The organism is Streptococcus sp. HMSC067A03 (assembly GCF_001814295.1).
In the GTDB taxonomy this organism is placed as follows: Bacteria; Bacillota; Bacilli; order Lactobacillales; family Streptococcaceae; genus Streptococcus; species Streptococcus constellatus.
Genome location: NZ_KV815680.1, coordinates 1 through 57671 on the forward strand (window position 1 = coordinate 1; position 57671 = coordinate 57671).

General features: G+C 38.4%; 57 protein-coding genes and 1 tRNA gene (1 of these 58 running past the window's edge). 45 read left to right on the forward strand and 13 right to left on the reverse strand.

All coding sequences use genetic code 11. The features are described from left to right. Window positions 1-3 precede the first annotated feature (3 nt). Window positions 4-77 (forward strand) — tRNA-Asn (locus tag HMPREF2963_RS07140). A 344-nt stretch (window positions 78-421) separates the two neighbouring features. On the opposite strand, the gene HMPREF2963_RS07145 is transcribed toward HMPREF2963_RS07140, so the two are convergent. Next, the gene (locus tag HMPREF2963_RS07145) at window positions 422-1771 is read right to left on the reverse strand and encodes an aspartate kinase (RefSeq protein WP_006269348.1); all 1350 of its coding nucleotides are present in this window, start codon (window positions 1769-1771) and stop codon (window positions 422-424) included. A 166-nt stretch (window positions 1772-1937) separates the two neighbouring features. Between HMPREF2963_RS07145 and HMPREF2963_RS07150 the strand changes: the two genes are divergently transcribed. The 14 genes from HMPREF2963_RS07150 (at window position 1938) to HMPREF2963_RS07215 (ending at window position 13420) form a co-directional block, all read left to right on the forward strand. Beyond that, entirely contained in the window at window positions 1938-2729 is a 792-nt protein-coding gene (locus HMPREF2963_RS07150; protein ID WP_003070416.1) for an enoyl-CoA hydratase, read from the forward strand. Between the two features lie 91 nt (window positions 2730-2820). Continuing rightward, window positions 2821-3255 (forward strand): fatty acid biosynthesis transcriptional regulator FabT, encoded by a 435-nt coding sequence (locus HMPREF2963_RS07155; RefSeq protein WP_003070414.1) that lies wholly within the window; start codon window positions 2821-2823, stop codon window positions 3253-3255. Continuing rightward, the gene (locus tag HMPREF2963_RS07160; RefSeq protein ID WP_070669291.1) at window positions 3255-4229 is read left to right on the forward strand and encodes a beta-ketoacyl-ACP synthase III; all 975 of its coding nucleotides are present in this window, start codon (window positions 3255-3257) and stop codon (window positions 4227-4229) included. Before HMPREF2963_RS07155 ends, HMPREF2963_RS07160 begins: the two co-directional genes overlap by 1 nt. Window positions 4230-4282: 53 nt before the next feature. Then, window positions 4283-4507, forward strand: coding sequence for an acyl carrier protein (locus tag HMPREF2963_RS07165; RefSeq protein ID WP_003026017.1), 225 nt, complete (start codon window positions 4283-4285; stop codon window positions 4505-4507). 263 nt (window positions 4508-4770) lie between these two features. Further along, a complete protein-coding gene (gene fabK / locus HMPREF2963_RS07170) occupies window positions 4771-5745 on the forward strand; it encodes an enoyl-[acyl-carrier-protein] reductase FabK (RefSeq protein WP_049482168.1) in 975 nt (324 codons plus the stop codon). Further along, window positions 5738-6676 carry an ACP S-malonyltransferase gene (gene fabD, locus HMPREF2963_RS07175; protein WP_070669292.1) on the forward strand — a complete coding sequence of 313 codons (939 nt, stop codon included), beginning with the start codon at window positions 5738-5740 and terminating at the stop codon, window positions 6674-6676. Before fabK ends, fabD begins: the two co-directional genes overlap by 8 nt. After that, on the forward strand, window positions 6666-7397 hold the full coding sequence (fabG, locus tag HMPREF2963_RS07180; RefSeq protein ID WP_070669293.1) for a 3-oxoacyl-[acyl-carrier-protein] reductase: 732 nt from the start codon (window positions 6666-6668) through the stop codon (window positions 7395-7397). The genes fabD and fabG overlap by 11 nt, the downstream gene beginning before the upstream one ends. A gap of 80 nt (window positions 7398-7477) precedes the next feature. Next, window positions 7478-8710: a beta-ketoacyl-ACP synthase II gene (gene fabF, locus HMPREF2963_RS07185; RefSeq protein ID WP_003070404.1), complete on the forward strand. Its 1233-nt coding sequence runs from the start codon at window positions 7478-7480 to the stop codon at window positions 8708-8710. Further along, window positions 8711-9205 carry an acetyl-CoA carboxylase biotin carboxyl carrier protein gene (gene accB, locus HMPREF2963_RS07190; RefSeq protein ID WP_006269356.1) on the forward strand — a complete coding sequence of 165 codons (495 nt, stop codon included), beginning with the start codon at window positions 8711-8713 and terminating at the stop codon, window positions 9203-9205. Continuing rightward, the gene (gene fabZ, locus HMPREF2963_RS07195) at window positions 9202-9624 is read left to right on the forward strand and encodes a 3-hydroxyacyl-ACP dehydratase FabZ (protein WP_003070400.1); all 423 of its coding nucleotides are present in this window, start codon (window positions 9202-9204) and stop codon (window positions 9622-9624) included. Before accB ends, fabZ begins: the two co-directional genes overlap by 4 nt. 14 nt (window positions 9625-9638) lie before the next feature. After that, entirely contained in the window at window positions 9639-11006 is a 1368-nt protein-coding gene (gene accC / locus HMPREF2963_RS07200) for an acetyl-CoA carboxylase biotin carboxylase subunit (protein ID WP_006269349.1), read from the forward strand. Between the two features lie 17 nt (window positions 11007-11023). Beyond that, the gene (gene accD, locus HMPREF2963_RS07205) at window positions 11024-11887 is read left to right on the forward strand and encodes an acetyl-CoA carboxylase, carboxyltransferase subunit beta (protein ID WP_070669294.1); all 864 of its coding nucleotides are present in this window, start codon (window positions 11024-11026) and stop codon (window positions 11885-11887) included. Continuing rightward, entirely contained in the window at window positions 11884-12654 is a 771-nt protein-coding gene (locus tag HMPREF2963_RS07210) for an acetyl-CoA carboxylase carboxyl transferase subunit alpha (protein WP_058670158.1), read from the forward strand. The genes accD and HMPREF2963_RS07210 overlap by 4 nt, the downstream gene beginning before the upstream one ends. A gap of 106 nt (window positions 12655-12760) precedes the next feature. Continuing rightward, window positions 12761-13420: a VTT domain-containing protein gene (locus HMPREF2963_RS07215; protein ID WP_049493604.1), complete on the forward strand. Its 660-nt coding sequence runs from the start codon at window positions 12761-12763 to the stop codon at window positions 13418-13420. 40 nt (window positions 13421-13460) lie between these two features. Here HMPREF2963_RS07215 and serS read toward each other — a convergent pair whose 3' ends face one another. The 6 genes from serS to HMPREF2963_RS07245 all read right to left on the reverse strand — a co-directional run bounded on the left by serS (window position 13461) and on the right by HMPREF2963_RS07245 (window position 19434). Beyond that, complete coding sequence (gene serS / locus HMPREF2963_RS07220; protein WP_070669295.1) at window positions 13461-14738, reverse strand: serine--tRNA ligase; 1278 nt, start codon at window positions 14736-14738, stop codon at window positions 13461-13463. Between the two features lie 211 nt (window positions 14739-14949). Then, the gene (locus tag HMPREF2963_RS07225; RefSeq protein ID WP_003070388.1) at window positions 14950-15321 is read right to left on the reverse strand and encodes a DUF956 family protein; all 372 of its coding nucleotides are present in this window, start codon (window positions 15319-15321) and stop codon (window positions 14950-14952) included. A gap of 146 nt (window positions 15322-15467) precedes the next feature. Then, window positions 15468-16379 (reverse strand): PTS system mannose/fructose/sorbose family transporter subunit IID, encoded by a 912-nt coding sequence (locus tag HMPREF2963_RS07230; protein ID WP_003070386.1) that lies wholly within the window; start codon window positions 16377-16379, stop codon window positions 15468-15470. Between the two features lie 19 nt (window positions 16380-16398). Beyond that, window positions 16399-17205, reverse strand: a complete 807-nt coding sequence (locus tag HMPREF2963_RS07235) for a PTS mannose/fructose/sorbose transporter subunit IIC (protein WP_003070383.1) — start codon at window positions 17203-17205, stop codon at window positions 16399-16401. 17 nt (window positions 17206-17222) lie between these two features. Continuing rightward, window positions 17223-18212, reverse strand: coding sequence for a PTS sugar transporter subunit IIB (locus HMPREF2963_RS07240; protein ID WP_003070382.1), 990 nt, complete (start codon window positions 18210-18212; stop codon window positions 17223-17225). A gap of 409 nt (window positions 18213-18621) precedes the next feature. After that, window positions 18622-19434, reverse strand: a complete 813-nt coding sequence (locus tag HMPREF2963_RS07245) for a Cof-type HAD-IIB family hydrolase (RefSeq protein ID WP_003070380.1) — start codon at window positions 19432-19434, stop codon at window positions 18622-18624. Between the two features lie 106 nt (window positions 19435-19540). Here HMPREF2963_RS07245 and HMPREF2963_RS07250 point away from each other — a divergent pair, with 106 nt between their 5' ends. The 5 genes from HMPREF2963_RS07250 (at window position 19541) to brpA (ending at window position 24089) form a co-directional block, all read left to right on the forward strand. Next, window positions 19541-20140: a DUF1361 domain-containing protein gene (locus HMPREF2963_RS07250; protein ID WP_070669296.1), complete on the forward strand. Its 600-nt coding sequence runs from the start codon at window positions 19541-19543 to the stop codon at window positions 20138-20140. Between the two features lie 118 nt (window positions 20141-20258). After that, the gene (locus HMPREF2963_RS07255; RefSeq protein ID WP_070669297.1) at window positions 20259-21698 is read left to right on the forward strand and encodes an NCS2 family permease; all 1440 of its coding nucleotides are present in this window, start codon (window positions 20259-20261) and stop codon (window positions 21696-21698) included. 337 nt (window positions 21699-22035) lie between these two features. After that, a complete protein-coding gene (tsaE, locus tag HMPREF2963_RS07260; RefSeq protein WP_003070375.1) occupies window positions 22036-22476 on the forward strand; it encodes a tRNA (adenosine(37)-N6)-threonylcarbamoyltransferase complex ATPase subunit type 1 TsaE in 441 nt (146 codons plus the stop codon). Beyond that, entirely contained in the window at window positions 22469-22990 is a 522-nt protein-coding gene (locus HMPREF2963_RS07265) for a GNAT family N-acetyltransferase (RefSeq protein WP_003070373.1), read from the forward strand. Before tsaE ends, HMPREF2963_RS07265 begins: the two co-directional genes overlap by 8 nt. A gap of 7 nt (window positions 22991-22997) precedes the next feature. Next, window positions 22998-24089: a glycopolymer--peptidoglycan transferase LytR gene (gene brpA / locus HMPREF2963_RS07270; RefSeq protein ID WP_039676503.1), complete on the forward strand. Its 1092-nt coding sequence runs from the start codon at window positions 22998-23000 to the stop codon at window positions 24087-24089. A 55-nt stretch (window positions 24090-24144) separates the two neighbouring features. Here the strand turns inward: brpA and HMPREF2963_RS07275 are convergent, their stop codons facing one another. Together HMPREF2963_RS07275 and HMPREF2963_RS07280 are read right to left on the reverse strand one after the other, a co-directional pair. After that, entirely contained in the window at window positions 24145-24432 is a 288-nt protein-coding gene (locus tag HMPREF2963_RS07275; RefSeq protein WP_037597822.1) for a hypothetical protein, read from the reverse strand. 9 nt (window positions 24433-24441) lie between these two features. Next, window positions 24442-24852 carry an HIT family protein gene (locus HMPREF2963_RS07280; RefSeq protein WP_070669298.1) on the reverse strand — a complete coding sequence of 137 codons (411 nt, stop codon included), beginning with the start codon at window positions 24850-24852 and terminating at the stop codon, window positions 24442-24444. Between the two features lie 69 nt (window positions 24853-24921). Between HMPREF2963_RS07280 and HMPREF2963_RS07285 the strand changes: the two genes are divergently transcribed. The 12 genes from HMPREF2963_RS07285 (at window position 24922) to HMPREF2963_RS07340 (ending at window position 36887) form a co-directional block, all read left to right on the forward strand. Then, window positions 24922-25653 carry an ABC transporter ATP-binding protein gene (locus HMPREF2963_RS07285; protein WP_039676506.1) on the forward strand — a complete coding sequence of 244 codons (732 nt, stop codon included), beginning with the start codon at window positions 24922-24924 and terminating at the stop codon, window positions 25651-25653. Further along, window positions 25650-26696 carry an ABC transporter permease gene (locus tag HMPREF2963_RS07290; RefSeq protein WP_049477007.1) on the forward strand — a complete coding sequence of 349 codons (1047 nt, stop codon included), beginning with the start codon at window positions 25650-25652 and terminating at the stop codon, window positions 26694-26696. Before HMPREF2963_RS07285 ends, HMPREF2963_RS07290 begins: the two co-directional genes overlap by 4 nt. A gap of 50 nt (window positions 26697-26746) precedes the next feature. Then, window positions 26747-27544 (forward strand): cell cycle regulator CcrZ, encoded by a 798-nt coding sequence (gene ccrZ / locus HMPREF2963_RS07295; protein ID WP_006269344.1) that lies wholly within the window; start codon window positions 26747-26749, stop codon window positions 27542-27544. After that, window positions 27541-28176, forward strand: coding sequence for a tRNA (guanosine(46)-N7)-methyltransferase TrmB (gene trmB / locus HMPREF2963_RS07300; protein ID WP_020999041.1), 636 nt, complete (start codon window positions 27541-27543; stop codon window positions 28174-28176). The genes ccrZ and trmB overlap by 4 nt, the downstream gene beginning before the upstream one ends. Window positions 28177-28581: 405 nt before the next feature. Next, window positions 28582-29274, forward strand: a complete 693-nt coding sequence (locus HMPREF2963_RS07305) for a VIT1/CCC1 transporter family protein (RefSeq protein WP_003073834.1) — start codon at window positions 28582-28584, stop codon at window positions 29272-29274. 211 nt (window positions 29275-29485) lie between these two features. Beyond that, window positions 29486-29974 (forward strand): ribosome maturation factor RimP, encoded by a 489-nt coding sequence (rimP, locus tag HMPREF2963_RS07310; protein WP_006269953.1) that lies wholly within the window; start codon window positions 29486-29488, stop codon window positions 29972-29974. A 53-nt stretch (window positions 29975-30027) separates the two neighbouring features. Continuing rightward, entirely contained in the window at window positions 30028-31221 is a 1194-nt protein-coding gene (nusA, locus tag HMPREF2963_RS07315; protein ID WP_003078357.1) for a transcription termination factor NusA, read from the forward strand. Window positions 31222-31231: 10 nt separating this feature from the next. Then, window positions 31232-31528, forward strand: coding sequence for an RNase P modulator RnpM (gene rnpM, locus HMPREF2963_RS07320; protein ID WP_003070354.1), 297 nt, complete (start codon window positions 31232-31234; stop codon window positions 31526-31528). After that, entirely contained in the window at window positions 31521-31820 is a 300-nt protein-coding gene (locus HMPREF2963_RS07325) for a YlxQ-related RNA-binding protein (protein ID WP_020997605.1), read from the forward strand. Before rnpM ends, HMPREF2963_RS07325 begins: the two co-directional genes overlap by 8 nt. Window positions 31821-31836: 16 nt before the next feature. Continuing rightward, window positions 31837-34668 (forward strand): translation initiation factor IF-2, encoded by a 2832-nt coding sequence (infB, locus tag HMPREF2963_RS07330; protein ID WP_020997606.1) that lies wholly within the window; start codon window positions 31837-31839, stop codon window positions 34666-34668. Between the two features lie 78 nt (window positions 34669-34746). Continuing rightward, complete coding sequence (gene rbfA / locus HMPREF2963_RS07335; protein ID WP_003033710.1) at window positions 34747-35097, forward strand: 30S ribosome-binding factor RbfA; 351 nt, start codon at window positions 34747-34749, stop codon at window positions 35095-35097. Window positions 35098-35255: 158 nt separating this feature from the next. Next, a complete protein-coding gene (locus tag HMPREF2963_RS07340) occupies window positions 35256-36887 on the forward strand; it encodes a Na/Pi cotransporter family protein (RefSeq protein ID WP_003070346.1) in 1632 nt (543 codons plus the stop codon). 635 nt (window positions 36888-37522) lie between these two features. On the opposite strand, the gene HMPREF2963_RS07345 is transcribed toward HMPREF2963_RS07340, so the two are convergent. Further along, window positions 37523-38050: a hypothetical protein gene (locus HMPREF2963_RS07345; RefSeq protein WP_003025950.1), complete on the reverse strand. Its 528-nt coding sequence runs from the start codon at window positions 38048-38050 to the stop codon at window positions 37523-37525. Between the two features lie 685 nt (window positions 38051-38735). Between HMPREF2963_RS07345 and nagA the strand changes: the two genes are divergently transcribed. The 8 genes from nagA to HMPREF2963_RS07385 all read left to right on the forward strand — a co-directional run bounded on the left by nagA (window position 38736) and on the right by HMPREF2963_RS07385 (window position 48455). Beyond that, on the forward strand, window positions 38736-39890 hold the full coding sequence (gene nagA, locus HMPREF2963_RS07350) for an N-acetylglucosamine-6-phosphate deacetylase (protein ID WP_070669299.1): 1155 nt from the start codon (window positions 38736-38738) through the stop codon (window positions 39888-39890). Window positions 39891-40204: 314 nt separating this feature from the next. Next, the gene (locus tag HMPREF2963_RS07355; RefSeq protein WP_070669300.1) at window positions 40205-41050 is read left to right on the forward strand and encodes an aldo/keto reductase; all 846 of its coding nucleotides are present in this window, start codon (window positions 40205-40207) and stop codon (window positions 41048-41050) included. Window positions 41051-41599: 549 nt separating this feature from the next. Beyond that, the gene (locus tag HMPREF2963_RS07360; RefSeq protein ID WP_049482216.1) at window positions 41600-42352 is read left to right on the forward strand and encodes a DUF6261 family protein; all 753 of its coding nucleotides are present in this window, start codon (window positions 41600-41602) and stop codon (window positions 42350-42352) included. A 561-nt stretch (window positions 42353-42913) separates the two neighbouring features. Continuing rightward, window positions 42914-43711, forward strand: coding sequence for a hypothetical protein (locus HMPREF2963_RS07365; protein WP_261786514.1), 798 nt, complete (start codon window positions 42914-42916; stop codon window positions 43709-43711). 356 nt (window positions 43712-44067) lie between these two features. After that, window positions 44068-44598: a hypothetical protein gene (locus tag HMPREF2963_RS07370; RefSeq protein WP_070669302.1), complete on the forward strand. Its 531-nt coding sequence runs from the start codon at window positions 44068-44070 to the stop codon at window positions 44596-44598. A gap of 627 nt (window positions 44599-45225) precedes the next feature. Beyond that, complete coding sequence (gene glyQ, locus HMPREF2963_RS07375) at window positions 45226-46140, forward strand: glycine--tRNA ligase subunit alpha (protein WP_070669303.1); 915 nt, start codon at window positions 45226-45228, stop codon at window positions 46138-46140. Between the two features lie 2 nt (window positions 46141-46142). Further along, window positions 46143-48182, forward strand: a complete 2040-nt coding sequence (glyS, locus tag HMPREF2963_RS07380) for a glycine--tRNA ligase subunit beta (protein WP_070669304.1) — start codon at window positions 46143-46145, stop codon at window positions 48180-48182. Window positions 48183-48197: 15 nt separating this feature from the next. Then, window positions 48198-48455 carry a DUF896 family protein gene (locus HMPREF2963_RS07385; RefSeq protein WP_003070331.1) on the forward strand — a complete coding sequence of 86 codons (258 nt, stop codon included), beginning with the start codon at window positions 48198-48200 and terminating at the stop codon, window positions 48453-48455. A gap of 47 nt (window positions 48456-48502) precedes the next feature. Here HMPREF2963_RS07385 and HMPREF2963_RS07390 read toward each other — a convergent pair whose 3' ends face one another. The 3 genes from HMPREF2963_RS07390 to HMPREF2963_RS07400 all read right to left on the reverse strand — a co-directional run bounded on the left by HMPREF2963_RS07390 (window position 48503) and on the right by HMPREF2963_RS07400 (window position 50992). Further along, window positions 48503-49168, reverse strand: coding sequence for a potassium channel family protein (locus tag HMPREF2963_RS07390; protein ID WP_006270110.1), 666 nt, complete (start codon window positions 49166-49168; stop codon window positions 48503-48505). Between the two features lie 11 nt (window positions 49169-49179). Then, complete coding sequence (locus HMPREF2963_RS07395) at window positions 49180-50535, reverse strand: TrkH family potassium uptake protein (protein ID WP_003070328.1); 1356 nt, start codon at window positions 50533-50535, stop codon at window positions 49180-49182. Window positions 50536-50803: 268 nt separating this feature from the next. Next, entirely contained in the window at window positions 50804-50992 is a 189-nt protein-coding gene (locus HMPREF2963_RS07400; protein WP_003070327.1) for a helix-turn-helix transcriptional regulator, read from the reverse strand. Between the two features lie 153 nt (window positions 50993-51145). Between HMPREF2963_RS07400 and rsmH the strand changes: the two genes are divergently transcribed. From rsmH to HMPREF2963_RS07425, 5 genes are all read left to right on the forward strand, one after another. After that, the gene (gene rsmH, locus HMPREF2963_RS07405; RefSeq protein WP_070669305.1) at window positions 51146-52096 is read left to right on the forward strand and encodes a 16S rRNA (cytosine(1402)-N(4))-methyltransferase RsmH; all 951 of its coding nucleotides are present in this window, start codon (window positions 51146-51148) and stop codon (window positions 52094-52096) included. Between the two features lie 8 nt (window positions 52097-52104). Continuing rightward, window positions 52105-52422 (forward strand): cell division protein FtsL, encoded by a 318-nt coding sequence (gene ftsL / locus HMPREF2963_RS07410; protein ID WP_003070323.1) that lies wholly within the window; start codon window positions 52105-52107, stop codon window positions 52420-52422. A gap of 3 nt (window positions 52423-52425) precedes the next feature. Next, window positions 52426-54684 carry a penicillin-binding protein PBP2X gene (gene pbp2X / locus HMPREF2963_RS07415; protein ID WP_070669306.1) on the forward strand — a complete coding sequence of 753 codons (2259 nt, stop codon included), beginning with the start codon at window positions 52426-52428 and terminating at the stop codon, window positions 54682-54684. A 1-nt stretch (window position 54685) separates the two neighbouring features. After that, window positions 54686-55669 carry a phospho-N-acetylmuramoyl-pentapeptide-transferase gene (gene mraY, locus HMPREF2963_RS07420; protein ID WP_048800364.1) on the forward strand — a complete coding sequence of 328 codons (984 nt, stop codon included), beginning with the start codon at window positions 54686-54688 and terminating at the stop codon, window positions 55667-55669. Between the two features lie 393 nt (window positions 55670-56062). Then, window positions 56063-57671, forward strand: the 5' portion of a protein-coding gene (locus HMPREF2963_RS07425) for a peptide ABC transporter substrate-binding protein (protein ID WP_070669307.1). It continues 350 nt past the right edge of the window; 1609 of the gene's 1959 nt are visible here — the first part of the coding sequence; the start codon lies at window positions 56063-56065; its stop codon lies beyond the right edge, outside the window.

A 57671-nucleotide genomic window follows, 5' to 3' on the forward strand; every position in this document is an offset into this window, starting at 1 on the left:
TTATCCGGCATAGCTCAGTTGGTAGTAGCGCATGACTGTTAATCATGATGTCGTAGGTTCGAGTCCTACTGCCGGAGTTGTATATGATTAGAAATCTTGTTTAAACAAGATTTCTTTTATTATGTGTTCTTTGTCTGTCTGGGTCTGTGAGGCGGAAGATAAATATCTTCCGCTATGCGGGTGCGTATCAAAGGTTATACCTAAAGAACTCCAAACACCCTACAATAACAGTGCTCAAGCCTACCGTAAAGTAAAGGGAGAAAAATATGATACAAAAGGCACATAGTTTATCACACAAAGTGGAATTGTAAAGCTTGTTACTTTGTCTTCTTTATTTTTTATGGTTCTTGTATAATGTAGCTAAGATATTTCAATGGTAATAAAAATTGACTCTATCATGACTGTCATGATAGAGTCAATTTTATGCAAAAAATGCTTTGTATAGTGCTTTAATAGCTGCTTTTTCTTGTTCGGAATTGATAACAATCATGATTGAAACTTCACTAGATCCTTGTGAAATCATTTGGATATTAATGTGATTATCTGATAATGCTTTTGTTGCGGTAGCAGTCAAACCAATGTGACTTTTCATTTTTTCGCCGACAATCATAATGATTGAAAGATCATGTTCAATTTCTGCGTGGTCGACCTCTAATTTTAGTCTTAATTGGCGAAGAATCTCCTCTTCTTTAATGGGGGTCAACTCACGATCCCGAAGAATAATAGATAGGTCATCGATACCAGTAGGCATGTGCTCCCAACGGATATTTAGATCTTCCAATATTTGCAAAACTTTTCTACCAAAACCTATTTCACGGTTCATGAGGTATTTAGACATGTTGATGCTGGTGAAATGGGCATCTGCAGCGATACCTACCACAGGAATATCCCCGTTGCTATGCTTTAAAACAATTCTCGTTCCAGGATGAGTAGGGTTATTTGTATTTTTAATAACGAGTGGAATTTTTCCGCGGTAAGCTGGAATGAGTGCTTCATCATGTAATACAGTAAAACCTGCATAAGCTAATTCACGCATTTCACGATAGGTTAATTCTGGAATGGAATGTGGCATGTGAATAATGCCAGGATGAGCTGCGAAAATACCATCAACATCTGTAAAATTTTCATAAAGATCAGCTTTTACACCTGCAGCAATAATGGAGCCAGTAATATCAGACCCACCACGTGAAAAGGTGCAAATCTGGTCGTCTTTTGTTACTCCAAAGAATCCTGGTATAATCAATACTTCATCAGCTTCATTTAATTCTTCGATTTTATCATAACTGGAGGGGAGAAGTCGCGCATTTCCTGGTTCACTGGACACAATAAGTCCTGCTTCTCTGGGATGAACATAACGTGCATTTATCCCATTTTGGGAAAAATAGGCTGCAATAAGTTTCGCATTATTATTTTCACCTGCAGCAAGAAAAGTATCATATAGGAATTTATTATTTTCGATAGGAAGGCTTGCGAGCTTTTGGATACTTTTTGAAATTCTTTCTAGAATATTTGGCTTGAGCTCCAGTTCTATCGCCATGTCTTGATAGCGATGAATAATCCATTGTTGATGTTTTGTTACGTCATTACCAGCAACATGGTCTCGATAATATTTAATGAGGGCATCTGTTACCTTTGTATCTTGTGCGTTTCGTTTTCCGGGAGCAGATACAATCACAAAACGCCGTTCAGAATCTTCTTTGATAATCTGTAATACTTTTGCTAATTGGGTAGCAGAGGCAAGTGAGCTTCCTCCAAATTTAACAACTTTCATAACTTCTCCTATTGGCTAATTGTTTAAATTATAGCAAAATTCTGAACTTTTTTCAAATTTACCTTCCCTCCTTGCAAAAGCAATTATTTTATGCTAGAATGTAATCGCATTATTTGATAGTCAAATAATTTAATTTACAAAGAAAATAATTGTCGGAGGCAATTAAATGCAATTTGAAAATATTTTATATAGCGTTAATGACGGTGTTGCAACATTGACTTTGAATCGCCCAGAGGTTTCCAATGGGTTTAATGTTCCCATGTGTGAAGAAATTTTAAGAGCGATAAAAATGGCTTCTGGAGATGAATTAGTTCAAATATTGCTAATTAATGCAAATGGAAAAGTGTTTTCTGTTGGAGGGGATTTGGCAGAAATGCAGCGTGCGGTGGAGGCAGATGATATTCAGTCTTTGGTAAAAATCGCTGAATTGGTAAATGAAATTTCTTACTCAATGAAACAATTACCGAAACCGATCATTATGAGTGTGGATGGACCAGTTGCTGGTGCAGCAGCTAATATGGTAGTAGCTGCGGATTTCTGTATTGCGACGGAGCGTTCTCGTTTTATTCAAGCTTTTGTGGGAGTAGGTCTCTCTCCGGATGCGGGAGGATTGTATTTGCTTGCAAGAGCGATTGGTGTGACGAGAGCAACTCAATTAGTGATGACAGGTGAGGCATTGAATGCTGAAAAGGCCTTGGATTATGGGCTGTTGTATAAGGTTTGTGAAGTTGAAAAATTAGGTAACGTGACAAGTCAGTTGATTAAGAAATTAAAGCGACATTCTATAAATTCCTACCAAGCTATCAAGGAGTTGATATGGGAGAGTATGTTTGCAGGTTGGCAAAAATATGCTGATTTGGAATTAAAATTGCAGAAATCTCTCGCTTTTACAGAGGATTTTAAAGAAGGAGTTCGAGCCTATGCAGAAAAACGTCGTCCTAAATTTTCTGGGAAGTAAAAAAGTAGTTGCAATTTATTTTGATATCTGATATACTTTTTTAGTCAAATGTTTTGATGATAAAAGTTTTTTGTTAGAGGAGGATAGATTTTTGGATTACCAATTGGTCAATGATTATTTAACGTCTATTTTCAATAATGTATTGGTTATTGAAGAATCTAGTTTGAGAGGCAGTCGCTTCAAGGATATCTCTATCAAAGAAATGCATACGATTGATGTGGTTGGAAAGAATCCCAATGCAACCCCTAGCAGTGTTGCGAAGGAATTGATGGTGACATTAGGAACCGTAACAACTAGTTTAAACAACCTTGAAAGAAAAGGTTATATTGAACGAACACGTTCGGAAGTTGATCGCCGTGTGGTTCATCTAAATTTGACAAAAAATGGCCGACTGATTTATCGTTTGCATAGACGATTCCACAAGAGAATGGTTGAGAGAATCATAGACGGAATGGACAGCAATGAGATGGAAGTGATGGGGAAAGGGCTAACTAATCTGTATCATTTTCTAGAGGATTTGAAATAATGAATTATGCTAAAATTAGTCAAGTTGCTCATTATGCTCCGAGTCAGGTGGTTACAAATGATGATTTGGCAAAAATCATGGATACGAGCGATGAATGGATATCCAGTCGAACAGGAATAAAGCGTCGACATCTGTCACGAACGGAGTCAACGAGTGATCTGGCTACTAAAGTGGCAAATCAATTGTTGAAAAAGGCGAACATCAATGCAAATGAGCTTGATTTTATCATTGTGGCAACTATTACCCCAGACTCTATGATGCCTTCAACGGCTGCACGAGTTCAAGCAAATATTGGCGCCCATCATGCCTTTGCGTTTGATTTGACAGCAGCTTGTAGCGGCTTTATTTTTGCCCTGTCGATGGCTGAGAAGTTAATTTCCTCAGGTCGTTATCAGAAAGGTCTTGTTATAGGAAGTGAAACTTTATCAAAAGTCCTTGACTGGTCTGATCGATCAACTGCGGTTCTTTTCGGTGATGGTGCTGGAGGAGTGCTTCTTGAAAGTTCCTCGAAACAGCATTTTCTCGCTGAAAGTCAATTTACGGATGGTTCGCGTGGGGAAAGCTTGACTTGTGGTAAATATGGTTTGTCCTCCCCTTATTCCGAAAAGAAAGAAGCGGCACTATATTTAACGATGGATGGTCGTAAAATTTTTGATTTTGCTATTCGAGATGTGGCAGCTTCTATTAAAGACACGATTGAATCCAGTAATGTTCAAGTAGAGGATATTGACTATTTACTATTACATCAGGCCAATATTCGCATTTTAGATAAAATGGCGAAAAAAATTGGTGTAGCAAGGGAAAAACTTCCTGCGAATATGATGGAATATGGGAATACGAGTGCGGCGAGTATTCCAATTCTTTTATCTGAGTGTGTTGAAAAGGGGTTCATTCATCTTGATGGCAGCCAAACAGTTTTGCTATCAGGATTTGGTGGAGGTTTGACATGGGGCACACTTATTGTTACAATTTAGTTATTATGTGGTAATCACATGAATATAAATATTTATTTTTAAAGGAGTCTATCATGGCAGTATTTGAAAAAGTACAAGAAATTATTGTGGAAGAACTTGGCAAAGAACCTTCAGAAGTTACTCTTGAGTCAACTTTTGATGACCTTGACGCAGATTCATTGGATTTGTTCCAAGTTATCTCAGAAATTGAGGATGCATTCGATATTCAAATTGAAACCGAAGAAGGATTGAACACAGTTGGTGACTTAGTTGCCTATGTTGAAGAAAAAACAAAATAAAAAGTTGAAACGGGGCTGAGATAAGATTCTCGCCCTCTTTTGAAAAAAGTATTGAGGTAGGCAGTGAAGTTAACTGTATAACCGATTTGCTTGAGAAAAAAGAACAGTAAAGAGTTAATTTTGTCGGAGTGGGATAATGAAGTCTATAGTTGGATGATATGTTCCGCTCCCTCTTGTTTAGGTAATAGTTTGATTTTCAAAGTATACAAGTGCTTGAATTGAAAGAATTGAGCCATTACTTAAGCAACATGTAAGGAGGTATTATGCAAACACGTGTCACAGAATTGTTAAATATTAAATATCCTATTTTTCAGGGTGGGATGGCCTGGGTTGCTGATGGTGATTTAGCTGGGGCTGTATCTAAAGCTGGAGGTCTTGGAATTATTGGTGGTGGTAATGCACCAAAAGAAGTTGTTAAAGCTAATATTGATAAGATTAAATCATTAACAGACAAGCCTTTTGGCGTGAATATTATGCTGTTGTCTCCTTTTGTGGAAGATATTGTTGATTTGGTCATTGAAGAAGGTGTCAAGGTTGTGACAACTGGCGCAGGAAATCCAAGTAAATATATGCAACGATTTCATGACGCTGGGATTACAGTCATTCCAGTGGTACCAAGTGTAGCATTGGCTAAGCGAATGAAAAAAATTGGCGCAGATGCAGTTATTGCTGAAGGGATGGAAGCAGGAGGTCATATCGGAAAATTAACGACTATGACACTGGTTCGTCAGGTTGTTGAAGCGATTGATATCCCTGTGATTGCAGCAGGTGGAATTGCAGATGGTCGTGGTGCAGCTGCAGGCTTTATGCTTGGTGCAGAAGCTGTACAAGTGGGGACACGTTTTGTTGTCGCAAAAGAGTCAAATGCACATCAAAATTATAAAAATATGATTTTAAAAGCCCGTGATATTGATACGACTATTTCTGCTCAACATTTTGGTCATGCAGTACGAGCTTTGAAAAATAAACTGACTAGAGAATTTGACCAAGCAGAAAAGGATGCTTTTAAGCAAGAAAATCCAGATTTAACTGTTTTTGAAAACTTGGGTGCAGGAGCTTTGGCAAATGCAGTTGTTCGGGGTGATGTTGAACATGGTTCTGTCATGTCAGGACAAATTGCAGGGCTTGTCAGCAAAGAAGAGACAGTTGAAGAAATTTTGAAGGATATATACTACGGTGCAGCAGAGGTAATCCAAAAAGAGGCTAGCCGTTGGGCAGGAGTAACTAGAAATGACTAAAACAGCCTTTCTATTTGCAGGTCAGGGAGCTCAGTATTTGGGAATGGCTCGTGACCTTTATGATCAGTACAATGTAGTGCGAGCAACCTATGATGAAGCAAGCCAAGTGTTAGGTTATGATATAAGAAATTTAATTGATCGTGAGGAAGAAAAACTCAATCAGACACGGTATACTCAGCCAGCGATTTTGACGACTTCTGTGGCTATCTATCGGTTATTGCAGGAGGAAGGAATACAAGCTGCCATAGTAGCAGGTCTTTCTCTTGGAGAATACTCTGCTATGGTAGCCGCTGGTGCTTTGGAGTTTACAACGGCGGTTGATTTGGTGGCAAAGCGTGGTGTTTTTATGGAGGAGGCAGCTCCTGCTGGCTCTGGTAAAATGGTTGCGGTTTTAAATGCTGATTTGGCTACGATTGAAACGGCCTGTCAAGAGGCTAGTCAGCTGGGAATTGTATCACCAGCAAACTACAATACACCTAGCCAGATTGTTATTGGCGGTGAAGTTAAAGCGGTTGACAAAGCTGTGGAATTGTTAAAAGAAGCTGGCGTGAAACGTTTGATTCCACTCAAAGTTTCTGGCCCATTTCATACAGCTTTGTTAAAGCCAGCTAGTGATAAATTGTCAAAAGTTTTAGCAGCAGTCGAATTTACTGATTTTAAACTCCCTTTGGTAGGAAATACAGAAGCTGCTGTCATGGAAAAAGAACGGATAAAAGAGCTATTAACCCGTCAGGTAATGGAGCCGGTTCGTTTTTATGACAGCATTGCCAGAATGCAAGAAGCTGGTGTAACAAAGTTTATCGAGATTGGTCCTGGAAAAGTTTTGTCTGGTTTTATGAAAAAAATTGATAAGACAGCTAATGTTTATCAAGTAGAAGACGCGAAGAGCTTGACTGCTCTTCTAGAAAAAAGGAATAGGTATGGAACTTAAAGGAAAAAATATTTTTATAACTGGTTCAACACGTGGCATTGGACTTGCAATGGCTCATAAGTTTGCAAGCTTAGGTGCCAACATTGTTTTAAATGGTCGCCGTGAGATTGGTGAGGAGCTCATTTCTGAATTTTCAGATTATAGAGTTCAGGTGATTCCGATATCTGGTGATGTATCAGATAGTACAGATGCTAAGCGAATGGTAGAGAAAGCTATTGAAAAACTTGGAAGCGTGGATATTCTGGTCAATAATGCTGGTATCACAAAAGATAAACTTATGTTGAAATTAACTGAGGAAGATTTTGAGCAGGTTTTGAAAGTGAATCTTGTTGGTGCTTTTAATATGACGCAAGCGGTTTTGAAGCCAATGACAAAAGCTCGTCAGGGTGCTATTATCAATGTATCTAGTGTTGTCGGCTTGATTGGGAATGTCGGTCAAGCAAATTATGCAGCTTCTAAGGCTGGGCTTATTGGTTTCACTAAATCTGTAGCGCGTGAGGTAGCAGCTCGTAATGTACGAGTAAATGCTATTGCACCAGGCATGATTGAGTCAGATATGACCGATGTTTTGTCTGATAAAGTAAAAGAAGCTACACTGGCTCAGATTCCAATGAAGCGCTTTGGTAATACCAGTGAAGTGGCAGAAGTAGCGACCTTTCTAGCTCGTCAAGAGTATTTAACAGGACAAGTTATTGCTATTGATGGTGGCTTAGCCATGTAACGATAAATTAAGTTGGACAAAAACAGAAGGTTTTGAAGAGATATTTTTCTTAGCTATAAATCAGAATAAAGGAGTTCGATATGAAACTAAATCGAGTTGTTGTAACAGGATACGGACTGACTTCACCGATTGGGAATACACCTGAGGAGTTTTGGAATAGTCTTGTAAACGGCAAGATTGGAATTGGTCCAATCACGAAGTTTGACAATAGTGATTTTGCTGTTCACAATGCAGCAGAAGTTCAAGACTTTCCTTTTGATAAATATTTTATCAAAAAAGATACCAATCGTTTTGATAACTATTCTCTTTATGCACTTTATGCCGCACAGGAAGCTGTAAATAACGCAAAGTTAGATGTTGAAAGCATCAATCATGACCGTTTTGGTGTTATTGTCGCATCAGGTATTGGTGGCATTAAAGAAATTGAGGATCAGGTTCTTCGCTTGCACGAAAAAGGTCCAAGACGTGTCAAACCAATGACGCTACCAAAAGCTTTGCCGAATATGGCAGCTGGGAATGTCGCTATGCGCTTTGGCGCAAATGGAGTTTGTAAATCCATTAATACAGCATGTGCTTCATCAAATGACGCTATCGGAGATGCTTTTCGCTCTATAAAATTTGGTTTTCAAGATGTTATGCTCGTTGGTGGGGCTGAAGCATCTATTACACCATTTGCTATCGCTGGTTTCCAAGCTTTGACGGCTTTATCTACAACTGAAGATCCAGTTCGTGCTTCTATTCCATTCGACAAAGATCGGAATGGATTTGTTATGGGTGAAGGTTCTGGGATGCTGGTTCTAGAAAGTTTGGAACACGCTGAAAAACGTGGAGCAACGATTTTAGCAGAAATTGTTGGTTATGGTAATACTTGTGATGCTTATCATATGACCTCCCCACATCCAGAAGGAGCTGGTGCGATTAAGGCGATGAAAATGGCACTTGAGGAAGCTGAAATTTACCCTTCAGACATTGCTTATGTGAATGCTCATGGAACTTCTACACAAGCTAATGAAAAAGGTGAAAGCCAGGCAATTGTCGCTGCTTTAGGAAAAGAAGTACCAGTTTCTTCCACAAAGTCTTTTACAGGTCATTTACTTGGAGCAGCTGGAGCTGTTGAAGCTATTGCAACTATTGAAGCGATGCGTCATAGCTTTGTACCAATGACTGCGGGAACACAAGAACTCTCAGACTACATGGAGGCAAATGTTATCTATGGTCAAGGGAAAGAGTATGATATTCCTTATGCTATCTCAAACACTTTTGGTTTTGGTGGGCATAATGCGGTTCTTGCATTCAAGCGCTGGGAGGCTTAAATGAATATTAATGAAATCAAAGATTTGATGGCTCAATTTGACCAATCAAGTTTACGCGAATTTTCTTATAAAAATCAAAGCGATGAATTAACTTTCAGTAAAAATGAAGGACAAGTTGCGACACCATCTGCCAAAGTAGTTCCGCAAGTAGCGCCAATCCAGCCTTCGGTAGGTATCGCAAATACTCTTTCACAAACAGAAATGCTGGCTCCAGATACAACTGAAGAAACAATATCTGTAGCAAAGTCGGATGCAGCTGAAGGTGATGTTGTAGAAAGTCCTTTGGTTGGGGTAGCTTATTTAGCCGCTGGTCCGGATAAGCCACCGTTTGTATCAGTTGGTGATCAAGTGAAAAAAGGTCAGACCTTGATGATTATTGAGGCCATGAAAGTCATGAATGAAGTTCCGTCACCTAAAGACGGTCTAGTTACAGAAATTCTGGTTCAAAATGAAGAAATGGTTGAATTTGGGAAAGGGCTGGTACGCATTAAATGATTGATATCAATGCAATAAAAGAAGCGCTTCCTCACCGCTACCCGATGCTGTTGGTGGATCGCGTTTTGGAAGTCAGTGAAGATGAAATTGTCGCTCTTAAAAATGTGACAATTAATGAGCCTTTCTTTAACGGACATTTTCCTCAGTATCCTGTTATGCCTGGCGTTCTCATTATGGAAGCTTTGGCTCAGACTGCTGGTGTGCTGGAATTGTCTAAAGAAGAAAACAAAGGTAAGCTAGTCTTTTATGCTGGTATGGATAAGGTCAAGTTCAAGAGACAAGTTGTTCCAGGTGACCAGCTTATCATGACTGCTAAATTTGTCAAACGTCGTGGAACAATTGCTGTTGTGGAAGCTAAAGCAGAAGTTGACGGGAAGTTAGCAGCAAGTGGTACTTTAACTTTTGCACTCGGACAATAAAAGGAGATTTCACCATGTTTCGTAAGATTTTAATTGCCAACCGTGGGGAAATTGCGGTACGAATTATTCGAGCGGCCAGAGAATTAGGAATTACGACAGTAGCAGTTTATTCAAAAGCTGATAAAGAAGCTCTCCATACCTTACTGGCAGATGAAGCAGTTTGTATTGGTCCAGCAAAGTCTACAGAATCTTACCTCAATATGAATGCAGTATTGTCAGCAGCTGTTTTAACAGGCTCTGAAGCAATTCATCCGGGTTTTGGCTTTTTGAGTGAAAATTCTAAGTTTGCGACCATGTGCGAGGAAGTTGGCATTAAATTTATTGGTCCGTCGGGAGCGGTAATGGATTTAATGGGTGATAAAATCAATGCGCGTGCTCAGATGATTAAGGCGAATGTGCCTGTAATCCCAGGTTCTGATGGTGAAGTTCATACGTCAGACGAAGCACTTGCGATTGCAGAAAAAATTGGCTATCCAGTCATGCTCAAAGCTTCTGCTGGCGGTGGTGGCAAAGGTATTCGGAAAGTTGAAAAGGCAGAAGATTTAGCAGCTGCCTTTGAATCGGCTTCTAGTGAAGCCAAAGCAGCTTTCGGAAATGGTGCTATGTACATGGAACGGGTCATTTATCCGGCTCGGCATATTGAAGTTCAAATTTTGGCTGACCAACATGGTCATGTCGTTCACTTAGGTGAACGCGACTGTTCGCTTCAAAGAAATAATCAAAAAGTGTTGGAAGAAAGTCCGTCGGTTGCAATTGGTAAGACCCTTCGTTGTCAAATTGGTGAGGCTGCTGTACGAGCTGCTCAATCTGTTGGCTATGAAAATGCAGGGACGATTGAATTTTTGTTTGACGAAGGAAAAAGAGAATTTTATTTCATGGAAATGAACACTCGTGTTCAAGTTGAACATCCGATAACAGAATTTGTAACAGGGATCGATATTGTTAAGGAACAGATAAAAATCGCTGCGGGGCAAGAGCTAGCTTTTGGTCAAGAAGATATACATATAACGGGACACGCTATTGAATGTCGAATCAATGCTGAAAACCCTGCCTTCAACTTTGCACCAAGTCCAGGAAAGATTTCCAATCTCTATTTACCAAGTGGTGGTGTGGGGCTGCGTGTAGACTCAGCAGTTTATCCAGGTTATACGATTCCACCTTATTATGATAGTATGATTGCCAAAATTATTGTGCATGGTGAAAATCGTTTTGATGCACTAATGAAGATGCAACGCGCACTCTATGAATTAGAAATTGATGGTGTGGTGACAAATACTCGCTTTCAAATGGATTTGATTGCTAATCCAAATGTTATTGCTGGAGATTATGATACAGCTTTTCTTATGGAGAAATTTTTACCAGCTTATCAAGATAAAAAATAAAGGAGTAAGTAGAATTCATGGCTTTGTTTTCAAAAAAGGATAAATATATTCGCATCAATCCAAATCGTTCTAATCGCGAAACGCCTCAATCAAAGCCTGAGTTTCCCGATGAATTATTTTCAAAGTGCCCAGGTTGTAAACATATCATTTACCAAAAAGATTTAGGAAGTGAACGTATTTGTCCACAGTGTGGTTATACGTTTCGTATTTCAGCTTTTGAACGTCTCAATCTGACCGTAGATGCCAATAGCTTCAAGGAATTGTTTACAGGGATTGAAACGAAGGATCCTCTGAATTTTCCGAATTATCGTGAAAAATTGAAAAAAATTCGCGCAAAAACAGACTTGGATGAAGCAGTGCTCACAGGAATTGCTACAATTGATGGACAAAAGACGGCTTTGGGAATTATGGATTCCAATTTTATCATAGCATCTATGGGAACGGTTGTTGGTGAAAAAATTACTCGTCTTTTTGAATATGCCACAGAACATAGGCTGCCTGTCACTTTGTTTACCGCATCTGGTGGTGCGCGCATGCAAGAGGGGATTATGAGTTTAATGCAAATGGCTAAAGTGTCCGCAGCAGTGAGACGACATTCCAATGTTGGCTTGTTTTATTTGACAGTTTTAACTGATCCAACAACAGGTGGAGTGACGGCTTCATTTGCCATGGAGGGAGACATTATCTTGGCTGAAACGCAAGCGTTAGTTGGTTTTGCAGGTCGTCGAGTGATTGAAACCACTGTCCGCGAAAAATTGCCAGACGATTTTCAAAAAGCAGAATTTCTGCTTGAGCATGGTTTTGTTGATGCCATTGTCAAGCGCTTGGAATTGCGTTCCACCATTGCTAGACTGCTTACTTTCCATGGAGGTAAACAATGACGAAGATTACTCGAATTATTAAAGAAGCACGAGATCAGGCGCGGTTGACAGCTTTGGATTTTGCACAAGGAATTTGTGAAGATTTTATTGAATTGCATGGAGATCGCTCTTTCCGAGATGACGGAGCGGTAATTGGTGGTATTGGAACTCTGAATAGCCAGCCAATCACTATTGTAGGGATTCAAAAGGGACGGAACCTTCAGGATAATTTGCGCCGTAATTTTGGTCAGCCTCATCCAGAAGGGTATCGGAAGGCACTTCGTTTGATGAAGCAGGCAGAGAAATTTGCTCGTCCTATTGTGACCTTTATTAATACAGCTGGTGCTTATCCAGGGGTTGGGGCTGAAGAGCGCGGCCAAGGAGAAGCGATTGCGCGTAATTTGCTCGAAATGAGTGATTTAAAGGTGCCAATTATCGCTATTATTATCGGTGAGGGCGGATCTGGTGGTGCGCTCGCTTTAGCGGTCGCAGATAGAGTGTGGATGCTCGAAAATTCGATTTATGCCGTTCTCAGCCCAGAAGGTTTTGCTTCCATTTTATGGAAAGACGGCAGTCGTGCTATGGAAGCAGCGGAACTCATGAAAATCACCTCTCATGAACTTCTTGAGATGAAAGTAGTAGATAAAGTCATTGCTGAGACAGGGCTTAGAAATCAAGATTTACTGAATGCTGTGAAGCAGGAAATTGTAGAAGAGATTACTCATTTATCTAAGCAACCAGTTGAAGAATTGTTAGAAAATCGCTATCAACGATTTAGAAAATACTAATAAAATAGAGCAGAAGATAGTTTTCTACACTGCTCTTTTTATTTTTGCAAATCAGTTTTTTCGCTTTATTTTTTGATATAATAGGTAATAGACAAAAGGAGAAGAGATGTTTATTATTGATTTTATCTTGCATATTGACGAGCATATTTACAATATTGCCAATGCAGTAGGTGGCTGGACTTATCTGATTTTATTTTTGGTGATTTTTATTGAAACAGCTGCTGTTGTATTTCCGTTTTTGCCGGGAGACAGCTTACTTTTTGCAGCCGGTGCCTTATCAGCCAATCCAGAAATGCATTTTAATGTTCTGCTTTTTATGCTCCTATTTTTCGTTGGGGCTTTCGTTGGTGATACCTGTAATTTTTTTATTGGCAGAACCTTGGGCTATCGTTTTGTACATTATAAATTTTTCAGCAAGTTGATAAAAGAAGAGAATATCAAAGAAGCAGAGGTGTATTTTGAAAAACATGGCTCCTCTTCCATTATTTTAGGACGTTATATTCCCATTATTCGTACCTTTGTGCCTTTTGTAGCAGGCATTAGTCAATTCCCTATTCATTCTTTTCTGAAACGAACTTTTATTGCTGCCTTATCTTGGTCTTTGATTGCGACAGGGGCGGGTTATCTTTTTGGGAATATTCCCTTTGTGAAAACTCATTTTTCAGCTATTATTTTTGGAATTGTCATTGTTACCTTACTTCCAACTGTGATAAGTGTTATTCGCAGTGCAATGATTAAAAAACGAAACAATCAAATGAAGAGATAAGAAAACTCTGAGATGATTTGAAAATCTCAGAGTTTTTATGTTACTTCGGTGCGATGACATCTACACCACCCATGTATGACCGTAGCACTTCTGGAATCGTAACAGAACCATCTTCATTTTGATAATTTTCAAGAATAGCTGCAACGGTACGACCAACTGCAAGACCAGAACCATTCAAAGTATGTAGAAGTTTAACTTTGCCGTCTGCTTCGTCACGGTAGCGGATTTTGGCCCGGCGAGCTTGGAAATCTTCAGTATTAGAACAGCTGGAGATTTCACGGTAGGTGTTTTGAGCAGGAATCCAAACTTCCAAGTCGTAGGTCTTAGCAGCAGAGAAGCCCATATCCCCTGTAGAAAGAGCTACAACACGGTAAGGAAGATTCAGCTTTTGCAGGATGTTTTCAGCGTTTGCAGTCATCTTTTCCAGCTCTTCATAAGATTCTTCTGGTTTGGTAAATTTGACCATTTCCACTTTGTGAAATTGATGCAAACGAATCAAACCACGGGTGTCACGGCCGGCAGAACCAGCTTCGGAACGGAAAGACGGACTCATGGCTGTGAAGTAGATTGGCAAGTCTTTCCCGTCTAAAATTTCCCCTCGGTAGTAATTTGTCAAAGGAACTTCAGCAGTTGGAATGAGAACATAATTAGCGTCGCACAATTCAAAAGTATCTTCTTTGAATTTTGGATATTGACCTGTTCCAAACATTGAATCATGATTAACCATGTAAGGGGGGATGACCTCTGTGTAGCCCTCTTTTTGATGCTCGTCTAACATGAAATTGTAGATAGCACGTTCTAAACGAGCGCCAAGTCCCTTGTAGAAGAGGAAGCGAGCGCCAGTGACTTTTGCTCCGCGTTCCCAGTCTAGAATATCAAGATTTTCTCCAAGATCCCAGTGAGCTTTTACTTCAAAGTCAAACACACGTGGTGTCCCCCAACGGCGGACTTCTACATTATCATCTTCATCAGCGCCTACTGGTACACTATCGTGAGGAATATTTGGTAATGTGGTTGTAAATTCAGTTAATGTAGCGTCAATTTCTGCTAATTTTGCGTCTAATGCTTTCACTTCGGCAGATAATTTTTGCATGGCAGCAATTTTATCATCAGCATTTTCTTTATTACGTTTTGCTTGGGCAATTTCTGCTGACACCGTATTTCGTTCTGCTTTTAAATTTTCGACTTTAACCAAGAGTTCACGGCGTTTGCTATCAAACTCTTTCATTTTATCAAGTGTTACAGCATCAACGCCGCGAGTTGCTAGTTTTTGTGCAATAGTATCAAAATCTGTGCGAATGCGTTTAATATCTAACATAAGACCTCCTATAATAAAAGTGCACCTGTGAAACTGTTGGAGTGGCAGGGCCACGGTTCCATCCAACTTCACATAAGTGCACTTGATTATTTATGAAATTAGTATTACGGTAGAATTTCAAGCTAGCTCTCTATCTGCTCACAGCTGCCGCAGACTTTCTGAAAGAGATACTAGATTTACTTATCCGTTTCTTACGATTATACAAAAATTCTTATTTTTTTGCAAATAGATTTTTAAAAAATTGACCAATTGTTTGAATCAGTGTTGGTAGTTTAACGACTTTGTCATTACCGATATGATTTCGGGCATGTTTCAAAATAGTCCCAGCATCTTTTGAGGCAAAGAGGAATTTACCTTTGTCGGTAAAAACTTCAAAATGACGACTAATTCGTTTGCCCGAAACATTAGCGCCAATTTGATTGATAGTATCCCAAGGGATTTGGATGTAATCTTCAACATTGGCATCCGCATAAAATTCAAGTGCTTTATCTCCAATTAAAAATTTACCAACTTTTCCTCCAATTCCCAGATAAGAAGTTCCGGTTGTTTGAAAATCAATTTTTGTATTTTGTGATTGTGCCATCTTTCCCTCTTTTTCTTAAATCTTTCCTTTTCATTATACCATATTTGCATTGAAAAATTTTTATTTTCTTCTTTGAAAGGTATCTTTGATTGCCAAATTTTAAAAATTTAACAGTAAAAAAAGAAGGCTTCTGCCTTCTTTTCATTTTACATCAAACCAATAACCTTGGCGATAATACCAACGATGAATAATCCGATGATGATAGTGATTGGTGAAACTTTCTTCTTAAGCAACCACATGCAAAGGAAAGTAAGGAGAAGTCCCATCAAACCAGGAATCAATGAATTCAATTGACCTTGTAGCGTGTTTGCTCTTTCAGGAGTTAAGCTAAGTCCATTTGCGACATCGCCTAAGATTTTTTGAAGCTGTTCACCACTTACAGCACCTTTAGGGAAATTGATGTAAGCTCCTTCTGAGAGTTTTGTTGAAGGAAGTTGAAGTGCAAAGCTAACATTTACCCAGCGTTCAACAAGCACAGCAAGGATGAACATACCGAGAATAGAAGCTCCTTTAGTGATATCTTGAAGGATACCGCCTGACATATCTTTAGTAATTTCAGAACCAGCTTTGTAACCGAGTTCTTGAGTGTACCACAAGAAGGCCATACGGATAAGATTCCAAAGAACGAAGAAGAGGATTGGCCCTATGATGTTCCCTGTTGAAGCAAGAGAGGCACCAAGAGCACCAAGGATAGGACGAACTGTGAACCAGAATACAGGGTCACCGATACCAGCAAGAGGCCCCATCATACCGATTTTAACCCCTTGAATGGCAGCATCATCAATTTCAACACCATTTGCTTTTTCTTCTTCCAAAGCAAGTGTAACCCCGATGATAGGTGCAGCTACGTATGGGTGAGTGTTAAAGAATTCCAAGTGACGTTCAAGAGCAGCAGCTTGGTCTTCTTTGTTAGTGTAGAGTTTTTTGATAGCCGGAATTAACGCATAAGCCCAACCTAAGTTTTGCATCCGTTCATAGTTCCAAGAACCTTGCAAGAAAGTTGAACGCCACCAAATTTTTTGACGATCTGATTTTGATAATTGAATTTTTTCTGTCATGATATTAGTAGCTCCTTTCTTAGTAGTCTTCTAAAATATCACCAATTGGGTCATTTGATGTAGCAGAACCTCCGCCGCCACCATTGCCACCTTTTTTAGAAAGGTTAAGGTAGATAAGAGCGATTGCAACACCGATTGTACCAAGAGCGATAAGAGTTAATTGGCTAACAGCTGCAAGTGCAAAACCGATAGCAAAGAATGGCCATACTTCGCGAGTTGCCATCATATTGATAACCATAGCATAACCAACGGCAACGACCATACCGCCACCGATAGCCATACCATCTGACAACCATGCAGGCATTGCAGAAAGTAAGTTTTGTACTGATTCAGCTGGGATAGCAAGAAGAAGCGCAGCAGGAATAGCGATACGCAAACCTTGAAGGACAAGAGCAAACAAGTGAGCACGTTCTACGCTTGCGATATCACCTTTTTTAGCAGCGGCATCAGCACCATGAACAAGGGCAACTGAGATAGTACGAACGATCATTGTAAGGAAAAGACCAGCAACAGCAAGTGGGATAGCAACAGCAGTTGCGACAGCAACACCTTTGTTTGTAAAGTCTCCACCTTGTACCATAATAATAGCGGCAGCAACAGATGCAAGAGCAGCATCAGGCGCAACAGCAGCACCAATATTTGCCCAACCAAGAGCGATCATTTGTAGTGAACCACCAAGCATTACACCTGCTTCCAAGTGTCCTGTTACAAGACCGATAAGTGTACATGCAACAAGTGGTTGGTGGAATTGAAATTGGTCTAAGATTCCTTCAAGTCCAGCAAGAAAGGCAACGAAGACCACTAAAATCATAGAAATAATTGACATATTCTAAATCCTTTCTATTATTGAACGTTGGCTTTATTAATTAAGTCAAACAAATCTTTTTTAGAGTCGTTTGGTACTTTACGTACGTCAAATTCGACTCCTAGGTCACGCAATTTTTCAAAGGTTGCAACGTCATCTTTATCCATTGACAAGACGTTATTGACCATTGTTTTACCCGTTGAGTGAGCCATTGAGCCAACATTAAGTGTTTTGATATCGACACCGCCTTCAACCGCACGGAGTGCATCTTGAGGAGTTTCAAAAAGAATCAATGCATGTGTGTTACCAAAACGAGGATCTTTTGCTACTGCAATCAATTTGTCGATTGGGACAACATTTGCTTTGACATTACCAGGTGCAGCTTGCTTGATCAGCTCCTTACGAAGCTTATCTTGCGCTACCGAGTCAGAAGCAACGATGATACGATCTGCTTTAGAATCTGGTGTCCAAGCAGTCGCAACTTGACCATGCAGAAGACGTGTATCGATACGTGCAAGATTGATTTTTAACTTGCCATCGCCAATAACGGTTCCTTCTGGAATAGTAGCCTGAGCAGTCGGTGCAGTCGGCGCACTTGCTACTTCGGCTACAGGATTTAGTTCTTCAGGAAGAGCTTTTACTCCTTCCTTGGCTTCTTTGATGATGTTTGCGACAACAGTGTCAACGCCAGCATTGGCATCCATCATTCGTTCTGTATAAGCTTGAATCAACATTGGCAGATTCAAACCTGTAATGATCGCGAACTTACGGTCAGGATTTTCACCCATTACGCGGCTAGCTTGGTTAAATGGAGAACCACTCCAAAGATCAGCCAAAACTAGAACTTCATCGTTCGCGTCAAAAGCAGCCACAGCATCATTGAACTTAGCATACAAATCATCAGGACCTTCGTTTGGCATAAAAGTTACAACTTGAACTTTTTCTTGCTCACCAAAAATCATAGAACCTGATTGATGAATACCAGCAGCAAATTCACCATGGCTTGCAATAATGATTCCGATACTCATTATTGTCTTTCCTCCTTATAAAATGTTTGACTTAAGTTTAAGAAAAATTTAAGACTATTTAAGTATAAAACGTTTTCATGAAAAATGCAATAGTTTAAGCTAAAAAAAGTCAAATTCTTTCATATTTTTGACAGATTGTAAACAGATAAGGCTAGTCATTTAAACAATATATTAACCTTGAAAAACGTTTACAAAAAATTATGAAAGTATGAAAAATATTCTTTCTTTTCTTGGAAAACATCGAACAGAAAAAGAAAACTCAATAAATAATTTAGAGAAATGTTAAATCCAAAAAGCTAAATTCATCATATAAAATTTATAGCATAAAACTGAATCCACTTTACTACATGATTTTGTAACAAACTACTAAAAAGAATCGGGCAGAAGACCTGTCCAACTCTAAGCATTGTTATAAAAATAGTTTCAATAATTGATGAGCCACTCCATCTTGATCATTGGTCAGTGGTAGTTGTTCATCTGCATAGGGAAGAAGTGTTTGACTAGCATTTTTCATAGCATAGCCTGTACCGGCAAATGCTAACATCTCTGTGTCATTGTGCTCGTCTCCGAAAGCAATTAAATCTTTTCGATCTACGTTCAGAATATCTAATAAATATTTTAAAGCAAAGGCTTTGTTTACACCCTTTGGAGTGCATTCAAGGATATTTAGTGGTCCTCCCCAAGTGTTGATAGAGAGCTGCTGTTGATAAAATTGATTCAATTCATCAGCTAAGGCATATTTATCAGTAGCGTGAGTTTGCAAGAGGATACAATTGGGATTTTTAGTCACTAAGTCAGGGATGAATTGATTTTCAGGTCGAAAGGATTCCACACCGAACAATTTTGGATCGGCAATTGCTTCATTTGGTGTTGTAATATAAAATTTCTTTCGGTACTCACCAGCGATGAAGTCCGCTTTAATTTCTTGTTTCCGTTTGACAATATCCAATAGATATTCTTTGTCTAAGGTGATGCATCTTTCTTGTTGCCATTTTTTCTCAGGAATATGAGTCAAAGAACCATTGAAATTAATCATTGGCGTATGTAACTCCAACTCTTTGTAAAATTCTCGTGCCATCCGATAAGGTCGTCCTGTTGTGATAACAACATGGTGGCCTTTTTTAGAAATTTTTTTGATCGTTTCTTTTGTAAATTCAGAAAGTTTGCTGTCAGAATTGAGCAAAGTTCCGTCTAAATCTACTGCAATTACTTTTTTTGTCATAATTTACTCTTTCATTTGTGCTGTTTTCTATTATAGCAGATTTTAAGATGAAAGTGCATAATTTGTGATATAATGTTTTCTTATATAATGAAGGAGGACATCGAGTATGCGTAAAACAATTATCATTCATATTTTCTTTGCAATCATTTCTGTTATCGTTTATGTCGAAGGAATTTTAACGAAGGGGCCGGATTTGATCTGGAATATGTTTTTAGCTTTGATTGCCTATGATACAGCTTTTCTAGCCATTCAGTTTAAAAAGAAATGGTTTTTCCTACCTGTCATTCTTCTTTGGCTAGCATTTTACCCCAATACGTTCTATATGATTACGGACTTGGTACACATGCACTGGGTGAGTGATACCTTGTGGAATCGAGAAAGCTTACATCTTTTTATGGCATTTGTTCCAAGTATTTTCTTTGGAGTTTTATGTGGAATTGAGAGCTGGAACATGATTGTACATTATTTAAAGTTGAATTGGTGGATAGAGTATTTAGCTATTGGAGCAGTGTCGTTTTTATCTAGTTTAGCCATTTATATAGGTCGTTATGATCGACTTAATTCTTGGGATTTAGTTAGTCATCCTACACTAGTTTTTGAGCGTCTGGCAGCGTCTTTGCAGCGGGAGAGTCTGCTGTTCATTTTAGGGTTTACCTTTATTCAAATCATGTCCTTGGTCTTTTTGAGTAAAAATCAGTCTAAATAAAGATTTTATATAAAAATTGCTGTGATAGTTTGTTTATTTTTTGAAAAAAACGTTGAAATTGTGAATGTTTTGTGTTATTATATCTACTATCGTTCGTAAATTTTAAGGAGATTTAAAAATGGACAAGCTTTTTAAACTAAAAGAAAACGGTACAACTGTTCGTACAGAAGTTCTTGCTGGTTTAACCACTTTCTTTGCAATGAGTTATATTCTCTTTGTCAATCCTGAGATGCTCAGTCAAACAGGGATGCCGGCTCAAGGTGTTTTTTTGGCGACAATCATTGGGACTGTTGCTGGAACGATGATGATGGCTTTGTATGCCAATATTCCTTATGCTCAGGCTCCTGGTATGGGATTGAATGCTTTCTTTACTTATACCGTTGTTTTTGCGCTTGGTTATACTTGGCAAGAAGCACTAGCGATGGTTTTTCTTTGTGGGATTATCAGCATTATTGTTACGCTAACCAAAGTTCGTACAATTATTATTCATGCAATTCCAGAAAGTTTAAAATATGCTATTTCTGGTGGGATTGGGATTTTTCTAGCTTACATTGGAGTTAAAAAAGCTGGACTTTTGAAATTCTCAATTGATCCGGGAACTTATAGCGTTACAGGAAAAGGTGCTGATAAGGCACAAGCAGCTATTACAGCCAATGGAATGGCAACACCGGGCTTGGTAGATTTTAACAACCCAGCTGTTCTTGTAGCTTTATTTGGAATTTTCATCACCATTTTCTTTGTTTTGAAACGTGTACGCGGAGGTATTGTGTTATCTATTGCGGCAACCACAATCGTAGCCATTTTAGTGGGAGTTGTAGATCTTTCAAAAATCAATTTTGCTTCCAATAATATCGGTGCTGCTATTCAGGATTTGGGAAAGATTTTTGGTGCAGCTTTAGGCAAAAACGGTTTGTTAGCTTTATTTGCAAAACCTTCTCGCATCCCAGAAGTGCTTCTTGCTATTTTGGCCTTTTCATTAACAGATATTTTTGATAACATCGGAACGTTGATTAGTACAGGGCGCAAAGCGGGCATCTTTAACATTGCAGATGAAGAAGCTGCTAAAGATTCGTCTGGTCTTCAAACTAAAATGGATAAGGCATTATTCTCAGACATGGTTGGGACAACTATTGGTGCGATTGCAGGGACTTCAAATGTTACGACTTATGTAGAAAGTGCGGCTGGAATTGAAGCGGGCGGTCGTACTGGATTGACAGCGCTTGTCGTTGCAGCTTTGTTTGCTGTGTCAAGTTTCTTTAGTCCACTTCTTGCTATTGTACCAACAGTAGCAGTAGCACCTATTCTTATCATTGTGGGAATGATGATGCTCTCTAGCATGAAAGATATTGAATGGGACGATTTATCAGAAGCAGTACCAGCATTCTTTACATCCGTTTTCATGGGCTTTACTTACAGTATTACTCATGGTATTGCTGCAGGTTTCATCATGTATGCTTTTGTGAAAATCATCAAGGGTGAAGCTAAGGAAGTTCATCCCATTATCTGGGTATTGGATGTCTTATTTATCCTAAACTTTATCAGTCTAGCTCTGGCTTAATGATTGAAAAAATGAGGTTGGAACGAAAGTTCCTAGCCTCAAAGCATACTGTTGAATAAATCACCGATACAGCAGTTGATTGCTCAAAGCACAGCTTTGAGGAGGTAAATAGAGATTGCGAAGCAAGTCTCAAGAATAGTTGCTTTTCAAACTGAGAAGAGTCTTTTTAACAAAAACTCTGTTTCCTTTATCCATTACCTCAATAGTCTCTCAGACTGTTGAGCATATTTGTGGGAGTGAGATTACGAACTAAAAATTTTCAAAATGAGTTCTGTCCCACCCCTTTTTCTTTTGTCAAATTTTAGCAGAAAACGAAAAATTTTGATATAATAGTAAAATGTTTAGTCATAATGAAAATGAGTTAATGGCGTGGGGTGAGAAATTAGGCGCTTTACTCCAAAAACAAGATGTTTTGATTTTAACAGGTGATCTAGGAGCTGGAAAAACAACCTTTACCAAAGGATTAGCACGCGGGCTAGATATCAAACAAATGATTAAAAGTCCGACCTACACGATTGTTCGGGAATATGATGGCCGCCTTCCACTCTATCATTTGGATGTGTATCGCATTGGGGAAGATCCAGATTCGATTGATTTAGATGACTTTCTCTTTGGTGAAGGGGTGACAGTCATTGAATGGGGTGAATTATTGGAAGATAGTTTACCAAGCGATTATCTCAAATTGACGATTCTAAGAAAAAATGATGGTCGAGAATTGATCTTTGACGCAAAAGGTCATCGAGCTGAGAATTTACTTGAGGAACTTTTCAATGGCTGAGTTAGAATTGCTGATAAGAGAAGCAGAGATTCAGGATGCTGTACATTTGATTGATTTTCTTAATCAGGTTGGGCAAGAGTCAGATTACATGACATTAGATGACGCAGGGATTTTGATGACAGAAGAGCAGATGAGCTCTTTCATTGAACATCAGGCCGCGTCAGATAATCAGATTTATCTAATTGCACTATTAGATAATGAAATTACTGGTCTTGTGAGTATCACAGCTGATTTTCATGAGCGGATTCGACATATTGGGCAGATCTTTATCGTGGTTAAAAGAGCATTTTGGAATCAAGGCATAGGAAAGTTTCTTTTAGAAGAGGCGATAAATTGGGCAGAGAATTCTGGAGTGATTCGGCGATTAGAATTGACTGTACAAGCAAGAAATGAACGTGCTGTTCATTTGTATCAGGCATTTGGGTTTGAGATTGAGGGCGTTCAAAAAAGAGGGGCCTATCTTACAGAAGGGGAATTTCTTGATGTTTATCTAATGGGAAAACTGATAGACTAGAATAAATATGTTTAAAAAAATTATCTTAATGTTTTTGAGCTTATGCCTTGTAACTATCGCGGGGCTAGGCGTTTATGGTTTTACTATTTATAACCAATCAACAGATGCTTTGTCTAAGACTTATAAAAGCTTTGGGAAAGAAACAAATGTGATTGCCGCTACCAAACCTTTGACCTTGCTTTTGATGGGGGTGGATACAGGTAGTGGATCACGCTCAGATCGGTGGGCTGGAAATAGTGATTCCATGATTCTCGTAACAGTTAATCCTAAGACAAAAAAAACGACAATGATGAGTTTGGAAAGGGATATTCTTACCAAAATTAAAACCGCTGATGGGACAACGCAAGCAAAACTTAATGCAGCTTATGCTAATGGTGGTGCCGAACTAGCGATTTCAACGATTCAAAAAATGATGAATATTCACATTGATCGTTATGTTCTGATCAATATGAAAGGTCTGGTACAATTAGTTGATGCTGTTGGAGGCATTACGGTCAATAACACCCTTGGTTTTCCTATCTCGATTGAAGAAAACGAGCCAGAATACAAAGCAGTTGTTGAACCAGGGAAACAACATATCAATGGTGATCAAGCACTGGTCTATTCGCGGATGCGTTATCAAGATCCGGAAGGGGATTATGGACGTCAAAAGCGCCAACGTGAGGTGATTCAAAAAGTAGTCCAAAAAGTATTGAGTTTAAATAGTGTTAGTCACTATCAAGCTATTTTAAAGGCTGTTAGCAATAATATGCAGACGAATGTTGAGTTGTCTTCTGGTAGTATTCCTCAATTATTAGGTTATCAAGATGCTTTCAAGAATATTAAAAGTAAGCAGTTAAAAGGCGAAGAAGCAACCCTAGCAGATGGTGGTTCTTATCAAATCGTCACATCAGAGCATTTATTGGAAATGCAAAATATTTTGAGAAAATCATTAGGTTTGGAAGAAGTGACTAAATTGGAAACAAATGCTGTTGTATATGAAGAACTGTATGGCAACGCTGTTCCTAGTTCTGGTCAATCAGGGAGTGGTATAGTAAATGGTGTGACCGATTCATCAGCCTACTCAAACAGTTCGTATGGGGCAGATCCAAATGGATAGTATTATGTGCAGTAATAAAAAGGAATTTAGCCAAATGCTAAATTCCTTTTTATATCTATTTTTTGTGAGCATTCCAGGTATCTTGTATTTGCTGAAGACGTGCAGTAGCTTCTTGTTCAAAGAGTTTAAATTGGTAAGTCAAATCCTGTGAAATAGCTTCTAAATGGCTTTTTTGTGCTTGAATGATTTGTACATTTTTTTGAATGTTTTGAAGGTCCTGCTGTATACTATTTATAGAATCATAGGTTTCAACAGCTTCATCCATGATTTTTTTTCTATTTTTAACAAGGTAAAAACTGGCAGTAGCTGCACCTGTGAATAACAATAAATTGCTAAATTTCATAGTTTCTCCTTAGGCATTTGAAATTTTTTCGGCTAAAGCTGCCAATGCAGGGAAGTCGGGTTCGTGAGCAACAAAGGTTACGTTCAAATCATCATCTTCAGTATAACGTGGCGCTAAGTGGACATGTGTATGAAAGATAGTTTGACCAGCGATTTCTTCGTTATTATTGATGATATTCATTCCTTTTGCGTCAGTCGCCTTCATCACTTTACGAGCAATAGTTGGTATGCATGCAAAGAGTTGGCCGGCTGCTTCCCCGTCCATTTCAAGCATATTACGAAAATGTTCTTTTGGTACAACTAAGGTGTGCCCAGGAGTAACTTGTGAAATATCTAAAAATGCCAAGACTTGCTCATCCTCGTAAACTTTAGAAGATGGAATTTCTCCTGCAATAATCTTACAAAAAATGCAATCTTCCATCAAAATTTACCTCCACTTTGCTAGATTTTGTTATAATATAAGAACATTATACCAGAATTTGGAGAAAATATGTTAGAAATAAAAGGGCTTACAGGAGGCTATGTGAATATTCCTGTTTTAAAAGATGTTAGTTTTACAGTAGGAAATGGCGAACTAGTAGGGTTGATTGGCTTGAATGGTGCGGGTAAATCTACAACAATCAATGAAATTATTGGACTTTTAACTCCTTATAAAGGGGAAATTTTAATTGACGGCGCTAAACTGCAAGACAATCCCATGGCTTATCGTAAGAAAATTGGATTTATTCCAGAGACTCCTAGTTTATATGAGGAATTGACTTTAAGAGAGCACATTGAAACAGTTGCTATGGCTTATGATGTCGATCAAGAGGTAGCTTTTGCGCGCGTGGAGCAATTATTGACCAAGTTTCGCTTGAAAGAAAAATTGGATTGGTTCCCCGTTCACTTTTCAAAGGGAATGAAGCAAAAAGTCATGATTATTTGCGCCTTTGTAGTTGATCCGAGTCTCTTTATCGTGGATGAGCCATTTTTGGGACTCGATCCAGTAGCGATTGCTGATTTGATAGAGCTTTTGAAAGATGAAAAGACGAAAGGCAAGTCTATCCTGATGAGTACGCATGTGTTGGACTCAGCAGAAAGAATGTGTGATTCATTCGTGATTTTGCACAAGGGGGAAATCCGAGCGAAAGGTAACTTATCAGAGTTGCAATCAGAATTTTCTATGCCAGAAGCTAGCCTGAATGAGATCTATCTGGCATTGACAGAAGAGGCAAGCCTATGAAAGAAGTGTTTCAAAAGCGCAAGCAAGTATTTCGCAATCAATGTTTGAAATATTCACGCTATGTTTTTAACGACCATTTTGTTCTATTTTTATTAGTTTTTATTGGCTTTTTAGCTGTTCAATATAGTCAACTGTTGCGAAATTTTCCTAAAAATCACCTGCCAATTATTCTTGCTTTAGCAGTTCTTTTGGTGTTCTTGTTGCCTTTGGGAAGAATTGCAACGTATATGGAAAAGCCAGACAGTCTATTTTTGTTGGTCAAAGAAGAAGAATTAAAAAGTTATTTACAAAAACAAATGTGTTCATCTTATTTATTATGGAGTGTATTTCAAACGGCTATTCTATTACTAGCAGCGCCACTCCTTTTGGCGCTAGGATTACCATTTTGGGGATGGTTTATTCTTGTATTTTTTATGTTAATAGCAAAATGGTTTCTATTTTTGAAAAAGAGCCAAAGATTTTATCAAGGTGTAGGCATAAATTGGAGCTATCTCATTGACTACGAAGAGAGACGAAAGCAGACAATCTTGCGTTTTTTTGCTCTCTTTACCAATGTAAAAGGAATCTCCAATAGCGTGAAACGCCGAGCCTATCTTGATAGTTTGACGAATATTTTGCCAAAAAGGCAATCAACCACCTGGCAGAATATGTTTTTACGCTCTTATTTGCGAAATGGTGATTTTCTGGCTTTGACCATGCGGTTGCTATTTCTATCTCTTTTAGGAATTGGCTTGCTCGGTCAATCTTGGATTGCGGCTGTTTTTGTGATACTGTTGAATTATCTTTTGCTATTTCAATTGACCGCTTTGTACAATGCTTTTGATTATCAATATTTGACATTCTTATTTCCTCTAGAAATCGGATTAAAGTTAAAGGGTGTGAGACAAGTGATTGTTCTTGTTGGTTACAGTGTGCTGTTAGTTGAAACAATTATGGCGTTGCTATTTTTCCAAGATAGAGTTGCATTGCTTTTCATGGCAGGAGTTACACTATTGCTTTATTTTCTCTATTTACCAGTTAAATTAAAAAGTTTGGTTGACTAAAGGAAGTAAAATTAGTAAAATAGATAGGAAACTTTTTACGGAGGGGAATCATGGACTTGGTTGATAATGAGCTAACTCTGACACCGATTGCAGGTAAAAGTGGAAAAGCCTACATGGGCACCTATCCAGATGGGGCGCGCGTTTTCGTCAAGATGAATACAACCCCAATCTTAGTAGGTTTAGCTAGAGAACAAATTGCACCACAGCTATTGTGGAGTCGTCGCATGGCAGATGGTAATGTCATGAGCGCGCAAGAGTGGCTGTCAGGAAAAATTTTGACACCGGATGAAATGGATAAAAAGCAAATTGTGAATATTTTGACAAGATTGCACCGTTCACGTCCGTTAATGACGCAATTACGCCGGCTAGGTTATGCTCTGGAAACTCCAGCAGATTTAGTTGAGTCTTGGTTAGATCGTGCGCCAATTGCACTTAGTCATAATCATTATTTGCGATCTGTTTTAAAAGATATGCACAGTAGTCTGCCACAATTTCGTGAGGATTATGCAACGATTGTACATGGCGATGTTCGACATAGCAATTGGGTTGAAACAGATAGCGGTTTGGTGTATTTGGTAGATTGGGATTCTGTGCGTTTGACAGATCGAATGTTTGATGTAGCCCATATGTTAAGCCACTATATTCCAGAAGTACGTTGGAAAGAATGGTTGACCTATTATGGCTATCGGTATAATGCAACCGTATTGAAGAAATTATACTGGTATGGTCAATATGCTTACTTGTGCCAGATTGCCAAGTACTATGAGAATGCAGACTTAGAAAATGTGAATCGGGAGATTTATGCACTACGTAACTTCCGTTCAAAATACGGAAGAAAGGTATTATGAGAGTCAGGAATCGTAAGGGAGCGACGGAATTACTAGAAGCGAATCCCCAGTATGTGATTTTAAATCCTACTGAAGCAAAAGGCAAGTGGCATGAGATTTTTGGAAATAATTACCCTATTCATGTTGAAGTAGGGAGTGGAAAAGGTGCATTTATTTCAGGAATGGCAAAAGCTCATCCAAAAATTAACTATATTGGAATTGATATTCAAAAATCTGTTTTGAGTTATGCTTTGGACAAGGTTTTAGCGACAGATGTTCCAAATATCAAACTTCTTTGGGTAGATGGTTCTGATTTGACTAACTATTTTGAAAATGGGGAGATTGATCGCTTGTACCTGAATTTTTCTGATCCTTGGCCTAAGAAACGTCATGAAAAGCGTCGTTTGACCTATAAATCTTTTCTAGATACCTTTAAGCGGATTTTACCAGATCATGGTGAAATTCACTTTAAAACAGATAATCGTGGTCTCTTTGAGTATAGCCTTGTTAGTTTTTCCCAATATGGTATGAAACTAAATAGCGTTTGGTTGGATTTACATGCGAGTGACTTTGAAGACAATGTGATGACAGAATACGAGCAAAAATTTGCTAATAAAGGCCAAGTCATTTATCGAGTCGAAGCAGCGTTTTAATGTAAAATAAATAATGAAAAAGGCCATGCGGTCTTTTTTGGTTTTCAGGAAAATAGGTTAAATAACGAAGTAGTAGCCGATATTTCAAGCAATAAAATGGTTTTGAGAAGTGTTCTCAAAACCATTCACGAGTACAAAAATAGTGACAGCATAACGATTCAAAATGTTACAGAAGATTGTGCTATCCATCAGAGGGCTTTTCCTTAACTTTAAAGCTAGCTATAATTTGTTACAATTGTCTTGCCTTATGTCTGCTAAACAGTAAAGTTATCATTTTTTGAGTAGATGCCTAAGGAATTTTATCTTAAAATAGTGGAACTTTTCTCATTTTCCGATTTTTTATTGTGTCCTATGAGATTTTTATTTATAATAATTCTAAATAAAAAAGAAAAGAGAAGTTTTAGGATGACAAATAATCAGGAGATTGATAAGAACTTTAGCGGTCGACTAAATATTTTACGGGCTGGAGTATTGGGGGCTAATGATGGTATTATTTCTATTGCGGGTGTCGTTATAGGAGTAGCAAGTGCAACGGAAAGTGTTTGGATTATATTTCTTTCAGGTTTAGCGGCAGTATTTGCAGGAGCTTTTTCCATGGCAGGTGGTGAATATGTATCTGTTTCAACCCAAAAGGATACGGAGAAGGCTGCAGTTGCCAGAGAACGAGTACTTTTAACAAAAAATCCAGAGATTGCTAGACAGTCACTTTATGCAGCTTATATCCAGAATGGCGAGTGTGAGACATCTGCCCAACTCTTGACCAATCGAGCTTTTTTGAAAAATCCGCTTAAGGCTTTGGTAGAAGAAAAATATGGACTTGAGGTGGAAGAATTTACAAATCCATGGCATGCAGCAATATCTAGTTTTATTGCTTTTGCAGTAGGAGCCATCTTTCCAATGTTAACCATAGTTTTCCTTCCTGCTAGCTATCGCATTCCAGCAACAGTCATTGTTGTTGCTTTAGCATTGTTAGGGACGGGATATACTAGCGCTAAATTAGGAAAAGCACCGATAAAAAATGCCATGATTCGAAATTTAGTCATTGGACTTTTGACCATGACAGTGACTTATCTTGTAGGTCAATTGTTTGTTATTTAAGTCCAAAATAAAAATTGTGTGGGGCGTGGTTTTAATGATAATTTCTTTTATTGAGTGTTATGGTGAATTTGCTTAAGAATGATTTGTTAGACACAATTATCAAATCAAATAAAATACAAGAATAAATTTTCTTGTATTTTCCTTTTTCTTATGCTATAATGTAGATAATGAATATGAAAGAGAGGCGAGGAAATATCTTCGCCTCTTATCTGTGAGGAGGTGTAGTCTTATCACAACGATTGTCAAATTAGTAAAAGAAGTTGTTGAACCGGTCGTTCAAGAGCCGTATGAATTAGTGGATATTGAGTACGGTAAAATGGGGAGTGACCATGTTCTTAGTATTTTTGTAGATAAGCCAGGAGGAATCACTGTAAATGATACGGCAGAATTGACGGACATCATCAGTCCACTTTTGGATACGATTAAGCCGGATCCCTTTCCTGAGCAGTATTTTCTTGAAGTAACTAGCCCAGGGTTGGAACGTCCGCTGAAAACGAAAGAACAACTAGCAGCTGCAGTTGGGGAATATATCCATGTTAGTCTGTATCAAGCACTTGATAAAAGTAAAGTCTTTGAAGGGACACTGCTTTCTTTCGAGGAAGATCATTTAACAATGGAATATATGGATAAGACTCGTAAGAAAGTTGTTCAAATTCCTTACCAGCTAGTATCCAAAGCAAGATTAGCAGTCAAATTTTAGCAAGAATATAATAAAGAAAGGATTGCTTTTGTTTCCACAAAAGCTGAAAAAACATGAGTAAAGAAATGCTAGAGGCCTTCCGTATTTTGGAAGAAGACAAAGGGATCAAAAAAGAAGATATTATCGAAGCGGTGACGGAGTCACTTCGTTCGGCTTATCGTCGTCGCTATGGTCAAGCAGATAGTGCAGCCATTGAATTCAACGAAAAAACAGGAGATTTTCGTGTTTATACCGTTCGTGAAGTGGTAGACGAAGTTTTTGATAGCCGTTTAGAAATCAGTTTAAAAGATGCTCTTGCTATTAGCTCGGCTTATGAACTTGGTGATAAAATAAAATTTGAAGAGGCACCAACTGAATTTGGACGGGTAGCAGCTCAGTCTGCTAAGCAAACGATTATGGAAAAAATGCGCAAGCAGACACGCGCAATCACTTACAATAAGTATAAAGAACATGAAAATGAAATCATGTCAGGAACAGTCGAGCGCTTTGACAATCGTTTTATCTATGTCAATCTAGGTAGCATTGAAGCACAGTTGTCGAAGCAAGACCAGATTCCTGGTGAAGTATTTGCTTCTCATGACCGCATCGAAGTCTTTGTCTATAAGGTAGAAGACAATCCTCGCGGTGTCAATGTCTTTGTCAGCCGCAGCCATCCAGAAATGATCAAGCGTTTAATGGAGCAGGAAATTCCAGAAGTTTATGACGGAACAGTTGAAATCATGAGTGTTTCTCGTGAAGCAGGTGATCGGACTAAGGTTGCTGTACGCAGTCACAATCCCAATGTAGATGCAATCGGTACAATTGTTGGTCGTGGTGGTGCAAATATTAAGAAAATTACCAGCAAATTTCATCCGGCTAAATATGATGCCAAATCTGGCCGTATGATTCCTGTAGAGGAAAATATTGATGTCATTGAGTGGGTGGCAGATCCTGCAGAATTTATCTACAATGCGATTGCTCCTGCAGAAGTCGATCAAGTTATCTTTGATAGTGAGGATAGCAAGCATGCTCTTGTTGTTGTACCAGATAATAAGCTATCACTTGCTATTGGGCGTCGAGGGCAAAATGTGCGCTTAGCAGCTCATTTGACAGGTTATAGAATTGATATCAAATCTGCAAGTGAATTTGAAGCTATGGAAGAAGCAGGTGAGCTTGGTGGATTTGCTGAAGAAGCAGATGAATTTGCAACAATTGAAAGTCCTGTGGAAACAGAATTTTTAGAAAGTGAAGTTGAAGCAGAAGACTAAGGAGGGGGAAATGGCAAAAACAAGAAAAATCCCTTTACGAAAATCAGTAGTTTCTAATGAAGTTATTGACAAGCGTGATTTGCTTCGGATTGTCAAAAATAAAGAAGGCCAAATTTTTATTGACCCGACAGGAAAGGCCAATGGACGAGGAGCTTATATCAAGCTTGATAATGAAGAAGCACTTAAAGCTAAGAAAAAGCGAGTTTTTAACCGTAGCTTCAATATGGAAGTCGAAGAAGCATTTTATGATGAGCTGATTGCTTACGTGGATCATAAGGTTAAAAGAAGAGAGTTAGGTCTTGAATAAACAAAAATTAGCCAATTTACTTGGATTAGCACAACGAGCCAATCGTATCATATCTGGTGAAGAATTGGTCGTTAGGGCAATACAAGACGGAAAAGCAAAACTGGTTTTTTTAGCCAATGATGCTGCTCCGAACTTGACAAAAAAAATTACTGATAAAAGTCATTACTATAAAGTAGAAGTATCAACCGTGTTTTCAACACTGGAATTAAGCACTGCTGTGGGCAAGTCTAGAAAAGTACTTGCTATCACTGATGCTGGATTTACAAAGAAAATGAGGTCTCTTATGGAATAGAAGAGGAGGACAAGATTTGTCTAAAGTAAGATTATACGAAATCGCGAAAGAACTGGGAAAAGAAAGTAAGGAAGTTGTGGCGCGTGCAAAAGAGCTTGGTATTGAGGTGAAAAGTCATGCCAGCAGCGTTGAAAATGAAGTGGCCGCGCGTATCACAGCCAGTTTTTCCCAAGTAGCAGCTCCTAAAAAAGAAACGAATCAAAAATCAGATCAACCTTTGGCTAAAGAGCAGCAGTCGGCTTCAGCAGCAAAAGAAGTAACAATGACTGAAAAAGTAATGCCTAAGCCAGCAGCGCCGACACAAAAGTCGGAAGTAGAAAGAAAAGCTGCACCAGCGAAGCCAAAAAGTCGTAATTTTAAGGCTGAGCGAGAAGCGAAAGCGAAAGAACAGGCAGAACGACGAAATAAACAGCGAGAAAATCGGCCACAAAAACAACAAAATGGTGAAAAGCGAAATCGAGAAGAGCGCAATCCGCGTAATAATCGAAACAACCAAAATCGAAATGACCGTGGGAATCGCAGCGAGAAACGCGACAATCGCGATCATCGCAATCAGGATAATCGTCGTCAAGAACAAAATCGTTCAAATATTGCAAATCAGAATCGCCCTCAAACAAATCAAGGACCACGCATTGATTTCAAGGCGCGTGCAGCAGCTCTGAAAGCTGAACAGAATGCCGAATATGCTCGTGGAAGCGAGGAACGTTTTAAACAGGCTCAAGCTGCAAAAGCAGCTCAACGTGAGCAGAAGAAACGGAAAGAACCGGTAGAAGAATTATTCAAAGCAGCAGCGCCTATCGTGGAGGCTACGAAGCCGGCTCCACAGTCTCAAGTTGCCCCTGAGGCGGTTCCAACTCCTGCAGTTGATACTCGTCGGAAAAAACAAGCTCGACCAGACAAGAAACGTGATGACTTTGATCGCGAAGAAGATGGTCCAAGAAAACAACAAAAGAATCGAAGCAGTCAAAATCAAGTGAGAAATCAAAAGAATAGTAATTGGAATCATAACAAAAAAAATAAAAAAGGCAAGAACAATCGGAATAACACTCCAACTCCAAAACCAGTTACAGAACGCAAGTTCCATGAATTGCCTAAAGAATTTGAATACACAGAAGGTATGACCGTTGCAGAAATTGCAAAACGGATTAAACGTGAACCAGCCGAAATTGTCAAGAAACTCTTTATGATGGGGGTTATGGCAACGCAGAATCAATCGTTGGACGGCGATACTATTGAACTTCTGATGGTAGATTATGGCATTGAAGCACATGCTAAAGTTGAAGTTGATAATGCAGATATCGAACGCTTCTTTGTGGATGAAGATTATCTTGATCCAGATGCTTTAGTAGAACGTCCGCCAGTTGTGACCATCATGGGACACGTTGACCATGGGAAAACAACACTTTTGGATACCTTGCGTAATTCTCGTGTTGCTACAGGTGAAGCAGGTGGGATTACACAACATATTGGTGCTTACCAGATTGAAGAAAATGGTAAGAAAATTACCTTCCTTGATACACCAGGGCATGCCGCTTTCACTTCTATGCGGGCGCGCGGTGCTTCTGTCACAGATATTACGATTCTTGTCGTAGCAGCAGATGATGGAGTCATGCCTCAAACAATTGAAGCGATTAACCATTCAAAAGCAGCCAATGTGCCAATTATTGTAGCGATTAACAAGATTGATAAGCCAGGTGCTAATCCTGAACGTGTCATCGGTGAATTAGCTGAATATGGAGTTATGTCTACAGCATGGGGCGGTGATTCTGAATTTGTTGAAATCTCAGCTAAGTTCAACCAAAATATTGATGAACTGCTCGAAACCGTTCTCCTTGTAGCTGAAATTCAAGAGCTGAAAGCTGATCCAAAGGTTCGCGCAATTGGTACAGTAATCGAAGCGCGCTTGGATAAAGGAAAAGGTGCAGTTGCAACCTTGCTTGTTCAACAAGGTACCTTAAATGTACAAGATCCAATTGTTGTTGGTAATACTTTTGGTCGTGTGCGTGCTATGACTAATGACCGTGGACGTCGAGTGAAAGTTGCGGGACCATCGACACCAGTATCTATCACAGGTTTAAATGAAACACCAATGGCTGGTGACCATTTTGCCGTATATGAAGATGAAAAAGCAGCGCGTGCAGCTGGTGAAGAACGTGCAAAACGTGCTCTCATGAAACAACGTCAAGCAACGCATCGTGTTAGTTTGGAAAATCTCTTTGATACCCTTAAAGCTGGTGAAGTCAAGTCTGTCAATGTTATTATCAAAGCCGACGTACAAGGTTCAGCGGAAGCATTGACAGCATCTCTTCAGAAGATTGAAGTGGAAGGTGTTAAAGTAACAATTGTTCACTCAGCAGTTGGTGCGATTAACGAATCAGATGTCACTCTTGCGGAAGCTTCCAATGCCTTTATCATTGGTTTCAATGTTCGCCCTACTCCACAAGCTCGTCAACAAGCTGAAGCAGATGACGTCGAAATGCGTCTTCACAGTATCATTTATAAAGTGATTGAAGAAGTAGAAGATGCCATGAAAGGGATGCTTGATCCAGAATTTGAAGAAAAAATTATTGGCGAAGCTGTCATTCGTGAAACCTTCAAGGTTTCTAAAGTCGGTACCATCGGCGGATTTATGGTGGTTAGCGGTAAAGTAACTCGTGATTCTAAGGTTCGTGTCATTCGTGATGGCGTTGTTATCTTTGATGGTGCCCTTGCTAGTTTGAAACATTATAAAGATGATGTGAAAGAAGTCGGAAATGGACAAGAAGGCGGTCTCATGGTTGAGAATTACAATGACATCAAAGTGGATGACATGATTGAAGCTTACATCATGGAAGAAATCGCAAAATAATATAAATGAAAGGGAGACAGACTGTGATATATTGAGGTCTGCCTCAACCTTTTTCTAAAATAAGCGAAAGGAGACATCATGGCAAATCAATTTCGTGTGGATCGTGTGGGGATGGAAATCAAACGCGAAGTCAATGAAATTTTGCAAAAAAAAGTTCGTGATCCACGTGTTCAAGGAATTACCATTACAGATGTGCAAATGTTGGGCGACTTGTCAATGGCAAAAGTGTACTACACGCTGATGAGCAACCTTGCTTCTGAACAAGAAAAAGCTCAGACCGGTTTAGAAAAGGCGAAAGGAACCATCAAACGTGAATTGGGTCACAACTTGAAGATGTACAAAATCCCTGATTTGACTTTCATCAAGGATGAATCGATTGAATATGGGAACAAAATTGATCAAATGCTCCGTGATTTAGATCAAAAATAAAGCGTGATTTTAGCTATATCAATATATTTAAAAAGAAAGGAAATTTTATTTTTCTTTCTTTTTTTGATAAAAATGCTAAAAAAGGCTTGTTACTTTTACACTTATCCTTTAAAATAGAAAAGGAGATAATCCGCTACAGATTTTTCGGAGGAGAAAAGATGTCCATCAATTGGCAGCAAATTATATTTAGCTTTTTAGGCGGTTTAGGACTTTTCCTATATAGTATTCGGATGATGGGAGATGGTTTGCAGCAGGCTGCAGGTGATCGGCTTCGTTATTTCATTGACAAATATACCAGCAATCCATTTTTTGGTGTTCTAGTTGGAATTGGTCTAACAGCCTTGATTCAGTCAAGTTCAGGTGTGACAGTTATTACAGTTGGATTGGTGAGTGCAGGTCTTTTAACGCTCAGACAGGCAATTGGGATTGTCATGGGGGCCAATATTGGAACAACGGTAACCTCTTTTATCATTGGTTTTAAACTGGGCGATTATGCATTACCCATTCTCTTTTTAGGAGCGATTTGTCTCTTCTTTACCAAAAAACGCTCTATCAATAATATCGGTCGCGTTCTATTTGGGGTGGGGGGGATCTTCTTTGCTTTGAATTTGATGAGTGGTGCTATGGAGCCATTGAAAAATTTAGATGCTTTTCGTGAGTATATGATAAAGTTGAGTGGAAATCCAGTCCTAGGTGTATTTGTAGGGACAGGTATTACCTTGCTGATCCAAGCCTCATCAGCAACTATTGGTATTCTACAAAATTTATATGCGAGCGGCTTGATTGAGTTAAAGGGAGCTTTGCCAGTCCTTTTTGGGGATAATATCGGGACAACGATTACAGCGATTATTGCATCATTAGGAGCCAATATTGCTGCTAAACGTGTGGCAGGTGCCCATGTCACTTTCAATGTGGTCGGTACCGTTTTATGCTTGATCGTTTTAGGCCCATTTACGAGCTTAATTCATTGGTTTCAAGCAGCACTCCATTTAAGCCCAGAAATGACCATCGCCTTTGCTCACGGAACTTTTAATGTTACCAATACGATTATTCAATTTCCATTTATTGGCTTGTTAGCTACCTTGGTAACAAAACTGATTCCAGGTGAAGATGAAGTTGTGAAATATGAACCGCTTTATTTAGATCCGATTTTAATCAAACAAGCTCCGTCTTTGGCGCTTGGAAATGCCAAAAAAGAATTGCTTCATTTAGGACGTTATGCGATGCGTTCATTTGAGTTGGCTTATGATTATATTGTGAACAATACTGAAAAGTCAGCAGACAAGGGACACAAAGTAGAAGAAGCAATCAATAAGATTGATGAAGATCTCACACGTTACCTCATTGATTTATCTAGTGAGCCTCTTAGCCAAAAAGAAAGTGAAGTACTGACAAATATTTTGGATTCATCTCGAGATTTAGAAAGAATCGGAGACCATGGTGAAGCGTTGATTAACTTGACAGACTATATCCGTCGGAAAAAGGTGGAATTTTCTCCAGCAGCTTTGCAAGAGTTAGAATTGATTTATAACATGACTCTGACTTTCATTAAAGAATCCCTGGCTTCTGTAGAAAATAATGACATTGAGTTGGCGGATAGCTTAGTAACTAAGCATGAAGCGATTGATAAAATGGAACGAAAGCTACGGAAAACGCACATTCATCGTCTGAATAGAGGAGAATGCTCGACACAAGCAGGAGTAAACTTTATTGATATTATCTCTCACTATACGAGAGTAGCGGATCACGCCATGAACTTGGCGGAAAAGGTCCAAGCGGAACAAATATAATCATGAGAAATAAACTGCTGGTGCAGTTTGTTTTTTTGTACCCTACTTATCTTGCATGATCAAGTAGAAAGTTTATTAATAATGGCTCTATGAGATCAAGTTGGGTACACAAGAAAAAGTGGAACATCTGTGCTGTAATACTAGCTTGACTCTGTTATTAATCCAATGTGATAGAGCAAATAGAGGTTGAATAGAACTTGAAAGATGTCACAGTTTATCTTTATCAAAACTTACAAACTCTAAACCAGTTCATCAAGGAGAAAAATACAAATTTCGAAATATACTTTTTATTTTTGATTAAATCTTTCTTGTAAAATTGCATTTGTTAAACTATTCGAACCTCTTATTGCTGGCTATCAGTAGATTGTGGGTATTGAATTAAAAAAAGTTTTAGTATGTTCTATAAGCCAGACTCATGTTTTTTGATGAGAATATTATTGTGATGGGGAGATTGTCATAACTAGTTTATTAAGGATGTTCGGAAACTAGTCATATAAAAAGCCAATCCTCATAAAGCGAGGAATGGCTGGTTGTTTAATTTATTATTAGAACAATATGTATTGAAAGTTAATTTAGCTGCTATGTACTGTATACATACATGATGTGAGAGAAGCTAAACATTAGCTCCTACTGAATTATTCAAAAGTAACCTTAATTGGTACTTTGGCTATGGTTTCTGTGATATCATAAATGACTTCTAAATTGCATTCTAAAACTTTTGGCTTAGTAATACTAACCGCTTCCAATGCATTTATTGGTAATTTAATCCCACCTTCAGAAACAGCAGAAGCTTTTAAGGTATCAGAACAAATGATAATTTTATGGTCATCACTATTAGAAATATTATTGACTTTACCATTACGAGTTTGCACTTCATATTCCTTATTGGAAGTATTTTTATAAGCTAGTTTAAGAGTATATTCATAATCATCTTTTTCCAACCCTTTATAGGTGACCGTAAGACCTTTGCTTTCATAAATAACTGTATCAGTAGCTGTGGTAGAAAATTCAACAACTTTTGATTTTTGTTCTGCTTTTTGACTAGAACTAGTCTTGGGTACTTCAGAAGATGATGTGTTTGTTGATTTCTTATTATTACCACAAGCAGTTAAAAACAGAATAGCAAGTAAGGAAACAACAACTGTAAAGACTTTCTTTTTCATGGTACACCTCCAAAGATAAGTGTGCTAGGTGAAGACTAAAGTCATTTAAAGCTGATTTGTCTCTTCTAAATTTGAATTTGGAATCAGCTCCTTGTGACAACAATCAACACAAAATACTTTTTCCTACTTTTATTATAGCATTATACAAATAATTATTCAATAAAAGATAGAACATAAAGACTTAAATAAGGTAGTAACCGGAAAGTCGAATATAAACTTGATGGTTTAGGTTGAGTGCCTTAATTGATTCATTTGACAGAAATTATCTATTTAGTACTAAAAATATGAAAACAACAAGAAAAAACAAGACGACTATAAGGTTGGTCTGAATTTAATATCGAAAAATATCTAGCAAACAAGACTTGCAAATGGAATGAGTACTAGTATATGTCCTAAAATAAGCAGCATCAAAGTCAGCTCTTGCCAATATGGAATTTAGATCACTCTTTTAAACGAAGTGTACTACAAGTTTGTTAAATGGACAGTATAGAAAATAGTATAAACAGTAGTGTTTATACAATCACTTAAAATCTAGCAAGATAGGTCTATACCATTTACAAAAAGGAAAGAAAGCGATATAATGAAAGAGACATAATGAACAATGCGAGAGTGATTTAAAATACCATTTACAGTTGTCTAAAGTGACAGCTTATATAAACTCTCACTGAAAGAAGGAGGTTTTATTATGCCTAAATATATTCAAGCAGATCGATTTTTCTATCCCCATGGTATCCGTCAAGGTGGCTACTTGGAAATCACAGATGGTAAATTTGGCAAATGGACGAAAGCTATTCCGGCAGGTGCGGATGTGATAGATTATACAGGTTATTCTATCGCACCGGGACTGGTGGATACCCATATTCATGGTTTTGGCGGTGTAGATGTGATGGACAATAATATTGAAGGAACTCTGCATACCATGAGTGAAGGTCTGTTGTCGACAGGTGTTACCAGTTTTTTGCCGACAACCTTAACCTCAACTTTTGAATCGTTACTAGCGGTCACGGAAAATATCGGTGCTCATTATCAAGAAGCGACAGGTGCTAAGATTCGTGGCTTATATTTTGAAGGTCCGTATTTCACAGAAAAATATAAAGGAGCCCAAAATCCAATTTACATGAAAAATCCTCGAATAGATGAATTTCGTGCTTGGAAAAAAGCATCGAATGGTTTGCTCAATAAAATCGCTTTAGCTCCAGAACGAGAAGGTGTTGAAGATTTTGTTCGAACCATTACTGATGAAGGCGTAACAGTTGCACTTGGGCACTCAAATGCAACTTTTGATGAAGCTAAAGTTGCGGTAGATGCTGGCGCTAGTGTCTGGGTTCATGCTTATAATGGCATGCGTGGTCTGACTCACCGTGAGCTGGGCATGGTCGGCGCTATGTACGAGCTGCCACACACTTATGCTGAGCTGATCTGTGATGGACACCATGTGGATCCAAAGGCTTGTGACATTTTGATGAAGCAAAAAGGTCATGAACATATTGCCCTCATTACCGACTGTATGACAGCTGGTGGACTAGAAGATGGCGATTATATGCTGGGTGAATTTCCGGTTGTAGTGGAAAATGGCACTGCTCGACTCAAATCAACAGGCAACCTAGCCGGTTCTATCTTGAAATTAAAAGATGGTCTAAAAAATGTTGTAAAATGGGGTATTGCTAATGCGCACCAAGCTGTTATGATGGCGACGCTCAATCCAGCAAAATCCGTTCATATTGAGGATGTTTGCGGTCAAATCAAGGAAGGGCACGATGCTGACTTTATCGTTCTTGACAAGGATTTGGAACTGGTTGCAACCTACTTGGACGGCGAAAAGAGATATGAAGCTAAATAGAATCTTTTTATCTTGAAAGAGTTGGGAAACCGACTCTTTTCATTTTACTTTTTAAAATACATGTAGTTAAGAAAAGGTTTTTAAGGATTTGAATTGCAATAAGGGGCGTGATATAATGAGGTTATCTGAGTCGTATGCTCATGATTGTAGTTGGCATAACTTTTATTACTTATAGTTTTCTCGGCAGGGGAATGGCACCAACCAAGGAGAATGTCTTTAAACCCAAATCCTTGAAAAAGAAAGTTAAGAAATAGATTTTTTGTTGGAAGGGGTAGTTGACTGGGCTGCCTGCTTGCTTAATAAAGGAGACGGAGATGGAACGTTATCAATTAAACAATGGTGTAGAGATTCCGGTTTTGGGCTTTGGAACTTGGAAGGCTCAGGATGGTGAAGAGGCCTATCAGGCAGTGCTGACAGCACTTGAAGCAGGATACCGGCACATTGATACTGCGGCTGTTTATAATAATGAGGGAAGTGTGGGTCGTGCAATCAAAGACAGCGGTATCCCGCGGGAAGAGCTCTTTATTACGACCAAGCTCTGGAATGGTAATCATACTTATGAGGAGACTCAAGAAGCTTTTGCCCGCTCCTTAGAGCGTTTGGAGCTGGACTATCTGGACCTCTATCTTATCCACTGGCCCAATCCAAAACCTCTGCGGGAGCAGGAGGCTTGGAAGGAGCGCAATCGGGAGGTTTGGCGGGCTATGGAAGACCTCTATCGGGAGGGGAAAATCCGAGCTATCGGTGTCAGCAATTTCCTGCCTCACCACCTAGAGCCTCTGCTTGAGACAGCGCGTATTTTGCCCGCGGTCAATCAAATTCGTCTGGCGCCTGGTGTCTATCAGGCTGAAACAGTGGACTATTGTCGTAAGCATGATATTCTCCTAGAGGCTTGGGGTCCCTTCGGTCAAGGGGAACTTTTCCACAATGAAGAAGTCGAGGCTATGGCCGATAAATACGGCAAATCTGTCGCCCAAATCGCTCTGGCTTGGAGCCTGCAAGAGGGCTTCCTGCCCCTGCCCAAGTCGGTTACGCCTGAGCGAATCAAGAGCAATCTGGACTGCTTTGACATTACCCTCAGTCCAGCAGATCTAGAAGTGCTGAAAAACATTCAAGGTCTTGAAGGCGGCGCTCCAGATCCAGATAAGATGGATTTTTAGATGATGATTGACTGAAACTGTAATCAAAACTTTCTCTTCTGTGCGATAAAGAAATCAAAGGGCTGATTGAGGAGGTTATTGAGCTACTGGGAGTGGGAAGATAAGGAAGAAAAGAAGCAGTCAAGGCTTCAGTCAATATCATTTATCAACGTCCTACTCCAATCTAGGAGTCGAATCGTCTTCCTTACTAAAATTTGGAGGGAATCTAGCTTTCAGATAGTCCTATTTATGAAAATTTCCAAATAATCTATCCCTCGAATGACAGGATTTACTAAAATTGATTGGCATTCTATGTCTAGGATGACACTAATCACTAAAGTTTCTAGGTATTCTAAGTCTTGAATGCTCGGATGATTCGTTTTTTATAGACAAATAGTCCCCGTCGGAAGGTTTACTAGCAATCAGATGGGGATTTTTGCTGTCTTTTTTCTTTGAAAAAGAGGAAAATGCTCTTTTCGGAGCTTAAAAACAACATTTCAGAGTAGCCTTGCCAAAGATTTATCACCACATGCTATACTTGTTTTATCATATTTTTGGAAAGGATTTATTATGACAAAAACCTACACCATTCGCCCCCTGCCTTACAGCAACTTTACTAACCGTGAGTTTGAGAGTCTGATGACGGACTCTCATCAGGTTCTCACTAGCTTTGCCAAGTCCTACAAGGATGAGGCTATGTATGATAATCATCTTGAAGTCTTTGACAGTAAGCTGGAGCAATTCCAAGCCCAGTTGGCCAGCGTAGAAAATAAGCAGACCTTGAGTTTAGCAGAAGTGGATAAGGAACGAGACAGTGCCCTAGTCGGACTGTTTACCTTGCATAGGGGTTTTGCCAAGATCAAGGAGCCCAATCTCAAAGCCGCCCACGAAACCCTAACGCCAGTTCTTGCGAAGTATAAGGACATCACCAAGCATACCAATGATGTCGCAACTGCTGAAATCAAGAGCCTTCTCAAAACCCTCAAGGAGGAACCTTATGATGCAGCAGTGACTACCTTGGGTCTTCTGCCGATGCTTACCGCCGTGGCAACAGCTCAGGAAGACTATGACCGGGCAGAAGCTCTAGCGCGTGCAGCCAAGTCTAGCAAAGAAGTCGGCAAAACCAAGCAGCTGCGTACCGAGCTCTCCCGTATCTATGACCTCTTTATGCGCTATACCGCAGCCTCCGCAGAAGCCTATCCCGAAAAACTCCACTTTGCTAAACTCCTAAAAGACCTCAACACCATCCGCGACAGCAAGCGCCGCCTATCCAGTCCAAGCAAGAAAACAAAAACGGAACCAGCAGCGGAAGTGGCAGGGTAAAGTCAATCCCTTAGAATGATTTCTAGGGGATTTTTGGTGGATTTGAGGTATAATTTGAGTAAATATATAAGATGAATTAAAATGGGGTTACAAAACTTATTACAAGTCTAAGAGTGTGATATTAAAATGGTTCATTGTGAATACAATATTATGAAATATAATAAAAGAATAAGCGTATTATTTATTATAAACACTATATATTGTATATATTTCTTACCCCTGTTCTATATGTTGTAATAATTACTTGTTTTCTTTTGCATTTTTTGATACAATTTTAACATAGAAAAAAAGACGATAGCTGTAACTAACGTCTTTGACAAGGGTAATTGAATTTTAGAGGTAATGATGGTAAGCACTATTCAAAAATTCTATTACAGTTTAACATTTATCTTGAAAAATGTAAATTAAAATTTTCTGCCCTTGCTTTTCTATAATAATTAAAGAAAGAAGGTATGTACTATACATATATCAAAAATTTTAAATAGAGAGCAAATACAAATTGGCTTAGATTTTTTAGATGTTGATATAGAGAAGGATGCACGCTTATTTATAGATCCATTATTGCTGCCAGCAGATTATGAAGCAATTGTAGTTGACTTTTTAGCAACAGCTTATGATTTATATTATCAAAAAAATCAAAAAGACTATGCATTGGGACTATTTACTCATTCAAAAGAATGCGATGCAATGCACTTAGGTTACTCCTCAAGTAAATCTAAAGGTAAGGGGGTTTCCAAAGAAATGCTAGATCAATATTTTGGTTATGTTTCAAAAGCTATAGATTCTTTAAAGGAAAGATTATTGACCTCTATTGCCATGCCAGTTTTTGTTAAAAGATTTTCTAAGGATAGAATGTCTGATTTACTCACAAGTCTTTTGAAGAAAAAATTATTAGAGTATTCTTTGGAACAAGCGAAAATTCATGGTTTGAAAATTAGTGACGAGGTTGTAAATTTTGATTATTGGGACATAGAAAATCATCAGTGGTCTACATTTGAAAGTCGCTATGTCGTTGTTCAAAATAATGATAAAAATGACGATGAACTTTTAATCCTAGTTCCTAAAAAGATTGTAAGCCAGAGTTTTGTTGTGACTCCTACTAGATATATTTCAGCTATTTTTGATCGAATTCAGACGATGTTTAAAGATAAGAGGCCTAATGAAAAAGTTTTGACTAAAAAAGAGTTAAGAAAAAGAGAGATTACTGATAGATATGTGACTGACAAGGATAAAGAATATATACTTGATAAAACAATGGAAAATCCTGATTGGTTTGAAAGGTATTATGATCATTCAGTAAAATTTAATGATAACAAATCATTGTCAGATGATGTTTTGATTAAATATCTAAAGAAATAAGTTGTAATTGAATAGTGATTAAAGAGAGGGCGAGTAGCGCCTTTTCTTTATGTGTGCTAAGTAAAAGAAGACTAGAAGAGAATTTAAAAGTTAGGGAGAAGAGATGAATTTTTTTACTATTCCAGGATTTATTGGTGCAATTTTGACCCTTTTGTATATATTATTTTCTAAAAACGATTCGGATGAAAATAGTTTTAAGAAGGATGCATTTTTTAAAGTTATTTGAAAAATATAGAACTGGAGAAATGACGGTTGATAACATTTTTTCTATATTTGACCAAACTGGGGTCTTTGAACTAAGTTAGATAAAAAATGCTGTGTTTCAATTTTTTTGTAAAAGAAAAGGAGCAATATTCATGAAAAAAAGTATTGGCGTTAGAGGGGCATACTTATTATTTTCTGAGCAAGAAGAGATAGAGTTGAGAGAAAGTTGTTCTAAAGAAGGAGTAGAACTTCTATTTTTTGGAGAAGACAGTATACAGGCTTCTTTTGATTCTTTTATTGAGATAATTTTAAACGATGAAATGTTGAGGGCGGTAGCCGTAGGTCTTGTGGTTGAACTGCTAAAAGAGTTAATCATTAAAATTTTAGCTGTTATTAAGAATAAAAAAATAGTAAAGGTGGAATCAGCTGGTAAAATATCACCAGCGACTATCACGATAAAAGCTTCAACTAAAAAGGGTATAATTTATCAAGAAGTATCGGATGAGATTTTTGATAAGAAATTCTATAAGTCAATAAAAAAGATAATAGAAGCGAAGAGGATCTTAGATACTAACGAAAAAGATGGTTTAAACGATTTATACATAGTCGAAAATAGTATCGGAGACCTTGAAATATTGACTTTGAGAGAATATATTGAGTATAGAAAACATAAAAAAGAGTGAGGAAAATGAGTAAGACAAATATTCCCCGCCATGTGGATACCTTTTAGGAGGAGGAAGTGGCTCCGCTGACGGAGATTGTCGCCAATATTAACAGCGAGATTGAGACCAAGACCTCCGACCTCCTGAACATGCTGGACCAGCTCAGAGGCACCATCCAGAAGCTTAGCAAGAACTAGACAAGCTTTTGGAAGGGTTTAGGTAATGATTCACTATGGAGATAAGTAAAATAGTAGTTTTAGTTAGATAACAAATGGAACGAATTAGATAACCATCTGATAGGTGTTTACTAGCTCAATTAGTGTAGTTTGTGTGGAAGTTCTAACAAATATACATGAAAGAAAATATTTTCCTTTTACAAATTTCCTATTTCTTGCTATAATGTTTTGTATGAAAGAAGTCTCATGCAATTACTTGCTAGCGAGTCTGGGATGGTGGAAGCCAGATAAGAGCTGAATGAAGATGGAGCTTTCGGTAAATTTTAGTCCTTGATGTTATCTTAAGGCTATATTAACAATGAAGTAATAAACTAGGGTGGAACCGCGTTTTGACGCCCCTATGCAAAGCTGTATAGGGTGTCGTATCGATGCAGTTCTACTTTTTTTGATGATAAGGGATAAGGAGTTATAAATGTCTAAAAAATTAACCTTTCAGGAAATTATTTTAACGTTGCAGCAGTTTTGGAATGAACAGGGCTGTATGCTCATGCAGGCCTATGATAATGAAAAAGGTGCTGGAACCATGAGCCCATATACTTTTCTTCGTGCCATTGGACCTGAGCCATGGAATGCGGCTTATGTCGAACCTTCGCGACGTCCAGCAGATGGGCGTTACGGCGAAAATCCGAATCGCCTCTACCAACATCATCAGTTTCAAGTTGTAATGAAACCAAGCCCAAGCAACATTCAAGAGTTGTATTTGCAGTCGTTAGAATTGCTGGGGATTAACCCGTTGGAGCATGATATTCGTTTTGTTGAGGATAACTGGGAAAATCCTTCAACTGGTTCTGCAGGTTTGGGTTGGGAAGTATGGCTTGACGGTATGGAAATCACGCAGTTTACTTATTTCCAACAGGTCGGTGGTTTGTCTACTGATCCAGTTACCTCAGAAGTAACTTACGGTTTGGAGCGGCTAGCGTCCTATATCCAAGAGGTGGATTCCGTTTATGATATTGAGTGGGCAGATGGAGTTAAGTATGGCGAAATTTTCCGTCAGCCAGAATTTGAACATTCAAAATACAGTTTTGAAGTGAGCGACCAAGCCTTGCTTTTAGAAAATTTTGATCATTTTGAAGCAGAAGCAAAACGCTGCTTGGAATATAATCTTGTGCACCCTGCTTATGATTATGTGTTGAAATGCTCACATACTTTTAATTTGTTGGATGCGCGCGGAGCGGTTTCTGTGACAGAGCGAGCGGGTTACATTGCTCGGATTCGGAATTTAGCACGCATTGTTGCTAAAACCTTTGTGGCAGAACGCAAACGGCTAGGCTATCCATTGTTAGACAAAGCAACACGTGAGAAATTATTGTCTGAGGAGGAATAAAAATGACGAAGAATTTATTGGTTGAGTTAGGGCTTGAAGAAATGCCTGCTTATGTTGTAACACCAAGCATGAAACAATTGCGTGATAAAATGGCAGCCTTTTTAACAGACAATCGTTTGACATTCGATAAGATTGAAATGTTTTCCACTCCTCGTCGCTTGGCTGTACGTGTGTCCAATCTAAGTGAAAAGCAAACAGACCTGACAGAAGACTTCAAAGGACCAAGTAAGAAAATTGCTTTGGATGCAGATGGTCATTTTACGAAAGCTGCGCAAGGCTTTGTTCGTGGAAAAGGTTTGACGGTTGAAGATATCACATTTCGTGAAGTAAAAGGTGAGGAATATGTCTATGTCACCAAACAAGAAATCGGAAAACCTGTTGAGGAATTGATTGACGGTATTGTGGATGTATTGAAATCATTAACTTTTCCTGTAAATATGCACTGGGGTAGCCATACATTTGAATATATTCGCCCTGTTCATACCCTCACCGTGTTATTGGATGATGAATCTTTTTTGATGAATTTGTTTGATATTGAAAGTGGACGGACAAGTCGGGGGCATCGTTTTCTAGGTCATGAAGTGAAGATTCAGTCTGCAGATTCTTATGAAGAAGATCTGCGCGAAGTTTTTGTCATTGCTAGTCCAATGGAACGAGAAAACATGATTTTGGATCAAATCAAAGAAATTGAGAGAATGCACAATGTTCATGTGGAAATTGATGAAAATTTGCTAGATGAAGTGCTGAACTTGATTGAGTATCCAACCGCCTTTATTGGGCGTTTTGACGATCGTTACTTAGATGTGCCGGAAGAAGTCCTTGTTACGTCTATGAAGGTTAATCAACGTTATTTTGTTGTTCGCAATGAAAATGGCAAGCTTCTTCCATATTTCGTATCGGTACGCAACGGAAATGCAGAACACCTCGAAAATGTCGTTAAAGGAAATCAGAAAGTTTTAGTGGCTCGGTTAGAAGATGCAGAATTTTTCTGGCGCGAAGATCAACGATTGATTATTTCTGACTTGGTTGACAAGTTGAAAAATGTAACTTTCCATGAAAAAATTGGCTCATTAGCGGAGCACATGGAACGAACAGCAAAGATCGCAGCTCTTTTAGCAGAAAAAGCACACTTATCTACTCGGGAAGCAAAAGATGTAGCCCGTGCCGCATCTATTTACAAATTTGATTTATTGACCGGTATGGTTGGAGAATTTGATGAATTGCAAGGTATCATGGGAGAAAAATATGCTCTACTTGCAGGAGAAAACACAGCAGTAGCTAGAGCTATTCGAGAGCATTATTTACCAACTGCCAGTGACGGTGAATTGCCAGATACGAAAGTTGGTGCTATTTTAGCCATTGCAGACAAGATAGACACGATTCTTTCGTTCTTCTCAGTCGGACTCATTCCAAGCGGTTCAAATGACCCTTATGCTCTTCGTAGGGCAACACAAGGTGTTGTGCGCATTTTGGATAAATTTGGTTGGCATATTGCCTTAGATGAATTGATAGAACAGCTCTATGCGCTGCAGTTTGATAGTCTCACATATAGTAACAAAGAGCAGGTACTTGATTTCTTCCGTGCGCGTATTGAAAAAATGATGGATAATGATATTCCGAAAGATATCGTAACAGCTGTGCTCAACAGCTCGACGTTTGTTGTACGTGATTTGGTCGAGGTGGCGGCTCTTCTAGCAGAAAAAGCACAAGAAAATTCTTTCAAACCAGCAGTTGAAAGTTTGGCGCGTGTCTTTAATTTGGCAGAAAAAGCAGAAGCAGTGAGTGTTGTGAATGAAAGTCTGTTTGAAAATGAAGAGGAAAAAGAACTTCATACAGCAATCGAGCACTTGACTTTATCTGATGATCTTGCAGGTAATATTGAACAATTATTTGCTTTAAGTCCGGTCATTGATGCCTTCTTTGATAACACCATGGTCATGGCAGAAGATGAAGCAATCCGAGCAAATCGTTTGGCGCTTTTAGTCACTTTAATGACAAAGGCTAAAAAAGTAGCACAGTTTAACCAAATCAATACGAAATGATAAGAGGTGAATTTTATGGATTCAAAGAAAATTGCACGAATCAATGAGCTTGCCAAGAAAAAGAAAACAGTTGGCTTAACACCCGAAGAGAAAGTAGAGCAAGCTAAGTTGCGGGAAGAATATATCGAAGGGTATCGTCGTAGCGTTCGTCACCACATCGAAGGAATCAAGATTGTAGATGAAGCAGGAAATGACATCACGCCAGAAAAGCTCCGTCAAGTCCAACGAGAAAAAGGCCTGCACGGTAGAAGTTTGGATGATCCAAATTCGTAACAGAAATGATATAAAAATCGCTGAGAAATATTCTCAGCGATTTTTGGCTATTTGGTAATATCCTCAAAATGATCAAATGTTTGACTATCAACGACAGCCATTAACAGTTCTTTATCTTTAAAAATGTAGCTAGGTGGTGTATCAATATTAAGTACACCATCAGGATTTTCTCGAAAACCGATAATATTCAGATTATAGTTTTGACGAAGTTTCAATTGTGCTAAATTTTTACCAATCCAGGATTGAGGTGGATAAAATTCAACAATGGCTACATTTTTGTCTAATTCAATCACATCAGTAGTGGCTTGGTGCAAGATATTTTTAGCAAGTGAAATCCCAGTTTCACGTTCAGGGGAGATGCAGCGATCAGCCCCGACTTTTAGCAACACTTTTCGGGTTGTCTTGCTTTTTACCTTAGCAATCACTTTTTCAACGCCTAAAGATTTACAGTGCATGACGGCAAGGACGCTGGATTCTAGATTATCCCCAGTAGCGACCACTACAGTATCACAAGTATCAATTCCTGCTGCCTGTAGCAAATCATAGTCTGTAATGTCTCCTACAACTCCGCGTGCCAAAACTGGTTCAAAATGATTGATGACATCATCATGATCGTCAACTGCAATAATATCGCAGTTGTATTTGCAAAGTGTGTTAATGATACTGCGACCGAAAACTCCTAGCCCTAGTATACCAATTGTTCGTTTATCCATGAAATTCCTTCCTATCCAACGATAATATTTGCATTGGCAAACTTAATCGCTTCTTTTTTATTTGGTTTTCGATTGGAGAGACTGACAATTAATGTCAACGGTCCAATCCGTCCGATAAACATCAAAAACATGATAACTGTTAAAGCTGCATGATTTAAAGTAGGTGTTAAATTTGCAGTCACTCCCACCGTTCCAAGAGCAGACATCGCTTCAAACATTAAATAGATGAACCGATGCCCATTATCTGCAGTCAATGTTAAGAATGTCAGTCCTAAAATAAAGGTTGTCGTAAAGACAATCAAAACACTGAAAGCTTTTTGAATGGTGGATGGAGAAAAGGTATGGTGTCCGAAATTTGTATTAGGCAAACCAAGAATTTCTGTTCGAGCAAAGGCTAATACAACTAAGAAAGTGGTAATTTTCAGTCCGCCTGCTGTTCCTCCAGGAGCACCCCCTAGAAACATTTGAATGATGTAAAGAAGTAGTGTCACCGGACGAGCTTGAGTATAGTCAATCGTTGCAAATCCAGCTGTCCGCATGGTGACGGTTTGAAAGAAACTAACTAAGAGTTTATTTCCCATAGGAAGCCGACCGATTGTGTTTGCATTGTGATATTCCGTTAAGAGTGTCAAACAGGTTCCGCTTATTAAGATAATGGCAGTCAAAGCTAGAACTAATTTTGTATGAAAACGTAGTTTTCTTTTTCGACCATTTGTTTGAATATTTGTTTTTAGGTCGAACCAAACTGAAAAACCTAAACCACCCATGATAATTAAAGCAGCAATGGTTAAATTAACCAGAGCATCTGTTTGATAGGCTAGTAAACTATTACTACCTAAATTATCAAATCCGGCATTACAAAAAGCAGAAATAGCAAGGAAAATGGAAGTTAGAGCGCCCTTTCCCCAGCCTAAAAGAGGGATAAAACGAAAACTGAGAATCAAGGCTCCAAGGGTTTCTATACTAAAAGTGATTAGAAAAATCGAGCGGAGAAAATCACGTATAGAATTTGTTTCGTTTTGACTGAGACTTTCTTGCAAAGTGGTCCGATTGGAAAGGCTGAGTTTCTGATTGGAGCGGACGTAAATCAGCCCGATGAAGCTAATCAGCCCCAAACCACCGATTTGAATAAGAAGCATGCAGATAATCTGTCCCCAAATATTGTAAGTATCTGCAACAGACTGCGTAAAAAGTCCGGTCACACAGACCATTGAAACCGACGTGAAGAGATGGTCGAAATAGTTGGCTTTAGAAGTTGCTACCTGCACGAAAGGCAGATCTAAAAGAAGAGAGCCCACCACGATAACGAAGGCAAAACTCAATAAAATACGCCTCGCAGGAGACAATCTTGATAAAAAACGTGACATTCTTATCTTCCTTCATAGAATAATGACTTTATTTTACCACAAAGCAGCTTAAAAAACGAGAAGGAAGGCGCAAGAAGTCTAATCCTTCTTCAAAAATTTTCGACCGAGAAAGATGCAGCAAGCAATCACTGCCACATCTATCCAAAACAATATCGGATCTGTCAAGGTGAAGAAAAAGTAGAAGGAAATGATAAAGAGAATAGCTAGAAGAGGTAAGATAATTTTTTTGTATTGTTGAAGATTCATTTGAATTTAGTCTTTCTATTTTTTACTTGTTCCAAAAAAGTGTATTTAGGTCTGTCTTCAAAGCTAGTGCTAAACTAATGCAAAGTTCTAGTGTTGGGTTATATTTGTTGTTTTCAATCATGTTAATTGTCTGCCGCGAAACGCCAATCTTTTTAGCAAGGTCCAATTGTGAGAGATCTAATTTTTTTCGGAAATCTTTTACTCGATTCATGCTTTTATCCTTGGTTTGATGTCAAATATAACTGACTTTTATAATTATATTATTATAGAAGAAACTAAGTAAATATGTCAAGTATAATTGACAAAAAACTTTACATGATTCTGAAATTCATTTTTTAAATCTTTATGGTATAATAGTGAAGATATGACAAATGAATTTCATCATGTAACAGTTCTTCTACACGAAACCATTGATCAGCTTAATGTAAAACCAGATGGAATCTATGTTGATGCGACATTAGGCGGGGCAGGGCATAGTGAATATCTTTTAAGTAAATTAGGAAAAAACGGTCATTTATATGCTTTTGATCAAGATCAGACCGCTATTGATTATGCTCAAAAACACTTAGCGCTTTATGTAGCGCGAGGAATGGTGACCTTTATCAATGATAATTTTCGTCATTTAAAGGAACGTTTGCGTGAGTTAGGTGTTGAAGAAATTGATGGCATTTGTTATGATTTAGGGGTTTCTAGTCCGCAATTGGATGAGCGCAAGCGTGGTTTTTCCTATAAACAGGATGCTCCGCTTGACATGCGGATGAATCAGGATGCAAAGTTGACGGCTTATGCAGTAGTCAATCAATACAGCTATCACGATTTGGTGCGGATTTTCTTCAAGTATGGAGAAGATAAATTTTCAAAGCAAATTGCTCGGAAAATTGAGCAAATGCGTGAAAAGAAACCGATTGAGACCACTACGGAGTTAGCAGAGATTATCAAATCTGCTAAGCCTGCCAAGGAATTGAAAAAAAAGGGGCACCCTGCTAAACAGATTTTTCAAGCCATTCGCATCGAAGTTAATGATGAGTTGGGAGCGGCAGATGAGTCCATTCAACAAGCGATGGACTTGTTGACGGTTGATGGGCGTATTTCGGTGATTACGTTTCATTCGTTGGAGGATCGCTTGACCAAGCAGCTTTTTAAAGTAGCCTCAACAGTAGAAGTACCGAAAGGGTTGCCGTTTATTCCAGAGGAATTACAGCCTAAAATGAAGTTGGTCACTCGGAAACCCATTTTACCAAGTCAAGAAGAATTAGATCAAAATAATCGAGCCCATTCAGCTAAGCTGCGTGTGGCGCAAAAAGTACATAAGTGAGGATTGAGATGGCAACTAGAACAAGAACAACTGGCCAGATACTTCAGGCACGAATTCAAAAATTTTCTCGTGTTGAGAAAGCATTTTATGGAGCGATAGTCTTGACAGCGGTTATCTTAGCAACCAGTGTTGTCTTTATGCAAACAAAATTATTGCAGGTGCAACGTGATTTAACGACTGTCAATTCAAAAATTGAAGCAAAGCGCACAGAACTAGATGATGCTAAACAAGAAGTAAACGAATTGATTCGTAGTGAACGTTTGTCAAAATTAGCAAGTTCACAGGAAATGACCCAAAATAATGAAAATATCAGAACGGCGGAATAAAGCATGAATGGACTCAAAAGACAAATTTTAAACCATGCTTTGAAAAATCGGAGAAATCCTAACTATAACCGTAGACGAGTGGGGAAAAACCTAAGCGTTTTGACGGTTTTTGTCTTTTTTGTTTTCTTGATCAATTTTGCAATTATCATTGGAACTGGAAAAAAGTTTGGTGTGAACTTGGCTAAACAAGCAAGTCTGGTGCATCAGGTGACAAGGATTGTACCCGCAAAGCGTGGAACGATTTATGATCGCAATGGTCTTCCAATAGCTGAAGACGCAACTTCCTATAATGTTTATGCTGTTATTGATAAAAACTATAAGTCAGCAACTGGAGAAATTCTTTACGTAGAAGAATCTCAATATGACAAAGTAGCTGAAGTGTTTAATAAGCATCTCGGCATGGAGAAGGATTACGTCAAAAAGCAATTATCTCGAAAAAAATTACAGCAAGTTTCATTTGGTTCCCAAGGAAATGGAATCAGTTATAGTAATATGAATACCATTCGTGAGGAATTGAAAAAGGCAAAAATAAAAGGAGTTGATTTTACAACTAGTCCAAATAGAAGTTATAAAAATGGGAATTTTGCTTCAGTGTTTATTGGATTAGCGCAACTTCAGGAAAATAAAGATGGTAGCAAAACGCTTGTTGGTACGACAGGTTTAGAAGCTGCTTTAAATAAGACATTAGCCGGAACAAATGGAGTCATCACCTATGAAAAAGATAAAAACGGAAATATAGTACCAGGATCTGACAAGGTTTCAAAGAAAACACAAGATGGAAAAGATATTTATACAACCTTATCCTCAGACTTACAGTCTTTCCTTGAAACGCGGATGAATGCGTTTGTAGAAAAAGCTAAGGGAACTTATGCCAGTGCCACATTAGTCAGTGCAAAAACTGGGGAGATTCTTGCAACGACACAGCGTCCAAGCTTTGATGCTGATACGAAGCAAGATCTGACAAAAGACTTCGCTTGGTCCAGTGCTCTCTATCAAAATCAATATGAACCGGGCTCAACGATGAAAGTCATGACACTCGCTGCGGCGATAGATAACAAGACTTTTCCAGCAAACGAAACCTATAATAATAGTGGGCTGCAAATTGCAGATGTGACGATTCGTGACTGGCTTGTCAATATGGGGCTTTCTGAAGGGCAAACACTAACATATGCCCAAGGTTTTGCCCTTTCTAGTAATGTGGGAATGGCTTCTCTTGAAAAGAAAATGGGAGATGAAAAATGGCTAGACTACCTTAGCAAATTTAAATTTGGATTACCCACGCGTTTTGGAATGAATTATGAAGATTACGGTGGTCTTCCGGCAGATAATATCGTAACCTATGCAATGAGTGCCTTTGGTCAGGGAATTTCAGTTACGCAAGTACAAATGTTACGGGCTTTTTCTTCCATAGCCAATGATGGCGTAATGGTTGAACCAAAATTCATTAGTGCTATCTACGATTCAAAAAGTGGTCGTGCACGCAAGAGTTCTACAGAGATTGTTGGGCGTCCTGTTTCAAAAGAGGCTGCTAAGACAACGAGAGATTATATGGTAACTGTCGGTACAGATCCTGTTTACGGAACCTTGTATAGTAAGGCGGAAGGTGGTCCAATTATCAGAGTGCCTAACCAAAATGTGGCAGTTAAATCAGGTACAGCGCAGATTGCAGGTGAAAATGGTAGTGGTTATCTAACAGGTGAAAATGATTACATCTATTCTGTTGTGGCTATGACACCAGCTGAAAATCCCGATTTTATCATGTATGTAACTCTGAAGCAACCTTCAGAATCTTTCCAACCCATTTTCTGGAAAGAAGTTGTTAACCCTGTATTGGAAGAGGCTGTAGCGATGAAAGATACGCTGAACTTGACGACACAATCTCCTGTTCTAAAATCTGTTTCAAAAGAATTGACTTATAAAATGCCCTCCGCTAAGAATACTAGTCCTGGTGATTTGGCTGATGAATTACGACGCAATCTTGTGCAACCTATTGTTTTGGGAACCGGTAAAAATATTAAGAAAGTTTCCGCGAAAGCAGATGAAGAGCTGAAGTCCAATAAGCAAATTCTTATCCTAACAGATGATTTTACAGAAATGCCTGATATGTATGGTTGGACGAAGAAAAATGCTGAAACATTTGGTGATTGGTTAGGCATAAAAGTCCATGTCAAAGGTAAAGGCTCAAAAGTTGTAGCTCAAAGTGTCAGGACCAACGCATCGCTTAAAAAAATAAAAGAAATAACAATTACATTAGGAGATTAGCATGTTACAAGCTATCATTGCAGGTATTGTGACTTTTATTCTAACTTTAGTTGGAATACCTGCTTTTATTCGTTTTTATCACAAAGCCCATATTTCCGGCCAACAAATGCACGAAGATGTGAAACAACACCAAGCAAAAGCTGGAACTCCTACTATGGGAGGAACTGTGTTTTTGCTAGCTTCTGTGTTATCTAGTTTTGTGACAGCTCTCATTTCTAAAGAACTTTCAAGTGCTGCCTTGATGGTACTATTTATTCTGGTTTTGTATGGTATCGTTGGTTTCTTGGATGATTTTTTAAAGGTTTTTCGTAAAATAAATGAAGGTTTAAATCCCAAGCAGAAACTAGCTCTTCAAATTATCGGTGGCATTGTTTTTTACTTCTTTTTTGATACCCACGGTGGGGGAGATTTACTCAATGTTTTTGGTTTCCCACTTCATTTAGGCTATCTTTATATTGCTTTTACTCTCTTTTGGTTGGTTGGCTTTTCCAACGCAGTCAATTTGACAGATGGCATTGATGGATTGGCCAGTATTTCTGTTACAATCAGTTTAGTAGCTTATGCAGTCATTGCGACAGTTCAACATCGTTTAGATATTTTAATTGTTATTTTGAGTATGATTGGTGGTCTGCTTGCATTCTTTATTTTCAATCATAAACCAGCCAAGATTTTTATGGGGGATGTAGGAAGTTTGGCTCTTGGTGGTATGTTAGCAGCAATTTCGATAGCGCTTCACCAAGAATGGACGCTTCTTATCATTGGGATTGTCTATGTCTTTGAGACAACTTCAGTTATGATGCAGGTTTCTTATTTCAAATTGACTGGAGGCAAACGGATTTTTCGGATGACACCAGTTCACCACCATTTTGAACTAGGTGGTTTGTCAGGTCATGGTCAAGCTTGGAGCGAATGGAAAGTTGATTTCTTTTTCTGGGGAATCGGTCTTATAGCTAGTTTACTAACACTTGCGATTTTATATTTATAAGAGAAGTGACTCATTTTAAAGTACTTTAAAATGAGTTTTTTATATAATATCTGAAAAATTTTCTAAAAATTCATAATTTATCTTGTATTTATATAAAAAAGTGTATAATAGGTTCAATATTTAGTCAAAGGAGGGTAGCGGTTGCTGTTTTAATAAAGTAGAGTATCTTATTTTTTTAACTCAAAAAGAATGTTTATTCAACTTAGTCTAGATAGCGGAATTTGTAATTTTTGATTCTTTATGCATAATTAAAACTATTTTGATTGTATAACCTAATAAATGACTATTATTTAAATGGATAATATTTTTTGTTAAAAAATGATTTTTACTTTTTAAAACTGTTTTGGCATAATATGCGATGTAATTAAATGTGATATTAGAGGAGGTTTATCTATGAAATCATCAAAATGGATTATTGCAACGGGAGTTGTGCTAAGCACTGGAATCTTATTAGCAGGTTGTGGCAAGTCAACTTCTAATACGTCAACATACTCATATGTGTATACACAAGATCCAGACACGTTGAATTATCTGATGGCTAATCGTGCGACAACTTCAGATGTTGTGACCAATTTAGTTGATGGATTATTAGAAAATGACCGATACGGAAACTTAGTTCCAGCACTCGCTAAGTCATGGACAGTCTCCAAAGATGGTTTGACCTATACCTATAAATTACGTAAAGACGCAAAATGGTACACATCAGAAGGTGAAGAGTACGCAGGTGTAAAAGCACAAGACTTTGTGACAGGTTTGAAATATGCTGCAGATAATAAATCTGAAGCCCTTTACCTTGTGCAAGATTCTGTCAAAGGATTAGATGCGTATATCAAAGGGGAGACAAAAGATTTTTCAACAGTTGGTGTGAAAGCTGTAGATGATTATACAGTACAGTATACTTTAAGTCGTACGGAACCTTATTGGAATTCAAAAACAACCAATAATATTCTCTTTCCAGTAAATGCGGACTTTTTGAAATCGCAAGGAAAGAATTTTGGTTCTGTGAAACCGAGTAGCATTCTTTACAACGGTCCATATCTGCTGAAGTCTTTGACGGCTAAATCCTCTATGGAATTTGCTAAAAATCCTCATTACTATGATAAAAAGAATGTTCACTTGGACAATATCAAATTGACTTATTATGATGGATCGGACCAAGAAGCGCTTATCCGAAACTTCACAGATGGCGCCTATAGTGCGGCTCGTCTCTATCCAAATAGTTCAAGTTTTGCTTCTGTCAAGAAACAATATGCCAACAATATCATCTATAGTTTACAAGATGCAACTAGTTATTATTACAATTTTAACTTAAATCGTCAGTCTTACAATCACACATCTAAGAAAACAGATGCTCAAAAATCTTCAACGCAAGAAGCGGTACTAAACAAAGCTTTTCGTCAAGCTATCAACTTTGCTTATAACCGCACTTCTTACGGTGCACAAAGTAATGGGAAAGATGGTGCAACAAAGGTGTTGCGGAACACGCTTGTGCCACCAACATTTGTTTCCATTGGAGATAAGACTTTTGGCGATGTGGTATCCTCTAAGTTAGTAAATTATGGTTCAGAATGGTCTAATATGAATCTGACTGATGCGCAAGATGCTTACTACAATCCAGAAAAAGCAAAAGCTAAATTTGCTCAGGCAAAAGCAGAATTGCAGGCCAAAGGTGTTCAATTTCCCATTCACTTAGACGTACCAGCTGATCAAACTAGTAAAATCGGTGTTCAGTGGGAAAGTTCTATGAAACAATCTGTTGAGTCTGTCTTAGGAGCCGATAATGTTGTGATTGATATTCAGCAGATGAGCTCAGATGAACTGAACAATATCAGTTATTTTGCCAATACTGCCGCTCAAAAAGATTATGATTTGTACAATGGTGGTTGGTCAGGAGACTATCAAGACCCATCCACTTATCTAGATACCTTGAATACTAAAAATGGTGGTAGTTTGCAGAACTTTGGCTTAGAACCAGGTCAAGAGAATGCTAAGATAAAGGCTG

Bases quoted from the DNA above. Each gene is read 5' to 3' on its own strand.
- accC (WP_006269349.1), top strand. From the start codon at position 9,639: ATGTTTCGTAAGATTTTAATTGCCAACCGTGGGGAAATTGCGGTACGA.
- fabK (WP_049482168.1), top strand. From the start codon at position 4,771: ATGCAAACACGTGTCACAGAATTGTTAAATATTAAATATCCTATTTTT.
- nusA (WP_003078357.1), top strand. From the start codon at position 30,028: ATGAGTAAAGAAATGCTAGAGGCCTTCCGTATTTTGGAAGAAGACAAA.
- HMPREF2963_RS07345 (WP_003025950.1), bottom strand. From the start codon at position 38,050: ATGAAAAAGAAAGTCTTTACAGTTGTTGTTTCCTTACTTGCTATTCTG.
- HMPREF2963_RS07275 (WP_037597822.1), bottom strand. From the start codon at position 24,432: ATGAAATTTAGCAATTTATTGTTATTCACAGGTGCAGCTACTGCCAGT.
- HMPREF2963_RS07245 (WP_003070380.1), bottom strand. From the start codon at position 19,434: ATGACAAAAAAAGTAATTGCAGTAGATTTAGACGGAACTTTGCTCAAT.
- HMPREF2963_RS07150 (WP_003070416.1), top strand. From the start codon at position 1,938: ATGCAATTTGAAAATATTTTATATAGCGTTAATGACGGTGTTGCAACA.
- HMPREF2963_RS07250 (WP_070669296.1), top strand. From the start codon at position 19,541: ATGCGTAAAACAATTATCATTCATATTTTCTTTGCAATCATTTCTGTT.
- mraY (WP_048800364.1), top strand. From the start codon at position 54,686: ATGTTACAAGCTATCATTGCAGGTATTGTGACTTTTATTCTAACTTTA.
- HMPREF2963_RS07370 (WP_070669302.1), top strand. From the start codon at position 44,068: ATGAAAAAAAGTATTGGCGTTAGAGGGGCATACTTATTATTTTCTGAG.
- HMPREF2963_RS07395 (WP_003070328.1), bottom strand. From the start codon at position 50,535: ATGTCACGTTTTTTATCAAGATTGTCTCCTGCGAGGCGTATTTTATTG.
- accB (WP_006269356.1), top strand. From the start codon at position 8,711: ATGAATATTAATGAAATCAAAGATTTGATGGCTCAATTTGACCAATCA.
- pbp2X (WP_070669306.1), top strand. From the start codon at position 52,426: ATGAATGGACTCAAAAGACAAATTTTAAACCATGCTTTGAAAAATCGG.
- ftsL (WP_003070323.1), top strand. From the start codon at position 52,105: ATGGCAACTAGAACAAGAACAACTGGCCAGATACTTCAGGCACGAATT.
- nagA (WP_070669299.1), top strand. From the start codon at position 38,736: ATGCCTAAATATATTCAAGCAGATCGATTTTTCTATCCCCATGGTATC.
- HMPREF2963_RS07235 (WP_003070383.1), bottom strand. From the start codon at position 17,205: ATGTCAATTATTTCTATGATTTTAGTGGTCTTCGTTGCCTTTCTTGCT.
- trmB (WP_020999041.1), top strand. From the start codon at position 27,541: ATGAGAGTCAGGAATCGTAAGGGAGCGACGGAATTACTAGAAGCGAAT.
- HMPREF2963_RS07290 (WP_049477007.1), top strand. From the start codon at position 25,650: ATGAAAGAAGTGTTTCAAAAGCGCAAGCAAGTATTTCGCAATCAATGT.
- HMPREF2963_RS07340 (WP_003070346.1), top strand. From the start codon at position 35,256: ATGTCCATCAATTGGCAGCAAATTATATTTAGCTTTTTAGGCGGTTTA.
- HMPREF2963_RS07230 (WP_003070386.1), bottom strand. From the start codon at position 16,379: ATGACAGAAAAAATTCAATTATCAAAATCAGATCGTCAAAAAATTTGG.
- HMPREF2963_RS07400 (WP_003070327.1), bottom strand. From the start codon at position 50,992: ATGAATCGAGTAAAAGATTTCCGAAAAAAATTAGATCTCTCACAATTG.
- tsaE (WP_003070375.1), top strand. From the start codon at position 22,036: ATGTTTAGTCATAATGAAAATGAGTTAATGGCGTGGGGTGAGAAATTA.
- serS (WP_070669295.1), bottom strand. From the start codon at position 14,738: ATGTTAGATATTAAACGCATTCGCACAGATTTTGATACTATTGCACAA.
- fabG (WP_070669293.1), top strand. From the start codon at position 6,666: ATGGAACTTAAAGGAAAAAATATTTTTATAACTGGTTCAACACGTGGC.
- brpA (WP_039676503.1), top strand. From the start codon at position 22,998: ATGTTTAAAAAAATTATCTTAATGTTTTTGAGCTTATGCCTTGTAACT.
- HMPREF2963_RS07255 (WP_070669297.1), top strand. From the start codon at position 20,259: ATGGACAAGCTTTTTAAACTAAAAGAAAACGGTACAACTGTTCGTACA.
- HMPREF2963_RS07360 (WP_049482216.1), top strand. From the start codon at position 41,600: ATGACAAAAACCTACACCATTCGCCCCCTGCCTTACAGCAACTTTACT.
- HMPREF2963_RS07160 (WP_070669291.1), top strand. From the start codon at position 3,255: ATGAATTATGCTAAAATTAGTCAAGTTGCTCATTATGCTCCGAGTCAG.
- ccrZ (WP_006269344.1), top strand. From the start codon at position 26,747: ATGGACTTGGTTGATAATGAGCTAACTCTGACACCGATTGCAGGTAAA.
- HMPREF2963_RS07215 (WP_049493604.1), top strand. From the start codon at position 12,761: ATGTTTATTATTGATTTTATCTTGCATATTGACGAGCATATTTACAAT.
- HMPREF2963_RS07390 (WP_006270110.1), bottom strand. From the start codon at position 49,168: ATGGATAAACGAACAATTGGTATACTAGGGCTAGGAGTTTTCGGTCGC.
- HMPREF2963_RS07165 (WP_003026017.1), top strand. From the start codon at position 4,283: ATGGCAGTATTTGAAAAAGTACAAGAAATTATTGTGGAAGAACTTGGC.
- HMPREF2963_RS07145 (WP_006269348.1), bottom strand. From the start codon at position 1,771: ATGAAAGTTGTTAAATTTGGAGGAAGCTCACTTGCCTCTGCTACCCAA.
- HMPREF2963_RS07385 (WP_003070331.1), top strand. From the start codon at position 48,198: ATGGATTCAAAGAAAATTGCACGAATCAATGAGCTTGCCAAGAAAAAG.
- accD (WP_070669294.1), top strand. From the start codon at position 11,024: ATGGCTTTGTTTTCAAAAAAGGATAAATATATTCGCATCAATCCAAAT.
- rbfA (WP_003033710.1), top strand. From the start codon at position 34,747: ATGGCAAATCAATTTCGTGTGGATCGTGTGGGGATGGAAATCAAACGC.
- HMPREF2963_RS07285 (WP_039676506.1), top strand. From the start codon at position 24,922: ATGTTAGAAATAAAAGGGCTTACAGGAGGCTATGTGAATATTCCTGTT.
- HMPREF2963_RS07305 (WP_003073834.1), top strand. From the start codon at position 28,582: ATGACAAATAATCAGGAGATTGATAAGAACTTTAGCGGTCGACTAAAT.
- HMPREF2963_RS07225 (WP_003070388.1), bottom strand. From the start codon at position 15,321: ATGGCACAATCACAAAATACAAAAATTGATTTTCAAACAACCGGAACT.
- HMPREF2963_RS07265 (WP_003070373.1), top strand. From the start codon at position 22,469: ATGGCTGAGTTAGAATTGCTGATAAGAGAAGCAGAGATTCAGGATGCT.
- HMPREF2963_RS07240 (WP_003070382.1), bottom strand. From the start codon at position 18,212: ATGAGTATCGGAATCATTATTGCAAGCCATGGTGAATTTGCTGCTGGT.
- rnpM (WP_003070354.1), top strand. From the start codon at position 31,232: ATGGCAAAAACAAGAAAAATCCCTTTACGAAAATCAGTAGTTTCTAAT.
- glyS (WP_070669304.1), top strand. From the start codon at position 46,143: ATGACGAAGAATTTATTGGTTGAGTTAGGGCTTGAAGAAATGCCTGCT.
- fabZ (WP_003070400.1), top strand. From the start codon at position 9,202: ATGATTGATATCAATGCAATAAAAGAAGCGCTTCCTCACCGCTACCCG.
- HMPREF2963_RS07280 (WP_070669298.1), bottom strand. From the start codon at position 24,852: ATGGAAGATTGCATTTTTTGTAAGATTATTGCAGGAGAAATTCCATCT.
- glyQ (WP_070669303.1), top strand. From the start codon at position 45,226: ATGTCTAAAAAATTAACCTTTCAGGAAATTATTTTAACGTTGCAGCAG.
- fabD (WP_070669292.1), top strand. From the start codon at position 5,738: ATGACTAAAACAGCCTTTCTATTTGCAGGTCAGGGAGCTCAGTATTTG.
- HMPREF2963_RS07355 (WP_070669300.1), top strand. From the start codon at position 40,205: ATGGAACGTTATCAATTAAACAATGGTGTAGAGATTCCGGTTTTGGGC.
- fabF (WP_003070404.1), top strand. From the start codon at position 7,478: ATGAAACTAAATCGAGTTGTTGTAACAGGATACGGACTGACTTCACCG.
- rsmH (WP_070669305.1), top strand. From the start codon at position 51,146: ATGACAAATGAATTTCATCATGTAACAGTTCTTCTACACGAAACCATT.
- HMPREF2963_RS07210 (WP_058670158.1), top strand. From the start codon at position 11,884: ATGACGAAGATTACTCGAATTATTAAAGAAGCACGAGATCAGGCGCGG.